Annotated in this window: 47 protein-coding genes (2 of these 47 running past the window's edge); 19 read left to right on the top strand and 28 right to left on the bottom strand. The window is 51.3% G+C overall.

What is annotated here, in order from left to right; all coding sequences use genetic code 11:
* The 3 genes from JJD41_RS22110 to JJD41_RS22100 form a co-directional block, all read right to left on the bottom strand.
* Positions 1-517, bottom strand: partial view of an alternate F1F0 ATPase, F1 subunit alpha gene (locus JJD41_RS22110; RefSeq protein ID WP_200669656.1) — the 5' portion only. The gene continues 1,013 nt to the left of window position 1, outside the view; only the first 517 of its 1,530 coding nucleotides appear in the window; the start codon lies at positions 515-517; its stop codon lies off the left edge, out of view.
* 259 nt (positions 518-776) lie between these two features.
* On the bottom strand, positions 777-1,853 hold the full coding sequence (locus tag JJD41_RS22105) for a hypothetical protein (RefSeq protein WP_200669654.1): 1,077 nt from the start codon (positions 1,851-1,853) through the stop codon (positions 777-779).
* A 133-nt stretch (positions 1,854-1,986) separates the two neighbouring features.
* The gene (locus JJD41_RS22100) at positions 1,987-2,244 is read right to left on the bottom strand and encodes a hypothetical protein (RefSeq protein ID WP_200669652.1); all 258 of its coding nucleotides are present in this window, start codon (positions 2,242-2,244) and stop codon (positions 1,987-1,989) included.
* A gap of 458 nt (positions 2,245-2,702) precedes the next feature.
* On the opposite strand from JJD41_RS22100, the gene JJD41_RS22095 reads away from it, so the two are divergent.
* Positions 2,703-4,172, top strand: coding sequence for a sodium-dependent transporter (locus tag JJD41_RS22095; RefSeq protein WP_200669650.1), 1,470 nt, complete (start codon positions 2,703-2,705; stop codon positions 4,170-4,172).
* Positions 4,173-4,357: 185 nt separating this feature from the next.
* Here the strand turns inward: JJD41_RS22095 and JJD41_RS22090 are convergent, their stop codons facing one another.
* The 4 genes from JJD41_RS22090 to JJD41_RS22075 form a co-directional block, all read right to left on the bottom strand.
* On the bottom strand, positions 4,358-5,017 hold the full coding sequence (locus JJD41_RS22090; RefSeq protein ID WP_200669648.1) for a V4R domain-containing protein: 660 nt from the start codon (positions 5,015-5,017) through the stop codon (positions 4,358-4,360).
* Positions 5,018-5,102: 85 nt separating this feature from the next.
* Entirely contained in the window at positions 5,103-5,579 is a 477-nt protein-coding gene (locus JJD41_RS22085; RefSeq protein WP_200669646.1) for a globin family protein, read from the bottom strand.
* Between the two features lie 81 nt (positions 5,580-5,660).
* Positions 5,661-5,933, bottom strand: a complete 273-nt coding sequence (locus JJD41_RS22080; protein ID WP_200669645.1) for a hypothetical protein — start codon at positions 5,931-5,933, stop codon at positions 5,661-5,663.
* Entirely contained in the window at positions 5,930-6,595 is a 666-nt protein-coding gene (locus tag JJD41_RS22075; RefSeq protein WP_200670254.1) for a V4R domain-containing protein, read from the bottom strand. The genes JJD41_RS22080 and JJD41_RS22075 overlap by 4 nt, the downstream gene beginning before the upstream one ends.
* 94 nt (positions 6,596-6,689) lie before the next feature.
* Here JJD41_RS22075 and JJD41_RS22070 point away from each other — a divergent pair, with 94 nt between their 5' ends.
* Positions 6,690-6,893, top strand: coding sequence for a hypothetical protein (locus JJD41_RS22070; RefSeq protein WP_200669644.1), 204 nt, complete (start codon positions 6,690-6,692; stop codon positions 6,891-6,893).
* A gap of 367 nt (positions 6,894-7,260) precedes the next feature.
* Here JJD41_RS22070 and clpP read toward each other — a convergent pair whose 3' ends face one another.
* Entirely contained in the window at positions 7,261-7,866 is a 606-nt protein-coding gene (gene clpP / locus JJD41_RS22065; protein ID WP_200669643.1) for an ATP-dependent Clp endopeptidase proteolytic subunit ClpP, read from the bottom strand.
* A gap of 235 nt (positions 7,867-8,101) precedes the next feature.
* Between clpP and JJD41_RS22060 the strand changes: the two genes are divergently transcribed.
* The 3 genes from JJD41_RS22060 (at position 8,102) to JJD41_RS22050 (ending at position 11,461) form a co-directional block, all read left to right on the top strand.
* Positions 8,102-9,379, top strand: a complete 1,278-nt coding sequence (locus tag JJD41_RS22060) for a M16 family metallopeptidase (protein ID WP_200669642.1) — start codon at positions 8,102-8,104, stop codon at positions 9,377-9,379.
* Between the two features lie 177 nt (positions 9,380-9,556).
* Positions 9,557-10,807: a M16 family metallopeptidase gene (locus tag JJD41_RS22055; protein WP_200670252.1), complete on the top strand. Its 1,251-nt coding sequence runs from the start codon at positions 9,557-9,559 to the stop codon at positions 10,805-10,807.
* An 81-nt stretch (positions 10,808-10,888) separates the two neighbouring features.
* Positions 10,889-11,461, top strand: coding sequence for a peptidoglycan-binding domain-containing protein (locus JJD41_RS22050; RefSeq protein ID WP_370583925.1), 573 nt, complete (start codon positions 10,889-10,891; stop codon positions 11,459-11,461).
* 628 nt (positions 11,462-12,089) lie between these two features.
* Here the strand turns inward: JJD41_RS22050 and JJD41_RS22045 are convergent.
* The 12 genes from JJD41_RS22045 to JJD41_RS21990 all read right to left on the bottom strand — a co-directional run bounded on the left by JJD41_RS22045 (position 12,090) and on the right by JJD41_RS21990 (position 29,154).
* Positions 12,090-13,298 carry an aspartate aminotransferase gene (locus JJD41_RS22045; RefSeq protein WP_200669640.1) on the bottom strand — a complete coding sequence of 403 codons (1,209 nt, stop codon included), beginning with the start codon at positions 13,296-13,298 and terminating at the stop codon, positions 12,090-12,092.
* 129 nt (positions 13,299-13,427) lie between these two features.
* The gene (locus tag JJD41_RS22040; protein WP_200669639.1) at positions 13,428-14,675 is read right to left on the bottom strand and encodes an iron-containing alcohol dehydrogenase family protein; all 1,248 of its coding nucleotides are present in this window, start codon (positions 14,673-14,675) and stop codon (positions 13,428-13,430) included.
* Between the two features lie 263 nt (positions 14,676-14,938).
* Complete coding sequence (locus tag JJD41_RS22035) at positions 14,939-15,460, bottom strand: Ycf51 family protein (RefSeq protein WP_168569845.1); 522 nt, start codon at positions 15,458-15,460, stop codon at positions 14,939-14,941.
* Between the two features lie 45 nt (positions 15,461-15,505).
* Positions 15,506-15,982, bottom strand: coding sequence for a Fe-S cluster assembly sulfur transfer protein SufU (gene sufU / locus JJD41_RS22030; RefSeq protein ID WP_200669637.1), 477 nt, complete (start codon positions 15,980-15,982; stop codon positions 15,506-15,508).
* Positions 15,983-16,121: 139 nt separating this feature from the next.
* Positions 16,122-16,673: a hypothetical protein gene (locus tag JJD41_RS22025; RefSeq protein WP_200669635.1), complete on the bottom strand. Its 552-nt coding sequence runs from the start codon at positions 16,671-16,673 to the stop codon at positions 16,122-16,124.
* Positions 16,674-16,689: 16 nt separating this feature from the next.
* On the bottom strand, positions 16,690-17,373 hold the full coding sequence (locus JJD41_RS22020; RefSeq protein ID WP_200669633.1) for a PD-(D/E)XK nuclease family protein: 684 nt from the start codon (positions 17,371-17,373) through the stop codon (positions 16,690-16,692).
* Positions 17,374-17,457: 84 nt separating this feature from the next.
* Positions 17,458-19,140, bottom strand: coding sequence for a sensor histidine kinase (locus JJD41_RS22015; protein WP_234489118.1), 1,683 nt, complete (start codon positions 19,138-19,140; stop codon positions 17,458-17,460).
* A 342-nt stretch (positions 19,141-19,482) separates the two neighbouring features.
* Complete coding sequence (locus JJD41_RS22010; protein WP_200669629.1) at positions 19,483-21,399, bottom strand: sensor histidine kinase; 1,917 nt, start codon at positions 21,397-21,399, stop codon at positions 19,483-19,485.
* 486 nt (positions 21,400-21,885) lie between these two features.
* Complete coding sequence (gene phnD / locus JJD41_RS22005; RefSeq protein ID WP_200669628.1) at positions 21,886-22,779, bottom strand: phosphate/phosphite/phosphonate ABC transporter substrate-binding protein; 894 nt, start codon at positions 22,777-22,779, stop codon at positions 21,886-21,888.
* Between the two features lie 173 nt (positions 22,780-22,952).
* On the bottom strand, positions 22,953-23,861 hold the full coding sequence (locus JJD41_RS22000) for a PhnD/SsuA/transferrin family substrate-binding protein (RefSeq protein ID WP_234489058.1): 909 nt from the start codon (positions 23,859-23,861) through the stop codon (positions 22,953-22,955).
* Positions 23,862-24,672: 811 nt separating this feature from the next.
* A complete protein-coding gene (locus JJD41_RS21995; protein ID WP_200669622.1) occupies positions 24,673-25,908 on the bottom strand; it encodes a DUF4912 domain-containing protein in 1,236 nt (411 codons plus the stop codon).
* Between the two features lie 930 nt (positions 25,909-26,838).
* Positions 26,839-29,154, bottom strand: a complete 2,316-nt coding sequence (locus JJD41_RS21990) for an IMS domain-containing protein (RefSeq protein ID WP_200669621.1) — start codon at positions 29,152-29,154, stop codon at positions 26,839-26,841.
* A gap of 399 nt (positions 29,155-29,553) precedes the next feature.
* Here JJD41_RS21990 and pdhA point away from each other — a divergent pair, with 399 nt between their 5' ends.
* Both pdhA and JJD41_RS21980 read left to right on the top strand, forming a co-directional pair.
* A complete protein-coding gene (gene pdhA / locus JJD41_RS21985) occupies positions 29,554-30,585 on the top strand; it encodes a pyruvate dehydrogenase (acetyl-transferring) E1 component subunit alpha (protein WP_200669620.1) in 1,032 nt (343 codons plus the stop codon).
* Between the two features lie 116 nt (positions 30,586-30,701).
* Complete coding sequence (locus JJD41_RS21980) at positions 30,702-30,944, top strand: hypothetical protein (RefSeq protein ID WP_200669619.1); 243 nt, start codon at positions 30,702-30,704, stop codon at positions 30,942-30,944.
* A 444-nt stretch (positions 30,945-31,388) separates the two neighbouring features.
* On the opposite strand, the gene JJD41_RS21975 is transcribed toward JJD41_RS21980, so the two are convergent.
* Positions 31,389-32,540 carry an FAD-dependent oxidoreductase gene (locus tag JJD41_RS21975; RefSeq protein ID WP_200669618.1) on the bottom strand — a complete coding sequence of 384 codons (1,152 nt, stop codon included), beginning with the start codon at positions 32,538-32,540 and terminating at the stop codon, positions 31,389-31,391.
* 309 nt (positions 32,541-32,849) lie between these two features.
* Here JJD41_RS21975 and JJD41_RS21970 point away from each other — a divergent pair, with 309 nt between their 5' ends.
* The 4 genes from JJD41_RS21970 (at position 32,850) to JJD41_RS21955 (ending at position 38,196) form a co-directional block, all read left to right on the top strand.
* The gene (locus JJD41_RS21970) at positions 32,850-33,980 is read left to right on the top strand and encodes an ABC transporter ATP-binding protein (protein ID WP_200669617.1); all 1,131 of its coding nucleotides are present in this window, start codon (positions 32,850-32,852) and stop codon (positions 33,978-33,980) included.
* Positions 33,981-34,093: 113 nt separating this feature from the next.
* A complete protein-coding gene (locus JJD41_RS21965) occupies positions 34,094-34,906 on the top strand; it encodes an ABC transporter permease (protein WP_200669616.1) in 813 nt (270 codons plus the stop codon).
* A gap of 57 nt (positions 34,907-34,963) precedes the next feature.
* The gene (locus JJD41_RS21960; RefSeq protein ID WP_200669615.1) at positions 34,964-36,844 is read left to right on the top strand and encodes a Gldg family protein; all 1,881 of its coding nucleotides are present in this window, start codon (positions 34,964-34,966) and stop codon (positions 36,842-36,844) included.
* Positions 36,845-37,038: 194 nt separating this feature from the next.
* Positions 37,039-38,196 carry a DUF4340 domain-containing protein gene (locus JJD41_RS21955; RefSeq protein WP_200669614.1) on the top strand — a complete coding sequence of 386 codons (1,158 nt, stop codon included), beginning with the start codon at positions 37,039-37,041 and terminating at the stop codon, positions 38,194-38,196.
* A gap of 198 nt (positions 38,197-38,394) precedes the next feature.
* Here JJD41_RS21955 and JJD41_RS21950 read toward each other — a convergent pair whose 3' ends face one another.
* Positions 38,395-38,592, bottom strand: coding sequence for a hypothetical protein (locus JJD41_RS21950; RefSeq protein WP_200669613.1), 198 nt, complete (start codon positions 38,590-38,592; stop codon positions 38,395-38,397).
* Between the two features lie 280 nt (positions 38,593-38,872).
* Complete coding sequence (locus JJD41_RS21945; RefSeq protein WP_234489057.1) at positions 38,873-39,088, bottom strand: hypothetical protein; 216 nt, start codon at positions 39,086-39,088, stop codon at positions 38,873-38,875.
* A gap of 416 nt (positions 39,089-39,504) precedes the next feature.
* Here JJD41_RS21945 and JJD41_RS21940 point away from each other — a divergent pair, with 416 nt between their 5' ends.
* The 3 genes from JJD41_RS21940 to JJD41_RS21930 all read left to right on the top strand — a co-directional run bounded on the left by JJD41_RS21940 (position 39,505) and on the right by JJD41_RS21930 (position 43,951).
* Positions 39,505-41,982, top strand: a complete 2,478-nt coding sequence (locus JJD41_RS21940; protein WP_200669611.1) for an ATP-dependent Clp protease ATP-binding subunit — start codon at positions 39,505-39,507, stop codon at positions 41,980-41,982.
* Between the two features lie 115 nt (positions 41,983-42,097).
* Entirely contained in the window at positions 42,098-43,276 is a 1,179-nt protein-coding gene (locus JJD41_RS21935) for a DNA cytosine methyltransferase (RefSeq protein ID WP_200669610.1), read from the top strand.
* Between the two features lie 18 nt (positions 43,277-43,294).
* Complete coding sequence (locus JJD41_RS21930; RefSeq protein ID WP_200669609.1) at positions 43,295-43,951, top strand: type II restriction-modification system restriction endonuclease; 657 nt, start codon at positions 43,295-43,297, stop codon at positions 43,949-43,951.
* Positions 43,952-44,015: 64 nt separating this feature from the next.
* Here the strand turns inward: JJD41_RS21930 and JJD41_RS21925 are convergent, their stop codons facing one another.
* From JJD41_RS21925 to JJD41_RS21910, 4 genes are all read right to left on the bottom strand, one after another.
* Positions 44,016-44,915 carry a WD40 repeat domain-containing protein gene (locus JJD41_RS21925; RefSeq protein WP_200669608.1) on the bottom strand — a complete coding sequence of 300 codons (900 nt, stop codon included), beginning with the start codon at positions 44,913-44,915 and terminating at the stop codon, positions 44,016-44,018.
* Between the two features lie 138 nt (positions 44,916-45,053).
* Positions 45,054-46,136 (bottom strand): photosystem II q(b) protein, encoded by a 1,083-nt coding sequence (gene psbA, locus JJD41_RS21920; protein ID WP_168568072.1) that lies wholly within the window; start codon positions 46,134-46,136, stop codon positions 45,054-45,056.
* A gap of 134 nt (positions 46,137-46,270) precedes the next feature.
* Positions 46,271-47,020, bottom strand: coding sequence for a protein-L-isoaspartate(D-aspartate) O-methyltransferase (locus tag JJD41_RS21915; RefSeq protein WP_200669607.1), 750 nt, complete (start codon positions 47,018-47,020; stop codon positions 46,271-46,273).
* 63 nt (positions 47,021-47,083) lie between these two features.
* Positions 47,084-48,280: an RNA-guided endonuclease InsQ/TnpB family protein gene (locus JJD41_RS21910; protein ID WP_200669606.1), complete on the bottom strand. Its 1,197-nt coding sequence runs from the start codon at positions 48,278-48,280 to the stop codon at positions 47,084-47,086.
* A gap of 261 nt (positions 48,281-48,541) precedes the next feature.
* Here JJD41_RS21910 and JJD41_RS21905 point away from each other — a divergent pair, with 261 nt between their 5' ends.
* From JJD41_RS21905 to JJD41_RS21890, 4 genes are all read left to right on the top strand, one after another.
* Positions 48,542-48,742, top strand: coding sequence for a hypothetical protein (locus JJD41_RS21905; protein ID WP_200669605.1), 201 nt, complete (start codon positions 48,542-48,544; stop codon positions 48,740-48,742).
* Between the two features lie 252 nt (positions 48,743-48,994).
* The gene (locus JJD41_RS21900) at positions 48,995-50,260 is read left to right on the top strand and encodes an RNA-guided endonuclease InsQ/TnpB family protein (protein ID WP_200669604.1); all 1,266 of its coding nucleotides are present in this window, start codon (positions 48,995-48,997) and stop codon (positions 50,258-50,260) included.
* Positions 50,261-50,696: 436 nt separating this feature from the next.
* Positions 50,697-52,133, top strand: coding sequence for an SLBB domain-containing protein (locus JJD41_RS21895; RefSeq protein ID WP_200669603.1), 1,437 nt, complete (start codon positions 50,697-50,699; stop codon positions 52,131-52,133).
* A gap of 106 nt (positions 52,134-52,239) precedes the next feature.
* Entirely contained in the window at positions 52,240-54,345 is a 2,106-nt protein-coding gene (locus tag JJD41_RS21890; RefSeq protein WP_200669602.1) for a GumC family protein, read from the top strand.
* A 53-nt stretch (positions 54,346-54,398) separates the two neighbouring features.
* On the opposite strand, the gene JJD41_RS21885 is transcribed toward JJD41_RS21890, so the two are convergent.
* The gene (locus JJD41_RS21885) at positions 54,399-55,745 is read right to left on the bottom strand and encodes an AAA-like domain-containing protein (RefSeq protein ID WP_200669601.1); all 1,347 of its coding nucleotides are present in this window, start codon (positions 55,743-55,745) and stop codon (positions 54,399-54,401) included.
* A gap of 1,014 nt (positions 55,746-56,759) precedes the next feature.
* On the opposite strand from JJD41_RS21885, the gene JJD41_RS21880 reads away from it, so the two are divergent.
* A protein-coding gene (locus tag JJD41_RS21880) for a PAS domain-containing protein (RefSeq protein WP_200669600.1) crosses the window boundary here: on the top strand, positions 56,760-57,671 show its beginning. 4,269 nt of this gene lie beyond the right edge of the window; only the first 912 of its 5,181 coding nucleotides appear in the window; it begins with the start codon at positions 56,760-56,762; its stop codon lies beyond the right edge, outside the window.

Here is a 57,671-nt window from a genome sequence, read left to right as displayed (position 1 = left end):
GCTGACCGCGACCGATCGGAATCAGGGCATCGATCGCTTTCAAGCCCGTTTGCAAAGGAACCGTAACCGGGGCGCGGTCCATAATCGGGCGGGCTTCCCGTTCCACGGGAGAACGACGGGCAAACTGGATCGGCCCGCGATTGTCCAGGGGTTCCCCGGTCGGCGTCATCACCCGACCGATTAAGCCGTCACCCACGGGAACGTCTAACACTCGCCGGGTTCGGCGCACGCGATCGCCCGCTTTGAGCGATTCCCCCGCACCGAGCAGGATCGCCCCGACTTGGCGGCGATCGAGATCGAAGGCCATCCCTAAAAGGTTATCGGGAAATCGGATTAATTCGTCGGATTTGACCGTCGGTAAGCCGTCGATCCGCGCGATTCCGTGACCGACCGACCGCACGATCCCGACTTCTTGTAAAGCTAAATCGGTGTCGGCGTCGGCGAGGGCGCGCTCGATCGGTTGGAACGTGCGATCGAGTAAGGATTGGAGCGGGGGAGGGTCGGCGTCTTCACTCATGAGAACCTCACCGGAGAACGAAAATCGCCATTGTCGCTATTGTGGGGGCGGGTTATCTTGGCTCACTCCCCCGAGATGCAGCATCTGCGGCGATCGCTCTGTTTAAAAACTACGTTGACTCCAGTCTAACTGAGGAGGGGAGATTTTAGAGAGTTGAGAGTTGAAAGTTGAGAGTTTAGTTCGATCTACGGTCGGTGAGCTGTCAAAATTGAGTCGCTAGAAAAGACTTGTATTCTACTGTTTGGCTCTTGGCTACTCCCTAAAGTGGAATTGCCATAAAGCTTTGCAACAAATATTGAAGCAGCAGTAACAATCCGGCTACATTGAAGGAGATCGCCACGACTAAGGCAAAGATCCCGTAGAGGGAATAAGCTAATTCGTAAATATCCCCGCCAATCCAAGGTTTGCGATCGACGGCGACCCATTTGGAAAGGCGATCGCCGAGAAATTCATGGCCGAGTTTCGGGTGAGTAAAATAGACTTTGGCCGAGGATCGTTTTTGATGAACCACCAGTCCTCGTTTACTGGCGACAATTTTAGCGATCTTATCCAATCGGATGATAAACCCCGGTTCGACATAACTGGAAAAATCGGGACACCAGTAACAGGCTAAATATTTTGGGGTCAGTAATAAGTATGCCAATTCGCCGTGATAGCGAACGGCCACCCCGTCGGAGACTTCCCCGTAGGAGGGGACGAACTCGACGAGCAGATCGGCTAATTTAGGCAGGGCGTAATAGTAGGCGATGCTCCACTTGCCTTTCGTCGGGAGGCGCAGGCGATCGCGCAGCCAATCTTCCCAATCTTCGGCGCTCATTTCCTCGAAGTCGATCGCCGCCGGGGTCGGGACTGGCGTCACGGGGGGAGGGGGAGTCGGTGGCGTCGGTGGCGCTGGGGGAGTGACCGGACGTGGGGGAGTGGCCCGTGCAGGTGGAGCGGAACGCACGGGGGTGACAGGTGGCGGTGCAGGGGCGGGTGCTGGTGGTTGTGGGGGTTGTTGCACCGTGGTCGGAAAAGAAAGGGGGCGATCTCCCGGATTTGCCCCATTCAGTTGCACTTTTTCAACCCAAGCGGCGGACTTTCTGCCCGTTTGGACTCCGTAAATTTTGACGACCTGAATCGAGGGCGGATCCAAGTTTTGGAGACCTTGACTGACAAAAGGAGCGAGGATCTGTTGGTTGGGAACGCGATCGGCTTCTAAGATCACTTGCAGACATGCACCTTTGAGAAAGATTTTGGCGGTGATGCCTTTGGGTTGCAACGACTTGTTGATTAAAGCCGCGATCGCTTTCGGCTGACCTTGTTTGGCCAGTTGTAGGAGGGTCGTTTGGGTCATTGCTCGCGCTCGATGCTGGTCAAGGACGGCGAAGAATACTTTCAGGATACCCTTGAAGCTCGTCCACTCGGGCGATCGCCTTAGAACAAATCGGAGAACAGATCGGCGGCGATCGGCCAGTGTGAGTTAAATTTTAGTTTAAAGCCTGCCAAATGCCCCGTTCGTTGATTGTGAGGTCGGGCGATCGATCCACCACACTCCCCGGAGTCCAGCAAAGTCCCGAATAGGCAACCTCTTCACCCGCTTGGTTCGCCACCTTCCACTCCCGACCTACCAACGGCTCAATTTCTCCCCGAGCTGATACATTTTCTACGTTCGTATGCGCGAGAAGTGTATTATTTTCTTGAATTGAGATAACAATTATAGCATTTTCCTCTGCTATGCAAGACATTTAGATCCCCCTAAATCCCCCTCGCCCGGTAGGGGTTTGGTAACCAAAACCCTACTTTGCTGACAAAGCCTTGCGATCCATTATTGACCCAATCCGTCGATATAAGCATCCTTGTAAAGATAACTTGGTCAAGACAACTTAACGGCGATGGCGATCTTGAGTTCTCTCGAATCGGGATTCGTTTTAATCCAGTCATCTACTTGTCGAATCTGCTGCTCAATTTCTAATGACATAAATCTCGGACGGACTCAATACTCACTGATGTTAGCAAAATACCTGACCGATTATTTTAAATCTCAAATCAAAAGGCTGTAGAAGCATTTCAAACAAAGAAACAGCTTAAAAAGATCGATCGAAAAAACAGAAAACCTTCACAAAAAATTTAGAATTATAGTCGAAAAAAATCGTTCATACTCATGATATAATACGAAATTTTTCATTATTCTGGAGTAAATCCAATGACTCGTCAACGCTGGACGAACCGCACGACCTTTTTATTAGCCGCTTTAGGTTCGGCGGTTGGGTTAGGTAATTTGTGGCGTTTTCCTTATTTAGCTGGGAAATATGGTGGGGGAGCCTTTCTCGTTCCTTATCTCATCGCCTTAGTCTTGGTCGGGATTCCGTTATTAATTGTTGAATTTGCGATCGGTCAAAAAATGCAGCAGGGGGCGATCGGTACTTATACTCGTTTACATCCTCGCTTTAGCGGTTTGGGAATCTTAGCCCTGATTTCTGCATTCATCATTACCTCTTACTATGCCGTAGTGATGGCTTGGTCTTTGCTTTACTTGTTCGCTTCAGTGCGCGTCGAATGGTCTGCCAATTCGCAAGACTACTTTTTCAATCGCATCCTCGAACTGAGTGCGAGTGTCAACGACTTAGGAGGGATCGACGGGTCGATTTTCGGGGCTTTGCTGGTCATTTGGATAGCCATTTACTTTTCCGTTTGGAAAGGGACGAAAAGTGTGGGTAAAGTTGTCCGGTATAGCGTGCCGCTTCCGGTCATTTTACTGCTGCTGTTGTTCTTGCGCGCGATTACTTTACCCGGCTTTCTCGCTGGCTGGGAAATGTATCTCAAACCCAATTGGACGGCGTTATTAAATCCGGAAGTTTGGACGGCTGCTTTTTCACAAATTTTCTACAGTTTGTCCCTTGCATTTGGGGTCATGATTGCTTACGCGAGTTACAAAAATGATTCCGATGATATTGTGAAAGATGCTTGGACGACTGCTTTATTAAATAGTGCCACGAGTTTATTTGCGGGTTTGGTCGTTTTTGGGGTGTTGGGTTATATGGCGTTGCAAACCGATACGCCTTTAGTGGAGTTGGCGGCGTCCGGTCCGGGTTTGGCGTTTGTGGTGTTTCCGAAAGCGTTAAGTTTAATTCCTTTTCCTCACTTGTTTAGTCTTCTGTTTTTTCTGATGTTTCTTTCGTTGGGAATTGACAGTGCTTTTTCCCTGGTTGAAGCGTTAAATGCCGCAGTTCTCGATCGCCACCCCCATTTTTCCGTGGCTAAAGTAGCGTTAATTGTCTGTTTGGCGGGCGCGATCGCCGGAATCATTTACACGACGCGAGCGGGACTGTATTTTTTAGATATCGTGGATCATTTCCTGACTAGCTATAACCTGCTGTTTGTAGGGATCGGTCAATCGATTCTCGTGGGGTGGATTTATGGAGCGGAAAAACTGAGACGATATATCAATGAAGTGAGCGAATGGAAGATTGGGAAATGGTGGAATTTTGCGGTAAAATACGCGATTCCGACGATCTTAGCGATGTTATTGGCTACCCAGTTTTCTAAAGACCTGGCCGTTCCTTACGAAGGTTATCCCGCCTGGTCTTTGGGGATTGGTTGGGGCATTGTTATCGTTCCTGTCTTGTTGTTTTTTGTCTTCTTGGGACGCGATCGCGCGCCGATTCATTCCTAATTAGTAGAAAAGGCTGACTTTTGGAGATTGGGGGACGATCTCGATTGAAAACTTGCTGAAAAATTGCGGGTGAGGCGGGCAATAAACCCGCCCGATCGCCCCCGTCGCGATCGAGAACTCGACCCGAACGACGAGGCAGAAAAGCACGAAAAAAGCATGAAAAAAGCACGAGAAAAGCACGATCGCTATTCGCAAAGTTTCGCCATAATTTCTTCGTGACTTAATTCTTGAGCGACTAACGCTTCCGCAGGTTTGACGCGATCGCCCAACCCGATCGCAAAACGATTACAATCGGCTCCGAGGGATTCGCAAGTTGTCTGTACGCAGAACAATTCGCGACCCGTAAGCTGACTAAAAAAGCTGGCTAAAATCCCCGCTTCTAAAAAACAAACCGGGCGTTTCCAGTTTTCCGGTGCTTTGCTTGCAAACGGGGAATTGGTGATTTTAACCACCAAAAAACCGCGATCGTAATAAGTAGTTTCTAAGTCGAACAATCCCCACCCAGATGTTTTCCACAGTTCGCGAAAACATTGGAGAAATTCGACCATTTCCATGTGGGCGATCGCCTTATCGTAATAGTCTTGAATTTCTTCGCAAAAGCGAACGTAAAAGTTTTTTCCCCACCATTTGCCGCAATTAAATAAAACGAGGCGGGCTGCGGAACCCGTTTCTTGTTCCAATCCGGCATAAATGGCCTCAATTAAAGTATCGGGAATGGCCAAAAGGCGATCGCCCCGGCGATTTTCCAATAATCCCAATTCTAGATCGCCGCGCACGTAGGTATCGGCGGCAAAATAATGACCGCCGATTTTCTCATTTTCGAGTAAGTTCGCTATAGAAATCATCACGTTTATCGTCCGTTAAATCCCTCGATTAGATGGCCGTTTGCCCGGGAAGGTTATCGATCGCGATCGCCCCGGTCGAAAACGGTTAGGCGCGATCGTCGGCGCCGACCTTCGACAATTGCTGACAGGCTTTTTTTAAATAAGGCTCGAACACCGCCAATTGTTTTTGGGACAGGGTGGCGGCGACGCGATCGCGCAGTAAAGCCTCGATCTTGCTGTCGATCTCGTGGGTGTCGCGGGCGCCCATCAATCCAGTAAGCCACTGCAGCCGAGTGTTTAAATAATTGCTATCGGAAGCGAGCATTGCCGCCGCACAATGTCGCATGGCAGACAGCCAGTATTTTAAAGACCGTTCTAAGGTTTCCTGAGACTCGTTGGGGAAGGCTTCGACCAGGGTATCGGCGATCGGTTGAAAAATCTCTTCTTCGCGATCGCGTAGCACTTTGTAAGCTTGCAGGCGCTGGGCGAGAGAGGCGACATGACGGCGAAACCCGAGCAGATCGTCGGATTTTAAGTATTGTTCTTGTGCCTTTTCAATTAAGGCTTTCATCTCTGGGTGCATAGTCTGGCAAAACTGAGTAAAGATGGGGAGCGATCGCCTGTAGGGGCGCTTCGCGAAGTAGGGGCGCTTCGCGAAACGCCCCTAAAACAAATCCGAGAGTTCGTCGATGGTCACTTTATTTTCCGACGACCCCCCGGTAATGACCTCCATCACCGGAGGTTTGGGCAGCGAACCGACTTCCGGGGTTCCTTCCCACGGTAGGGCACGGAAAAAGTCGCCGACGGTTATCTCTAAGTTATGGGAAGGGGCAGCCCGATGCCCGTTGGGTCGCACTTCAACCGCTTGACCTTGCCAATTGCACGCGGTGAAAAACGCCTCGACACTCAAGTGCTGCCAAGAATTGACGGCGTTCAATGGACTCGTTCTCCCATTTCCAAGCGTTTTTGAATGTCGCGGGCGGTGGCGCCTTCATTTTGCCAGAAGGCGGCGGCGTCGATGCGGTCCTGACTGCCGAGCAGGAATTTACAGTAGGTTTCGCCCATCGAATAGCATTGCAATTCGATGCAACTGAGCTGTTTGTTGACCAAATTGGAGAAGAATCCGGCAAATAATCCCGCGTAGATGTAGCAAACCGGTTTGCCGACATCGCCGAGAGTCCGCGCTACCGCAGAATCGAACAAGTTGATGAACATGAAGCCGTGCTTGCGATCGCTCAAATCGACTTCCCAGCGTCCCCAACCTTGGGCGGTAAAGGGCCACCACCAACTTTCGAGCAGAAACATCAAGTTAGTCTGGCGGATGTCGCGATCGTATTCTTTTTCAAACCACTGCTGAAAAAATTTGGCGTCTTTGGTTCCCCAGTCGCAACCGATGGTGTACATGATCACCGAGGACGCATTGCCGACTTCTTCTTCCAACCCTTCGATCAGACCGATGATAAAGTCTTCACTGGTCAGGATATTGCGCGCTTCGTTCCAGTCAACGACGCTCCCAGTTTCGGGTTGAAATTCAAAAAAATCTTGAAAGCCGTAGTGATTGTGTTTTTTGGGATGTTTTTGCTTGCCCGAATGGGCGATCGAACCGTTGGCGTGGGCTTTAGTTTTTGCGGTTTTACTCGTTTTGGCGCTAGAAACGACCACGATCTCAATACCTCCTGATTGGGGTTTGGGCTTGCTGCGAGTGCAAAGCGATTCGGTTTCGGTCTGCGGTCCGTGGGGACAGTGGCGGCATCTGTTGGAGTCCGCTTCGAGAGCTATTCCGGTGGAACGGGGCGATCGCCCCACAGCTTGCCAACAGCTCGCCACCAGCGATCGCCTCAATGCGAACGTTTTCGCAGTGAATATTTATATTGTAGAGAAGAGAACGAACACCTAAAACGATCGATCGCCCCCTCTTTGATTGCAACACTCGGTTAACTTCGATCGCGGGCGACCCGAGGCTCAATTCTCCGAGAAAAAAATATAAGTGGTAGTTCACCATGCTCCCCGAAACTATCCCGGGGGTTTGACTGTAGATTTAACCGTTAATGGCGACCCTGCAGGTCCACTGAATTTCGATTTATCTCTTTGATATTTATTTCTTTGGTAGTCAACGATATTGTTACATATAGTGAGGCCGTACCGAGGATGATGCTCGAGACTGTATAAATCCCTTGGACGGATAAATGAGATCGCCGCAAGGCGGATAAAATGCCCGCTTTGCGGCGATCTCATTTATCCGCGCTCAAAAGCGACGGGAAGTTTTACTGATTCGCGATCGGATTTTGCGCCGACGGTCTGCGATCGATCACGCGATCGATCAAGCCGTATTCGACGGATTCTTGAGCGGACATAAAGAAATCCCGTTCGGTATCTTGTTCGATCTTGTCTAACGGTTGCCCGGTGCGATCGGCCAAAATACTATTCAAGCGTTTCTTATGATAGAGAATCTCTTTGGCTTGGATTTCAATATCGGCAGCTTGACCTTGAGCGCCACCGAGGGGCTGGTGAATCATGATCCGGGAGTGAGGTAAGCTCATGCGCTTGCCTTTGGCGCCCGCCGTCAACAAGAAGGCACCCATACTGGCAGCCAGTCCCAAGCAAATTGTACAAACGTCGGGGCCGATGTGGTTCATGGTATCGTAAATGCCCATCCCCGCCGTGACGGAACCTCCTGGGGAATTAATGTAGAGGTAGATATCTTTCTCGGCATCGTCAGATTCGAGAAAGAGCATTTGCGCGACGATCAGGTTGGCGAGATCGGCGTCAACTTGTTGTCCGAGGAAGATGATCCGATCGCGCAGCAGGCGCGAGTAGATGTCGAAGGCGCGTTCGCCACGACCCGATTGTTCGATGACGGTAGGAATCATGCGGTCTGTCTATATCCGTTACTTTTTTCAATTGTACTGAACCGTCGTCTTCGGCGATGCCTTTGATGTGGGGACAGTTCGGTCAAACAAAAGGGAGCGAAGCGCGATCGCGCCGCGTGAATTCCCCCAAATTGCGACTCGACCGTGAATTGCGATCGTTTCCCGGTTTCTAAGACGACCGGGAAACGTTAGGATAGTTAAATTGCTACAGACTTAGTGTTTGAAATAGAGGGGTTTGTCATCACTGCTGGCTCAATCAGACTTTCCAGGAAAAGTGGTCAAGCTCGACAACGGGCTGACCGTCGTTCACCAACAAATTGACGCCACTCCGGTGGTGGTCGTTGACGTGTGGGTGCAAGCGGGAGCCGTTCGCGAACCCGATACGTGGTCCGGAATGGCACATTTCCTCGAACACATGATTTTCAAAGGAACCGATCGCTTGCCTCCGGGAGCCTTCGATCGCGAAATCGAGAATCGCGGTGGCATGACCAATGCGGCGACTTCCCACGACTACGCCCATTTTTTCATCACCACTGCCGATCGCTACATCGAGGATTCCCTACCGTTACTGGCGGATTTACTGCTGCACGCCGGAATTCCCCACGACGAGTTCGACCGAGAACGGGAAGTGGTCTTAGAAGAAATCCGTCAATCTTGGGACGATCCGGATTTTCTCGCCTTTCAAGCCCTCATGGAAACCCTCTACGTCAAACATCCTTACGGGCGTTCGGTCCTGGGAGGGATCGAGAATTTAATGGAACGATCGCCCGAACAGATGCGCCGTTTCCATCGCTGTTACTACCAACCGGAAAACATGGTAGTGGCGATCGTCGGGAACATCGAACGGCAACGGGCGATCGAATTAGTCAGCCAGTCTTTTAGCGACTTTCCCGCCGCCGAACCCTGTTGGGCCGTCGAAGTCGAAGCCGAACCGCCGTTAACCGAAGTACGGCGTCGGGAACTCTACCTCCCCCGTTTGGAAACCGGGCGTCTGGTGATGGCGTGGAGCGGGCCGGGGGTCGAACAACTGCACGATGCTTACGGCTTGGATTTACTCTCGGTGTTGCTCGCCCAAGGACGCACCTCGCGCTTAGTGCGCGAACTGCGCGAAGAACGGGAACTCGTCCACGCCATCAGTAGCGATTTTTCGTTGCAACGCGATTCGAGTTTATTTACGATTGGGGCATGGCTCGAACCGCAACAGATGGATCGGGTGGAAGCGGCGATCGGCGATCGCCTCTGCCAAATCCAACAACAACCCGTCAGCGAAATCGAACTCAATCGGGCGAAGCGCTTGTTGTGTAACGATTATGCCTTTTCTACGGAAACCCCCAACCAACTGGCGGGGTTGTACGGCTATTACGAAACGATCGCCCGCGCCCAATGGGCCGTGCGCTATCCCGAACAAATTCAGTCGTTCGATCCGTATAATTTGCAACGGGTCGCCAGTCAGTATTTATCGCCTAAATATTATGCGGTAACGACGGTTAAGCCATTCGAATCCACCGTCTAGGGGAAAAATCGCGGTTCGAGGTCGCCAACTTGCCCGGAGTCTTGCGGGGGAGTTGACGTCAACCGATGCTAACGACCACAGTCCACAACCAAGGAAGCCAAGGAAATAGCAGTGAATGAGAGCGTGAAACAGTCGCCAGAGAACGAACGGGTTTGTCGTGCGGTTCTCAGTAATGGCATGGTGGCGATCGCAACGGAGAATCCCGCCGCCGACATTATCGCAGGTCGCATCTTTATCAAAGCAGGGAGTCGCTGCGAACGTCAGGAGCAAGCCGGACTTTCTCACTTACTCTCCGCCGTGTTGACCAAAGGCACCGAACGGCTGTCCTCCCTCGATATTGCCGAACAAGTCGAATCCGTCGGCGCTAGCCTGAGTACCGATACCACCCCGGATTACTTTTTAGTCAGTCTCAAAGCGGTCTCCGCAGATTTTCCCGACCTGTTACACCTGGCGGCAGAATTATTGCGATCGCCGTCGTTCCCGGAAGCGGAAGTCGAACTCGAACGCCGCCTCACCTTGCAGGGGATTCGCTCTCAAAAAGAACAGCCCTTTACCGTCGCCTTCGATCGCCTGCGCCAGGCGATGTATCCCGACCATCCCTATGCCTTCTCCAGTCTGGGAACCGAACAAACCGTTACCAACTTACAACGGCAAGACCTGCAACAGTACCATCAAACCTACTTTCGCCCCGATCGCACGGTGATTAGTTTGGCCGGACGGATCGACCCGGAAGCGGCGATCGCCCTCGTCGAGGCCGTTTTCGGCGACTGGCAGCCCTCCGGCGAGGCGATCGCCCCACACCCCTTGACCTCGGTGCGCCCTCGTTCGCGCTATCTGAGTATGCCCCAAGACACCCAGCAATCGATCGTCATGGTCGGCTACCTCGGGGCCGCCGTGCGCCCGCCGGACGGTTCCGATCTCAACCTCGAAGATTACGCCGCCCTCAAACTGCTCAATACTTACCTCGGTAACGGGCTGTCGAGTCGTCTGTTCGTGGAATTGCGCGAAAAACGCGGTTTAGCTTACGACGTGTCCGCGTTTTACCCCACCCGCCTCGATCGCGCCCCCTTCGTTACCTATATGGGAACGGCTCCGGAAAATACCGCGATCGCCCTCAAAGGCTTGCAAACCGAAGTCGAACGCCTCTGCAGCACCGAATTAACCGCCGAAGAGCTGCAAGCCTCTAAAAACAAACTCCTGGGACAGTACGCCCTCGGCAAACAAACCAACGCCCAAATCGCCCAAGTCTTCGGTTGGTACGAAACTCTCGGTCTCGGGATCGATTTCGACCGCCAGTTTACCGAAGCGATTGCCGGGATCGGCGCCGCGATCGCCCGCGACGTGGCCCGCCGCTATTTTCAAGAAACCTATATTTCCCTCCTCGGTCCGGCCCAAGCCTTAGCCGAAGTGCAAATTCCCGCCGCTTGAGGGAAGCTACTGCGTTCCCCTTCCCCTCGTGCCGCTAAAATCAAAAAGTCAACGTCGAGCAATCGGGGATTTTAGACAGCCGTGGTGCGAATCTTCAACCTTCAGGGGGCGATCGTGGCGATCGCCATTTTAGCTCCGACGGTCTACCCCCTACCGTCCCCCCTCCTGGCCCAATCGAACGGAACCGTCCGCCGTCCGACCTTGCAAATCGGTTCCGAAGGCGAAACCGTCAAGGAATTGCAAGGGGTCTTGAAGTTGATGGGCTACTACACCGGACAAGTCGATGGGATTTATCGCGAAGCCACCGCCAACGCCCTCGCCCGCTTCCAGGAAGATGCTGGAATCCGCAGCGACGGCGTCGCCGGGGACGACACCTGGAATCGTCTGTTTCCCGGCTTTGGGACGCCTCCTAGGGGCGCGATCGCGCCCGCAGACCCGAGCCCTTCCGGCTATCCCCTCTTACGCAAAGGCATGGACGGACCGCTCGTGACTCAATTACAAGGGCGCTTGCGAGAACTCGGTTTTTTTGAAGGGACGGCGACTGGATATTTCGGCGATCGCACCGAAGCCGCCGTCAAAGCCGCCCAACGACGGTTTAACTTATCCCCGGATGGGATCGTCGGCGAGGCCACTTGGAACGCCCTCGATTTCTAACCCTTCGATCCCTTATTTTCGAGCGCCATTGTAAACAAATTTGTCGGCTTTAATTACACGATGTAACAACGAGTAAAGTTTATTAAATAGGACTTGTTATTTCTGGAGAACGTGGTAACTTGAGAATTAAGGACACGAGGCAAGAACTTCAAGCCCTCCAAAGAGTTGGATTAGGGTTTGTGTCCTTCCCACTCTAATCCCCCGTTCGGCAGAGAGTCCGAAGATAGCATCCGAGACAAGTAATGTGGCGGTTCGTTCCACGGAAGGCGGAAACCACAATTGGTCAAGTTAATAAGGAGTTGACTCGAACAATTGCCGGAAGAGAGCGGAAAGCCAAAACTGTGAGTCTGGTTAGACTAAGAGGGATGCGCCCAGTGTTGTAGTTTTAGTAGAACCGAGCGGGTCGCGTGTAAATCTCAGTCCGTCCATTGTCCAAATACAACTGAATCTCAAATCGATATCCATCAATCCAAAACCGAAAGGGTCTAGTCGCCTCCGACTGGACCCCATCTTATTGGGAAAAAAACTATTGGCCTAAATGCGATCGGGAGGGGCGATGGGCGATTTTGCCCCTCCGAGGGGTTGCACCCGATCGCCAACGACGCGATCGAGTGCAACCCATGAAGCCTTATTTACCCGAGAGCAGGGGGGTTGAAGTATCGAACAGATTGCTTTGGGCGAACCGTTCGAGGACTTGAGCGAGGCGATCGCACTCGGCAATCAAGCTGATGCGGACGTAGCCCTCGCCCCCGCTACCAAACCCATTCCCCGGCGTCACCACCACCCCGGCGCGATCGAGCAACAAGAGGGCGAATTCCGTCGAACTGATGCCCGGAGGACATTCGGCCCACAGGTAGAACGTCGCTTGAGGGTTTTTGACCTTCCATCCCAAGTCCGTCAGACCCTTCACTAAAAAGTCGCGACGCTTGCGATAGCGCTCTTGGACCTCGTGGATGTAGACATCGGGCAATTGCAACGCCGTCGCCGCCGCCGTCTGCACCACCGAGAACATGCCGTAATCGAGATTAGTTTTTAACGTGCGTAAATTGTTGACCACGCGATCGTTGCCGACGGCAAAGCCAACCCGCCACCCGGCCATATTGTAAGTTTTGGAGAGGGTGTGAAACTCGACGCCGATTTCCTTAGCGCCGGGAATTTCGAGCAAACTCGTCGGTTGGTAGCCGTCGAACGCCAGTTCCGCGTAGCACAAATCGTGAACGAGTAAAATTTCCCAACGGCGTGCGAAAGCGACGATTTCCTCGAAAAACTCGCGCGGGGCCGTCGCCGTCGTCGGGTTGTTGGGATAGTTGAAATAGAGGATTTTGGCGCGTTCCGCCACGCGATCGGGGATCGCGGCGAGATCGATGAGCCAGTCGTTGTGCGCCGAGAGCATTAACTCGTGAATTTGACCGCCAGCGATGAGCGGTCCTCGGAAATGAGCGGGATAGCCGGGAGAGGGGACGAGAATGAGATCTCCCGGGTCGATATAGGCTAAAGCGAGGTGGGTCAGACCTTCTTTAGAACCGAGAACCGGAAGGATTTCCGCTTCGGGATCGAGGACGACTTGATAGCGGCGGTGGTACCATTCGGCGATCGCCCGTCGGAAATAGATATTTCCTTTAAAATCGGGATAGCGATGGTTGTCCGGATCGTGCAGCGCCGCGATCGCCGCCTCTACAACGGCTTGAGGCGTCGGTCCGTCGGGATTTCCCATCCCCAAATCGATCAAATCCACCCCGCGATCGCGGGCTTCGGTTTTCAGTTGGTCGAGACGAGCAAAGACGTAAAGGGGGAGTTCCTGCAAACGACGGGCAGGATTAATCCAATCTAGACTCATGGGCTTTCTAGGCGGAGAACCCGCAAAATCTGAATAAAGAAGAATGAGAACAAATCGAGCGCGAGCGGCACAAAATCGTGGCCAACCGTTGATAGACGTTTATTCGGAGATGTTAAGTTCCCATCCGGTTCATCTCAAGTCCGAACGGGCTTGGGAATCCGAAGAGCAAACATCTCCAGAATCGTCGCCAGCAGCATCGCCAAGGTCTCTCGACATCGAGTCGATTCCCCCCCGGCGATTTTCTGCCGGGGCATTGGTTGACACCATTGCTGCCATGAGCTGTTCCGGAACCACCGCAAACGGTAGGCGGTGAATGTCCGATTTTGGATCGCAAGCGACCTGGGCCGCATGGTGCAACTCCCCGAGGGTAATATTTTCCAACCCTAAATCAGCTAACGTAGACGGCAGTCCGATCTCGGCATAAAACTCGATCAACTGTTGGCGGGCTGCACTGGCGAGTTGATGGCCACAGATCGTCTCTTCCAAACGCAGTTGCACTAAAATGCCGTAAGCCACCTTTTCCCCGTGCAACGTGCCGTGCGCCGCACTTAAGTGGGTCAAGCCGTTGTGGACCGCATGAGCGGCCACCGTGCGACACTGCGCTCCCCCCAGTCCGCCGATCGCCCCCGCCAGCAACACCGTTGCATCGACGACTTCCCGCCATACCGCCTCCCCGGGCCGTTCCAGGGCTGCCACTGACTTTTGCAAGAGTAAATCCCGCAAGACCCGGGCTTGTTGAACCGCCGCGACGATTAAGGTTTGCTCGCTGCGACCGCTACTGACCGAAGCTTCGTACCACTTGGCCAGGGCGTCGCCGATCCCCGCCACTAAGGTGCGTTGGGGCGCCGTCGCGATCAGGCTGTAGTCGAGAACGAGCAAGTCCGGGCATTTTGCCAGACCGACATCGTACAAAAAGGCGCCGTCGTCGGAGTAGATGTTAGACAGGGCCGTCCACGCCGCACAGGTCGCCGCCGAACTCGGGATCGTCACGACGGGTAAACCGCAGCTATAGGCGAGCAGTTTGGCCGCATCGAGGGATTTACCGCCTCCGGTGGCGACGATCGCATCGGCCTGATGGTCGGCGACCGCTTGCTTGAGACGGGCGAGGGTGGCTTCGCTACAGTCCGGGTTGTAAGTCGCTTGCGCCCAGGTTAACGGCTGCTGCTGCCAAATCGGCGCGAGGCGATCGACGACTAAGGAGAGGCTGCGATCGCCGCCGACGAGCAGGGGGCGCCGTCCCAAGCGGGCAATCTCGTCCCCGGCTTGCTCGATCGCGCGCACTCCTCGGATGACTCTAGCAGGGGCAATACTCAACGGGGGCAGTCCGGAAGCCGTTTCGTTCGGCGCGGAACACGGGGTAGAGTTGTGATGGGACATACGGCAAGAATCTCTGCTGGGCTGCAATAGGTCAATGCAGTAACGATAACTTTACTGTATTGGGGGGATCGGTGTTAATCCACAAGATTTCGGATAATTTTTCAGTTTCGGTCTGGAGTGGGTCAGGGGATCTTGATGGATTGCAGTTGGGACTCGGAAGTGGGGAAGTTTTTCCCCGAAATCTAAAATCTAAAATCTAAAATCTAAAATCTAAAACCTAAAATTAAAGCCCCCTGCGGAGGCTTTAAGACGTCGGGAGGCGTTCACGAAGCAGGGGATTTAGGCAGTTCGGCCAGTTTTCGATCGTCGATCTCGACCGTCATGTTCTCGTCGTCGCGGACGAACAACGATCGCCGCACTTCGCCGATATATAAAGGTTTCGAGACGCCTTCTCGGGGATGAACGATCGCCCGGGCCCGGATCCGCAGATCGTCGGTTCCCTGACTCATCCGACCGGGAGAAAACAGATCGCTGGCGGCTTGTTGCAAAGTCGCTTCGAGTTCGGAGCGCGAAATCGTCGGCGGGACGGCGATCGTAGCCTGTTCGGCGCCGTTATCGTAAACGACGGTAAAGCGAACGGCGCCGGGAATCTCGACCCGAGAGATCGGCACCAGACCGAGGGCAAATAAGCCCGCCGTCAGCACGATCGTAAATCCGGTGGCGCCGACGAGGCGAAAGCGGATTCCCCATTTGAACAGAAAAGCCGCGATCGCTAACAGGGCCAAAACTCCGGCCAAGGCGGCAGACCAAGCGGAAGCGGTTAAAAATTCTTCGGTAGTTGGCATGATGGCAAATCTGGAGGTGGGAGTCGTTTGAGGGGATATTCTGGCTCAGGATTCGGCTTCGTTGCTGACAAAACTGTTAGCGTCGGTTCCGGTCGCTTCGAGAGCGGCTTTGAGCGTGTGCCAGCAAAGGTTAGCACATTTGATGCGCACCGGGAATTGAGCGACCCCTTGCATGACGTTGAGTTTGCGCTGTTCTTTCGGAAATTCGGCTTCCCCTTTCATCATGTTTTGGAAACGCTGCACCATTTCCAACGCTTCGTCAATCGCTTTACCGCGCAAGGCATCGGCCATTAAATCGACCGAAGCCATTGAAATCGCACAGCCTTCCCCTTCAAACTTGACATCGGCAATGCGATCGCCCGTCTCGTCGAGCTCCACGGTCAGTTCGATCGTATCGCCGCAGGAAGGGTTGTGACCGCGCTGCTGGCGGTGAATCGGGTTGGTTTGGCCGCGATTGCGTGGATTTTTATAGCGATCGAGGATAACTTGTTGGTATAAATCGCGCAGGTTGCCCAGAGTCATAGTCCGTCGTTGAAAGGTTTGAAGTTTTGTTTACTTTCATCCTATCAGGGGGCGTCGGGGGTCGGAATCGGCATTCGGGGTTAAAAACAGGTTTAGGTTCGCGAAAGGAGGACGAGCGATCGCCTCCAGTTCCCCCTTCTCACCCGATCGCCTCCTCAATAATCGGATTGAATTCCCATAGCAATTGGGCGTAAAAACTCAAAAATTCCACAATTTGCGGTTTGACGACCTCGCCGAACTGTTCGACTTCTTCCGGTAGCACTTTCGGTAACGGTTTGGTCAGCAGATAACGACTGGAACTGTAATCCATTTCGACAAATTCCAAGCTTTCGCGATCGGCCAATTTATCCGTCAACAATTTGCAAAGATTGTAATCGGATGATTTCACGTAAAATTGAGGTGGATTTTCTCGTCCGAAAAGGCGATTGGGGGTGACCCCTTCCAGACCGATCGATAAAACAAATTCCTCGTATGGAGAAACCCAATTTTGATTGGCAATATAAATTTCTGACTGCTCGTAAGCCACAAAACTCCACTCATTTTTCCACCATGCCTGTTTGACTAACTCGGACTCGATCGCCGCGAGAAATTCCCCGATTTCCCGTTCCAATTGAGGCTCGATTTCTAGCAATTCTCGATAACTTTCCCAATGGCGAGCGAGCAGAAGGCTCTCTGGCGAAAAAATGTCCATAAACGATCCTAAACGTCTAAAACTGAGAAACGATTTCGATCCAGTCTATCAAAAGCAGTTTGACTTTTACCCGGTCGATCTCGGATAAAATTTCCGAAAAAGCGCGGGCGAGGTCGCCGTAGGAAAGGAAATGCCAATTGTGGGGATCGCTCGGGCGATCGCCTCGGGTTTGAGGGGTTAAAAACAAGGCAAATTGTCGGGAATTGGGAATCTTTTGTGCGAAGCCAAAGCGACGCATTTCTAAAAACTGGCGTTCGAGTTGGCGCGCGTCTTCCCGACCGAAGAGATTGGCTTCGATAACGATTAAAAATTGACCGCTTCGATACAGAGTCATCCCCGGAGTAAACTCGTAGGGACTGCCTTCTTTAACGACGCGATATCCTCGCTCGATCGCCGTCGGCGGCAACTCTACATCGCAACAAGAAATCAAAGTTTTGGCAAATAGGGAGCCTTGGGCGTGACTGCCACTCGGGTCTAACAACCACGCTAAAAACTGGCGGTGACTGGCTTCACTTTTTGCCAGATTAAAAAGAGAAAACAAGTTCAATTCGCCCCGACGATGGCGACGATCGCCCTCGGGAAGGGCTTCAAATTCAGTGAAGAGGGCGTCGAGGCGATCGCGCCGTTGTTGACCCGATCGATCGCGCAGTTGAGAAAACGCCCTTAACAAGGCGCCAGTCGCTTCGAGAGATTCGCTCATGATTGGAGGGTACGGCAGGGGCGATCGCGCTCATCGTCTCCAAAGGAGAATCGCGCGCAAGTCTGTCCGCCAGACTTGCAACCATTACCCCCGCTCCGGAAGCGGTAAGGAGAGGCAAAACTTGCTTCCCCGACCGAGTTGGGAACTGAACTCCAGGGTTCCACCATGTTGCTGGGCAATTTGGTAGCAAATCGCCAGTCCCAAACCCGTTCCTTTCCCGGGGGCTTTGGTTGTAAAAAACGGATCGAAAATTTTGGCTTGAATTTCGGGGTCGATTCCCGGTCCGTTGTCGGTAATTTTAACTTGAATGCGGTTATCCTCGACCAATCGCGTTTGAATCGCGATCGTCGGCATTTTGCGGCTACTCTCGTCAGTGCCGATCCCTTCTAAAGCGTCGATCGCGTTATCGAGTAGGTGCATGAACACCTGATTGACCTGGGCCGGAGCGCATTCGATCGCGGGTAAATCGCCATATTTTTTGACGATCTTAATCTTGTCTTTCAAGCGGCGATCGAGCAGAAATAAGGTGCTGTCGATCCCCTCGTGGAGGTTGACTCGTTTGACTTCGGCTTCGTCGAGGCGGCAGAAGTTTCGCAGGGCCATCACCAGTTGGCGGATGCGTTCGGAACCGCTTCTCATCGAACAAAGCAGACCCGGGAGGTCGGTCATTAAAAAATCGAGGTCGATTTCTTCAATCCGGCGGGCGATCGTCGGGTTGGGTTCGGGATACTCTTGTTGGTAAAGCAACACCAAGCCGAGCAAATCTTGGATATAGTGGCTGCTGTGTTCGATATTGCCACTGATAAAACTCACCGGATTGTTGATTTCGTGGGCGAGTCCGGCGACCATCTGCCCCAAACTCGACATTTTCTCGCTTTGGATTAACTGAGCTTGGGTGGTTTGGATCGCTTGAATTTGCTGTTGAACCGTAGAAATCAGTTGGTTGAGGGAGGTGGCGAGTAAGCCGATTTCGTCTTCGCCGATTTCGGGGGCGCGCAGTTTGTAGTTGGCTTGTTGGGAGGCGCGACGGGCGACGTGGACGATCCACTCGATCGGATGGGCGATCGCCCGACTGGTGTACACCGCCAAGGCGACGGCGATCGCGGCGGAAACCAGCATACTCCATCCGGTAATTTGCTGGCGCAAACTTTCCGCTTTCTCAAAAGTCTCGTTGGCGAGCCGTTCTTGGGTTTTGGCGGCTTCGATCCGTCGGTCGATCGCCTGGTAGAGTTGCTCGATGGGAGCGATACGGGTTGCGCGATCGCCGTTCTCTCCATCGGAGACGGCGCCCGGCTTGGGGTCGTAAGCAGCCTTCAATTGTGCGATTTGGGCCGGGGTCACCGCGCCGGAGATCGGCGAGGGGGCGGTGGCGAGGTCGTGCAGTTGGGCGAGCAGATCTTCGACCCGTTCGAGGTCATCGCCGTCCGACGGACTCAAGCCCTCTTGCCGCGCACGCACGGCGAGGACCGTATGTTGCAAGTCTAACAGCAGTCGTTGTTCTTCGTGAGAACGGATCGATTGTTCTCGGGCCTGGCGGGTGTAGCGATCGCCGATCTCCAATCCGACCCCCGTTCCTACCATCGCAATCGCGATCGTCACCGCGTATCCGTAACAGATTTTTTGTTTGATACTCAAACGCCGGACTTTTCGGGTCCACGTCCCGATCGCCCGCAAGACAGAACCGCTCAGAATCGAGGCCGAGAACCGATTTGCCAGGGTGGGCCGCTTGGCAGTTTCGAGAGATTGGTAGGAATGTTCGAGCTGCATAGACACGAAAGAGTGCTGGGGTTGGATGGAGGACGAGGGAAAAAGGCTAACAATAAGTACCTGTAAAGGCGCCGAACTAGCGAGCCGATCGGGTGAGCTGGGAGCGACCCAACGAGATCGCCATCGAAACCAGAAACCCCCCATCGGACATTGTTAATTTTTTATAAAAAAAACTGGTTGAAACCAGTTTACATGATACCCAAACCCCATCGAGAGATCGCTATCAATTTTCAGTAAATTTTCGGATAAATCTTCACTTTAGGGAGAAAAATACGAAGGGGGCGCTCCCCTTGTTAGACCCCGGGCGATCGCCCCCCTTCCCTCGCCATTTTAAACCCTATTTTAAGCCGCCGTTTCCAGAGAAACGGTCTTTTGACTTTTAATCGGAATGACAATCGCAAACTCGGTTCCTTCCCCCGGTTCCGAAAACAGTTCGATGCGCCCTTGATGTTTGTCGATAATTTGATAAGAAATCGCCAACCCCAAACCCGTCCCTTTCCCTACAGGTTTAGTGGTAAAAAATGGATCGAACAGTTGATTTTGTAAGCTTTTCGGGATTCCCGGTCCGTTATCTATAATGCGGATGCAAACCTCTTTGCGATCGAGCATTTCCGTTCGCAGGGTAATCGTCGGCGACTCAATCCCCGGCCCGCTTTCTTGAAGGGCATCGATCGCATTCGCCAACACATTCATAAACACTTGATTCAGTTGAGCCGGATAACATTCGATCGGGGGAAGATCGCCGTAACGTTTGACAATCTCGATGCCTTTACGGATGCGATTATTCAAAATTAATAACGTACTCTCCAATCCTTCGTGAATATCCACGGGTTTGAAATAACTTTCATCCAACCGCGAGAAGTTCCTCAGAGAAACAACAATTTCCCGAATTCGTTCCGTCCCCATTTTCATCGAAGTTAAAATTTTCGGCAGATCTTCGGTTAAAAAATCTAGATCGATCGCCTCGACTTCGGCGGCGATCGCTGCCGTCGGTTCGGGATATTCTTGTTGATAAATTCCCAATAATTCTAACAAATCTTGGGTGTAAGATTTGGCATGTTCGAGATTACCATAAATAAAATTCACCGGATTGTTAATTTCGTGCGCCAGTCCCGCCACCATTTGTCCGAGACTGGACATTTTTTCACTTTGAATCAGTTGCGCTTGAGTGTGTTTGAGTTCGTGCAGCGCCTCGGAAAGTTCTCGCGTCCGTTCTTCCACACGCTGTTCTAAAGTCGCGCGCGCCCCGTTGAGTTCCCGGGTATAATCCCCCATCCAACGCACCATCTGATTCAGGGAACGCGCCAATAACCCCACTTCATCGTCAGTTAAAACTGGGGCGACTAACTTAAAATTTGCCCTTTCGGTGACCTGTTGCGCCACTTCACTGACCCAGCGAATCGGACGGGCGATCGCCCGGCTCGTCTGCCACGCTAAAATAATGGCGATCGCCGCCGATAATAACATACTACTGACAATTAATTGCAGGCGTAATGTTTCGGCTGCATTCAGTTTTTGCGTCGCCTGCATTTCTTGAGTCTTCGCCCGGGCGATCGAACGGGTCAGAGTTTCCGCCAATCTTTCAAATTCAACCGTTAACTGAATCGCTTCCGGTTGACTCGTCGCATCGAGCAGTTGTTGTTGAGCTTTGGGAATATCTTCTTCTTGTAAAGCAGGCGGATCGATTTGTCGCCAAATCTCTCGAATTTGTCGCGAGTACGCCTGGGTTTTCTGCTCGTAAGCGGCTAATAACGCCTTAAATTCCCGACTGTCAACATCGAGAATTTTACTGTTCGTTCCTTGAACTTGTTTAAGATCTTTTATAACTTCTTCGATCCGATGGACGTCGGCAAAAAATTTAGAGCTTTCGTACTCAAACCAAATCGAATTGCCAAAAACTGTAACTAATCTTTGGGGATGCGATCGCATTCTCAAGACCGCATTATCTAATTCGCTCAATAAATATTGTTGTCGGTAGGCGATTTTGAGCTGTTGCGATGCGTCTCTTTGTTGGTAATCGCCCAAACTCAAGCCAACCGTCGTCCCTACAACTCCAATCCCGATCGCTAAAGCATATCCGTAACGGATTTTTTGCGAAATTTTTAACCGATCTAAAAAACCGCGAAAACCGCCGCCCGTTCTCTTCGCGAAACAAGGGACACATTCGCTATTTTGCGGCGCGATCGCTTCGGGTTGGGGCGATCGGTGGCGATCGGGTTGCCGAGGCTCTGAAAGTTTGCTAGATTTCTGGGAAAGCATAATCCGAAAGATCCTACCTTGCTTCGTTCATCACTTGTCATCCTTTAAATAAATTTGTTATCAATCTTGATTATAAACTCGATCCGATCTTTTCTCTCTCTCGATCGCCTTATCTTTAAAGTTAATTTGCTTTAGTAGTTCTATTTTTAATCTTCCTCGATCGCCAGGTTAAACAGAGATTAACTCGTTATTAAAATTGATTTAATTTCCTTCAGCCGCTTCTCTAAACTACGATAGAAGGCAAGACTCATTTCTGGGAATAGCCCTCAGAGACCGCTTTCTAATCTCGATCTTCAGGGATTGGGCGTTGAAAAGATATCCGCCATTATACGGAAATTTGGGTTTTGTATTAGGATAGGACGATCGCGAGGATCGAAAAATCTGACAATCATCCCAAAAATCGCCCTATTTTGCTGCGAAAGAGCGATTTATAGAGAGAAGCGATCGCTCGAAATGGAGGCGATCTCCTTGACCAAATTGACTCAATTATTGAAGAAAATCACCTTGTCCGATCGCCCGATAAACTTCGCGGATCGGGTCGTAATCGGCATCATTGGCTGATACTAATTGGGAATTTTTATATTTAGCATTCGCTTCCGGTGTGGAGAGTGCTTCAATAAGTTGTTCTTGCGACTCAAGTAGTCGCGATCGGATATAGTCGATCGTCGCTGGGGGCGTATAACTATTGACCATAAAAACATCACTCGGTAAGAGATCTCCCCGTTTCAGGAGGGGAAAATCAGCCTCGGTAAGATTGGCGCTTTTTAAAAACTGTTCGTAATCCACAATCGGTCCACCCCACGCATCGACAGTTCCCTGTTTGAGTGCGTCTAGAGACCCTTCTCGTCCTAACATCACGACTTCATAATCGGTTTTGGGATCTAATCCAGCATCGATTAAAAACTTGGTCGGTCCGAGGTGTCCGCTTGTAGAACCGAGTTTGAGCATGGCAATTTTTTTACCTTTCAAATCCGCAAGAGATTTAATCTGAGAAGTCCCTGAAATGGCGATCGCGGATCGGTAATTCGGACGGGTGATGGCAATAACGGGAATCGCATTCGTCCGAGTGTGAGTCAGAACGTATTCCGCAGGTCCAGTTAAGACTAAATCGACTTTATTGTTTTGAAGGGCGATCGCCGAAGCGGTATAACTGTCAACGGGGAAAAACTCAATCGGGATGTTTAAGGCAATTTCTAATTCCTGACGAAATACTTCGTAATCCCGTTGGAGATTGTCAATTCCTTGAACATCAGTAACGGCAAATCTAAGTTTTTCAGGTAATTTTAACGAGCTAGTGTTTGCTTCGGGCGATCGGCTATTAACTGCACTACAGCCTGCTAGAAACAAGAGAAAATATCCAATAAAAGAGCGTCTTTTCATCAAATTAAATTCTCCTTAAATATTAGATAAGTATGAGAGAGTTGTGGCGATCGCCCCAAAAACGGAAATCTATCTAGTTAGAATCGATTTCATCTCGCGAAAAAATACAATTTTCAAACAATTTTCAAAGTTTAAATTATCGATCGCTTAACGACGATCGCCCAATGATAAAATTACGGGAGGCTATCCGTATAACCAAAATTATGGTATAAGTGAACGATCGCCTCGTATTGAGAAGCATCGAACTCAACAAAACGAGAATTCCGGTATTTCTGATTGCCTTCCGTAGCAGCGATCGCCGTCAATAACTTGTCTTGTGCATCAAACATTCGAGTTTTAATTTCTCGTGCAAATTCTTCTCCCAATTGTTGGTTGACTAAAAAAATGTCGTCGGGAAGGAGTTCCCCGCGTGCGATAATCGGAAAGTCGGTTTCGGAAAATTCCTCGGAATTAAAAAAGGTTTGGTAGTCGGTTAACGATCCGCCCCAGGCATCGACTTCGCCGTTTTTTAGGGCTTCTAAACTACCTTCTCGTCCTAGCATAACGATTTTACAATCCGATTTAGGATTTAACCCGGCATCGAGTAATAATTTAGTTGTTCCTAAATGTCCGCTTGTCGATCCAACTTTGACCATAGCGATCGTTTTTCCTTTTAAATCGGATAGGGATTTAATTCCACTGACCGCCGCTACGGCGATCGCCGAATAATAGTTCGGTCGGGTAATCGAAAGAATCGGCAATTCTCGCGATCTCGTGGAAATCAGAAAATATTCCGATGGTCCGGCGAGGACGAGATCGACTTTATTTAATTGAAGGGCGATCGCCGCATCGGTATAATGTTGGACGGGAACGAAATCGATTTTCTTTTCTAAAACTTCCTCCAAAAGTTGCCGAAATTGTTCGTAATCCCTTTTTAACTGTTCTTCTCCTTGAACGTCGGTGACGGCAAATCTCAATCGATTGAGTTCGTGCAAAGTTGCCGGGTTCGATTGGGGAGGGGAACGACGTTTGAATAACGTACAGCCCGTTAGCCAGAGGAAAAACAGGCCGATATACGCGATCGCATGACGTCGTTTCATCATTGGAAATTCAAAAAGAAAATCTATTTTAAGTCTGACAGATCGGCAAAGAAAGACGCGATAACAAGCGATTAAAATTTTATTATTATTCGGTTAAACTTCTGGGTTCTCCAAAGTTAAATGAATTAATAAAAAACAATTGTTAATTTATTTTCTGATTTATTGTATTTTTTTGAGTTTTCTTATCGATCGAATCAATAGTCCGGACAGTTTTTGGGTGCTGTCGAATCGACTCGGCCAGACAAACACGTAAACAGTCCCGGAGATTGGTAGCCCCGTCTCTTTAGAGCACGGCCCAAAAGCGACTCGTGCGACTTTAGCCGCAGTATAGTATCATCGAGCCATCTTCTCTAAGACCCGAATGAAAGGGGCTTAACATCCCGCGAGGGCCTTTTATCTTATCAAAAAAACTGGGTTTTAAACCCCGTCCTTTTGAAGTGAAAAGTGAAAAGTGAAAAGTGAAAAGTTACTATTCACTTTTCACTTTTCCTTCGCCGACGGTGAGAACGATGAGGAAACCGGTTGAACGTCCTACTGGGCGATCTCAAGAGCCTAACAGTCAATGGGGTAAAAGTCAGTCCAAACTGTAAGGACGCCAAGCCATGAAATAGGGTAGGGCATCCCCAAATTTACGCTGGTGGGAGTGACTCGTTAAGAGGCTTGCTTGAGAGAGTGTAGTCTCCGTCGCTTTAGGGCGGAGAAGGTCTGATAAAATCTAAAATCCCAACCCAAAACCCCAATCTCAAATCTCAAATCTCAAATCCAAAACCCCCCACCAACGCATCGGTAGGGGGTTTTTTCAGTTCGACCTAACTTAGGCGAGCCATTCTTGAACGGCTTCTTCTTTGGTGTTGGTATGGCGGGACGGAGTTTCGCGATTGAACTTCATGTGGATCGATCGCATTTGCTCGCCGTCGGCGGCGACCGCCATAATCGGATAGTCGATTAACCCGTCTTGGAACGACATCTGGAAGCGGAAAGTGCCGTCGGGATTGAGCTTGATCGGACGTCCGCCAATGGTGACCGTGGCATCGGGTTCGGTGGCGCCGTAAACGATCAACTCGGCATCGGCGACCAGCCAGAACTGACGGGGACGAATCGGCGGGGCGGAGGCGGAGAAACCGACGCCGGACATACCGACTCCGGACATATTCATGCCGACGCCGGACATGCTCGGAACGGCCCACATGCCGACACCGGACGGGAACACGTAGGAGCTGATCGATTCGGACGGCGCCATCGAACCGGGGACGTGCTGCATGGAACCGAACAGGGATCCGGCGACGCGCTGGGCTTCGGCGCCTTGGGCCATGCCGAAGATTTTGTCGTAGATCGGGCTTTCGCCAGCCGCCACTTTTTTGCTGGGGGGAACGAGTTCGACGAAGGTTTTACCGCGCAAGTCTTCTTCCCAATCGACAGTGATAAATTGGTCTTCGATCCAGTCGGAGGGATAGACGGGCGGCACGTGAACGGGGGCGGAACGGGCCAACACGAGCCAGCGACCGTCCGCGCAACGGTAACCGATATCTACCACGTAGTCGCGATCGCTCACCGGAATCGGCAAGTACCATTCGCGAGCTAATTCGTCGCAGGGATACTCTTGGATGCTGTGGGGGCTTTGAAATTCGAGATTGATGTCGGTGACGTCGTACAAGCGCAAGGCCAATTGCTGACCGCCTTGCTTGCGCATTTCTTCTTTATGCTCGTTGGAGACGTCCCAGTAGGCGTAAGACCATTGGGGGTCACGGGGCATCAGTACGATACGGCTGGTTCCGTAGCCGTCGGGTAAGTCGTTCAACCCTTCATCGACGGAGGCGAGAGTCCCTCCGGTGCGATCTTCTTGACCGAGTTCAAATTTTGCAGCTTCCACTTCTTCCTGCGCCTCCAGAGTAGTAGTTTGACCTTGAGCTTTGGTACGTTGCTTATCTTCGATCGCCGCGAGTAGTTGCGCTTTTCTCATGCGACTGTAGCGGGAGATGGCATATTCGCTGGCCACTTTACGGAGTTGCCGCAATGTCATCTCTTGTAAAGGGGGACGTTCTTTTGCCATGAGTTTGGCCTCCTGTTGGTTAGACGGCAGGTAAAGCAATTTAGAGCTGACATGAGCTCGATCGCCTTGATTTCTCAACCTGCTTGGGTAATGACACTTCTTTTGGCCTGGGTGCGCCGGATCGATCGCGATCCGAGAGCTGACGATCCGATTGGGTTTGGAGAAAGGGCGGCCAAATGCTCGATCGGGGTGAGGCGGGTGCATCTCCCCCGCAGGCTCGATGACATCAGTTGGTTTGTTATTTCGAGGGGAGGGCAACGTCGGGTTCTAATCCGTGGCGCCCTCCTAGTAACCTCGTCGATTTTGCAGTTTCCTCGCTTGATTTAGGCGGAGTTTTATCGTCGATTTACAAAAAAGGTACGGTCTGGTTCGGTCGATCCATCGGATGCACTTTCGAGTGTCCTCGCGCGCTTTGGCGTCCGATTCCAGATGACGGTCTGGGGATCGCCGGGATCGCTTTGTTAAGTCTATGTTGCAGAAAACTCTCGCTGGGGTCAAGGGGTCTAAAGGTCGATTCTGTCGGCGATCTACGAATTTATAGGCAACGTGGGGATCGTAATGTCATCAAATTTTGATATTTTGCGCCCCGATGCTCCCGATCGTCTGCCCAATTTGTCATGGTCTTATAACAAAACTTGAAAACCCTTGAAAAATAAGGCATTTGAGCGACTGATACCGGAAGGGCGATCGGGAGGCTCTCCGGTTGAGATCCCCACGAGCTGCCGAGTCCCGGGGATGCGATCGGCGACGGGAGAGGCGGGAGTTCCCGGATTTTAAATCATGCAAGCTTATGAAAAATATAACTTTCCTTAATCTTCGAGCGGCGATCGCCCGTCCGCCATAACAAAGGGGTCAGGCGTGGTGACCTGACCCCTCGATCTCGAACCATTGAGACGAATAATAATCGGAAGCAGCTTCCCTAAAAACGGCCTAACCTTCGCTGAGAATCGCCCAATCGCGAACCTTCCAGCGATCGCCATCGCGCATCAACTGGTAGCGAATCCGCAAATTATCCTCGCGGGTGCGACTCGGCTGACCGTTCTCGAACAACTGCCCCGATTCGACCACTTGCGCCTCGACCGTCGCCTGATTCGGATCGGTTTCGCTGACCTTCAACTGGCTGACCTCTTCGAGTTGGTGTTGATATTCCCAATGCCAATTATCCCGGCGAGCATCTTGGGCTCGTCGCTGCCATAACGACAACGCCGGATCCACGAGAACATCGGAGAGCCGATCCACCTGGTGATCTTTGCCCAAGGCTTGGGCTTTCACCGAGAACCACTGGCGGATCGTCTGAGCCGCTTTGTCTTCCGTCAGTGGACCTCCGAGAGCGAGTTCCTCCGGTTTGGGTCGATCCGGGAGCATCACCGGGCGATCCAAACGAATATTCAACTGTTCGCCTTCAAGGGATGGACCGCGAGCGAACAAAGCGCGCACGCCGCCGAAGATCAGACCGAGTAAAAACCAGAGGAAGAGCAGGGCAAAAATGCCCGCCGCACCGAGCAGTAAGAGGCGACTAACTTTGAGCGATCGCCCCCGTCCGGCGCCGCGACGAGTACGACGGGAATGACTGCCATCGGAACCGTCGCCACTGCGAACCCGCGTTGCCACGGGTAAACGCGATCGCTCCTCCCCACTTCTCAGGGGTAATTGGGGTTCCCAACCCGGGGGACGGCTGGCGCCACTGCCGGGAGAGCTGCGGCGGGGGGAATCGCCGACTCGTTCCGGATTGTAATCCCGTCGGGCGTGGGGAAGGGACGCCAACGAAGTGCCTCGGTTCCCCTCCGCCAGTCGCGCAGACGGTTCCCCAGACGAAGACAAAGCCACTGGAGAATAAGCATTTCCCGGGGGGCGATCGCTCAACCGAAACGAAGCGCGCACCGCCGAATCCGGTCTGGGCTTGGGTTCCGGCAGACCCACCGTAAGCGGGGGATTCGACTGAGCCAGAGGCACCCACTCGTCCACCTCCTGGCTAGAAGTTTCCGGCAAGCCTTCCAAATAGCCCTGAACTTGTTCGTCGGCAAAATAATCCTTCAACGAGGCGCGATCGCTCGCCAAATCGCGAAAATGGGGAAACACCTCCCCTTGCAACCACCGTTCCGCATACAGGCACAATCCCGGCAGCAAATCCGGCGCATCTTGAGACTGTTCCCGGATAAACGCCAGGGGTTCGCGTTCCTGAGTTAACTCCAAAACCTGGGACGCTTCCTCAGTTTGACCGAGCAGCAAAGCGCAGACTGCCTGCTCCAAATGCACGTCCTGACGCCGCCCCAAATGAGCCAGCATCAACTTCGCCCGCCGAATTAACGACGGTTGGCGCGTGGCAAACCCCCCCGCCACTAAAGCGTAGACCGCTAAATAAGTCGCCACCGCCGACGGACGCCGCGCTTCCGCTTCAAATAATTCTTGCTGTTCCGCCGCCGTCAAATGGCCGCGCAATTGTTGGATAAACCGCAAAAAGTCATCTACATTCAAGCCGGATTGGTCGTTCCCGGTTCCGTCGATACCGCCGCGTTCTTCGAGCATTTCTTGCAGCAGCCGTAACCCGCGTTGCCGTTCCTTAACCTTCGTTTCCGGCAGGGCGAGTAACTCCAAAATCCGGTAGGGACGAAGTTTGTAGAGATCCGAACCCATTTCTCCGCGCAGGTTGGCAAACAGCCCTTCGCTCAGTAACAGATCTTGACCCGTTTCTAAAGATTTAGCCGCACTTTCGTACTGGCTTTGCTGCCACTGTTCCCGTCCGAGTTCCAAACAGGCTAAAGCCACGGTCAAGACGATATCGGGAACCACGAGGTTCGGATCCCCGAAGCGCCCGTTTTTGAGACTGATATTGTTAGCACTCAGAATCGGCAGGCCCAACTTCAAGACCAGTTCGTATTCGCCCAGTTCCTGGAGGATCGACAAAGCGCCGACAAATTGTTCCGGTTCGATTTCGATACTCGGCGTACTGCTCGATTCCGATCGCGCCCCCTTGGCCCACAGATCTCGCCCGGAAGGATCCCCGACCTCTCGTTCCGCATCGTAGGATTTGGCGAGAAAATTGGCATCGTAGATTTGGCGTTCTTCCGGATCGGACAACACGGCGTAAGCTTCGTCAATCAGCCGCTTGCGCTCCACGGTGGCCACCTCGGAATATTCCCGACGGGGGAGTTGTTGCACGCGATCGCGATGAGCTTGCTGTAATTGTTCGGCAGTAGCCTGTATGGGCAAACCGAGAATCCTGTAATAATCGAGTGGAACTAGCACTGTCTACTTCCCCACCAGTGAGCGACCAGACGGACTGACAAGAGGATCTCCAAAACTCTACAATGGTGCGATAATTATAGCCTCTAGATTCTAGTGTAAAAGTTTGAAACTTTATTGGTAAGTAGCAAAAGCGAGTCGATCGCGAATGGGCGTTCAGTCGCAGAGGCAACGGTAACGCGCTTTACCCGCCTCCCGAGTCGGGGAGATGGAGCGAATGGGTTGGTTGCGATCGTACCTCCAGGTAACAAGTTCTCGTTTAGCCTGTCAACTGGGGCGATCCGTCAGAGGCGTCGCTAAGCGCAAGGCGCACGCTGCGCGAACGCGATCGCGGTGGTTCGGAGCAATGATATGTTGAAGAATGACAATTCTGGGTATTGTTGCGAGGGAACGAGTTAATCGATGATGCAAGAACGGACTTTACCGAAATTTGAGGCCACGGCAGCAACGATCTCGAAAGAGGACGGATTGATGCTGTACGAAGATATGGTCTTGGGCCGCTTTTTTGAAGATAAGTGCGCCGAAATGTACTATCGCGGCAAAATGTTTGGCTTCGTCCACCTCTACAATGGCCAGGAAGCGGTTTCGACGGGGGTCATTCGGGCCATGCGTCGCGACGAAGATTTTGTCGCCAGTACCTACCGCGATCACGTTCACGCCCTCAGTGCGGGGGTTCCCGCTCGCGAAGTGATGGCGGAACTGTTCGGGAAGGCGACGGGATGCTCGAAAGGTCGCGGCGGTTCGATGCACTTATTTTCTGCAGAACATAACTTGCTCGGCGGTTATGCGTTCGTGGCGGAAGGGATTCCGGTGGCGACGGGGGCGGCGTTCCAAAGTCGTTACCGCCGCGATGCCCTCGGCGATCCCAAAGCGGACCAGGTGACGGCGTGTTTCTTCGGCGATGGCGCTTGCAATAACGGTCAGTTTTACGAATGTTTGAATATGGCGGCGCTGTGGAAGCTGCCGATTCTTTACGTGGTCGAGAATAATAAGTGGGCGATCGGAATGGCCCACGAACGGGCGACCTCGGAACCGGAAATTTATAAAAAGGCCAGTGTTTTCGGTCTCAAGGGCGTTGAAGTGGATGGAATGGACGTGCTGGCGGTGCGTGCGGCAGCCCTAGAGGCGGTGGAACGCGCCCGTGCGGGGGAAGGCCCGACGTTGATCGAGGCGTTGACCTATCGTTTCCGGGGTCACTCCCTGGCGGATCCCGACGAGCTGCGATCGAAGGAAGAGAAGGATTTTTGGCACGCTCGCGATCCGATCGCCCGTTTGGGAGCGCATTTGTTAGAACACAATTTAGTTCGACAAGAGGAACTCGACGAGATCGAGAAGCGAATTCGCCAGGAAATCGAGGAAGCGGTGGAGTTTGCCGAAAGCAGTCCGGAACCGGATCCGAGCGAACTGCGCCGCTATATTTTTGCGGAAGATTAAACGGCGCCAGGTCACGAAATTGCCTTTGAACTTTCGTGTTTTGGGAATGTCACCGGACATTCCTATTTTTTTTCGATCGCCATAATTTTTACTCGATTTGTTTGCGCTTGATGGCGATGGTTTGCGTATGCTTTACCGAATTTTACGTATTGATTACGTATTTATACGGTTTGGTTAATCGCAGTCAACGCGGATCGGGCGATCGCCGCCCCCTGGAGGTGAGCGATCGCTGCTCCCTGCCCCCGTCGGCGACTTTTCGAGAGGGCGATCGTCGAAAACAAGCTAAATTAAGGGTCTTACCCCTTTATCCCTTCACCACTCATGCCCCTTTTGGCCTCTCGGAACGGCATAATTCTTAAAAAAAAATTAATAAACTTGACTTTTACTTGAAAATAGATTATCCAGGAAGAATGCATCCGTGAATTTACGGATGCGGTCACTCTCCTGAAGGGAAATTGCCCGCAGTTTAGGGCGTCTGTAGGGCCCTTCACGTGCCAGCCTCCTACGTTAACCTCCGTGCGATCGCGCAGGCGTCGAAACGGAGTCTAATTTGGGGATTGCATCTTGATTGAGTTTCACACTTCAATAACTTGAGGACTGGGATGATGATCGAACTCCTGTTTTATTCTTTGGTGGTTTCTTACGTGGCGATGTTAACAAAAGCCTCGTTAGTGGAAAAGTAAATCTCGGTGAAGGGTTCCCTCTTTTTTGCGACAGGATTCGAGAGAATTCAAGAGAGTACGAAATTTTGAGAAATGGACGGTGCAACGGCGCCGAACTCAGTCGAGGATCGCCCGCCCAATTTAGCGAAAAGTCTGCATAAATTTGCGATCGATGCGATCCTTCCACTGCCACAGCAGGCGGTTGGGACCGCAGCCGAAAGCGCCACGAGAGGCGATCGCCCGTCCCGTTCCCGTGCCGATCAGGGTGAGGAACTGGGTTTGCGGTCGGAAAGGTTGCGGGAGTCGATTCTGCAAAAATAGGCGTAAATTGCGATCGAGGGGCGGACCCTGGCGCACGGCGAACACCCCTGCTTTCGGACGGGGATGGTTCTGCATCGTGGCGATATCTCCCGTAGCGAAAACTTCGGGATGAGAGAGCGATTGCAAGGTATCGCCGACGAGGATAAACCCGGCTGCATCAGTGGCCAAACCCGATCGCGCGATCCAGTCCGGCGCCGAGGCTTGGGTGACCCAGAAGACGCGATCGCACGCCACACAGAAGCCAGAAGCGCACTGAAGAGCGATCGCCCCCCCTTCGCGAGTTAAGCCAGACACAGTTTCGCCCAAATGGAGGTGAATCCCGCGATCGCCTAACAAGCGGGTCAGCGTGGTGCGGACGTAGGGATTGTGACTGGGGAGAAGCTCGCGACCGCGCTGGAATAAGTGAAATTCGAGAGAAGAGCGATCGCCGGGAGGGAGTTGGCACCACAAGCGCGCTTGCATCGATAAGATTAACTCGACCCCTCCGGCGCCGCCGCCGACCACCGCCAAACGCCAACGTCGGTTGGGTTCGGCTTGGACGCGATCGAGCAGTTCGGACCAATGCTGGAGTAACTGGGGTACGGGTTTGGCGGGGATGGCGTAGTCGGCGGCGCCGGGAGTGGCGATCGTGGCGGGAGTGCTACCGATATCGATGGAGAGAACGTCGAAGGGAATCGGGGGGCGATCGCCACAAATCACCCGACGATTTTCTAAATCCAAGCCGACGGCGCGATCGAGGACGAAGCGCGATCGCGCGAACTTCGCCAACGGTTCGAGGTCGATATGGACTTCCTCAAAGCAGTAAAATCCGGCGATATAGCCCGGTAGCATCCCGGAATAGGGGGTATGGCGGACATTACTGATTAAGGTAACGTTGACGTCGGCTAAAGGCTGCTTTCCCCATAAGTTCAAGGCGATCGCGTGACTGTGACCGCCACCGATGAAGACCAGATTTTGAGAAAGTTCTGGCATATGCTTTGCGGGTATTTGTTGCTCGAAGATCTTGGAACTAGATCCAACCTGACGACCGCCCCCCAATCTAGGGTAAAACCGATCGCCTCCCGATGGCGGCTGAGCGACCCGAAATCGGCAATCCTCTCGGGATCTAGCGGCTAAAACCGAAAAGCTCAAGATTTCTTGTTATTCTGATATTCGTCTGCGCGCTTTGCGCTTGGCGTCTCCCCAGGAGAATCGCACGGAAGGGATGGACGGAAGGATGGAAACCCCAGAAATCAACAGGGTCAATAAGAACGGAAAACCCAATAATTGAGTTGAGACAACATGATCGAGGTAGAGCAGTTAAGTAAGATTTACGGTTCGACCAAGGCGATCGAAGACCTCTCGTTTCAGGTGGAACCGGGAGAGATCCTCGGCTTTTTAGGGCCGAATGGGGCCGGAAAAACGACCACCATGCGAATTTTGGCCGGATATTTGCCTGCGACGAAAGGAACGGCCAAAATTGCCGGGTATGAAGTCCACGAAAACTCGATGGCGGTGCGCCAGCGCATCGGATATTTGCCCGAATCGCCGCCGTTGTACCTCGATATGACCGTCGAGGGTTTTTTGCATTTTGTCGCGCGGATCAAACAAGTAGCGGGGGGCGATCGCCGCGATCGCGTCAACACGGCGATCGCCCGTTGTAACTTGGAAGAAAAACGCAACATCGCGATCGGCAAACTCTCGAAAGGCTTTCGCCAGCGTGTCGGAATTGCTCAGGCGATCGTTCACGACCCCCCGGTGATTATCCTCGACGAACCGACCGTGGGATTAGACCCGCGCCAAATTATTGAAGTCCGCAATCTGATTAAAAGTCTGGCGGGAGAACATACCATCATTCTTTCGACCCATATTTTGCCCGAAGTCAGCATGACCTGCAGCCGGGTAGCGATTATCAATCGCGGCAAAATGGTGGCTACGGGCGGGATTGAGGAGTTGATGAGTCAGTTGACCGGGGGAACCTCTTACGATTTAGAAGTGGAAATTCCGCCGGAGAAAGATTGGGGAAACTTGTTCGAGTCGTTGCAAAACTTGCCCGGAGTCAGCGAGATTCAAGCCCTCGATCCGCAAGGGGGCGAACCTCACCAGCCATTGCGCGTCATCGCCGAATCGGGAGAAGAACCCGGACCCGATGTAGTCGGGGTTTTGTATGCGGCGGGCTGTCGCTTGCACGAAATGCGCCGTCACCGGGCCAGTTTGGAAGAGGTGTTCTTGCAGTTGACCACCGAGGAAGATCGGACCGTGGCGGCGTCGGAAGCGGCGGGGGAAACCGACAGCGAAACCCTGACCCGAGAATCGGCGGAAACAGAGGAGTCTTCCCCAGCAGCAGAAAGCGAGTCCGACGGGGCGCAGGTGGAGGCGGAAGCGCCAGAAACGGCTGAAATGACGGAAAATGAGGAAGTTCGGGAGGGGTGAGCAGGCGATCGCCCCAAGGGTAGAAGTCCCTAGGGGTCGATCTCTGCTACGCTACTGGCGCGATCGCCCCTTCGCGATCGCCTCACTCGTCCGGGTTTAGGAGAATAAGAGTTATGGGAACGATCGTCGGTAATATTATTGCGATTTACCGCAAAGAGTTACAAAGTTATTTTCAGTCGCCCCTCGCCTACGCGATCGCCGGGATTTTTTGGTTGCTCTCCGGCTTTTTCTTCGTCGCCATCCTCCTCGGTCCCGAGGGGATCGTCCAACAAGTCGCGATGATGGAAGCGCAAGCGCAACAAATGGGATTTAGAGTTCCCCCGGTGGATGTCGCCTATGAATTTTTACAAATGTTTTTGCAGGTGATGGGGTCGGTTTCTTTATTTATTTTGCCGATCTTGTCCATGGGACTCTACGCGGAAGAACGCAAACGCGGAACACTCGAACTGCTGGCGACTTCACCGATTACGAACTGGTCCGTAGCGACGGGCAAACTGTTAGGCGTGGTCACCTTTTTTGCGACGACGATCGCCCCTTTGCTCGGGTTGGAGGCGATCGCCCTGAGTGCTGCCAATCCGCCGATGCCCCTCGCCGTGCCGCTTTTAGGTCACCTCGGCTTAATTTTACTCGCCGCCAGCGTCTTGTCCTTGGGAATGTTTATCTCGTCGCTGACCGACAGCACGATTTTATCGGCGATTCTCACCTTTGCTTTAGTCTTATTTTTGTGGGTCATCGACCTCCTGGCGAACAGTGTCGGCGGTCCGGTCGGCGACGCTTTAACCCATTTGTCCCTGTTAAAGCATTACGAAAATTTGATTAAAGGAGTTGTCGATCTCAGTAGCTTAATTTTGTTTGCCAGTTATATCGTTTTAGGCGTCTTTCTCAGCGCCCAATCGATCGACGCCCTCCGCTTTCAACAAAGCTAACGCCCACTACTCGCGCCCACACGAAATCCTCTCCACACCGCCTTTATTTCTCCGACCATGCAACAGAATAACAAGTCATCTGGGTTGACAAAACTCATTCCTTATGCGTTTCCGATCGGGCCGTTATTGGCGATCGCGGGACTTTCAGCCGGATTGGTCTCGGGAAATTGGGGGCCGATTCCCACGGGATTGGTCGTCGGTGGGATTGCCGTCTTTATCGTCTGGTTGCTGCTGGCGCTGATGTTTGCTGAGGGGTTTTGGAACAAGCGATCCACCGAAGTCGGCACCAATGCGGCGATCGCCACCCTATCGATCCTAGTCGTTTTAGGATTGCTCAACAGCATCGCCTTGCGAAATCCCGTCAGATTGGACCTCACCGAAAGCCAGCGTTTTACTCTGTCTCCCCAATCGCAGCAAATCGTCAAGAATTTACCCCAACCCGTCACCGTCACCATTTTCGATCGCGCCCCCAATCCCAGCGATCTCGAACTCCTGCAAAACTATCAGCAACAAGCCCCTCAACAATTTGATTTTCGCTATATCGATCCGGAACAACAAATCTCTTTAGCCCAACAGTTTGAAGTCAAAAGCTTTGGGGAAGTTTATCTCAATTCCCGCAATGGCGAAAAACGTCAATTCGTACAACAAATTAATCCCCAATCCAGACTGACTGAAGATCGACTGACCAGCAATTTAGAGCAGTTCATCAGCGATCGTACCTACACCGTTTACTTCCTTCAAGGTCACGGCGAACGCCCCCTCGAAGCCGGAACCCCCGGATCGATGTCCGAAGCCGTCAAAGCCTTAGAAGAAAGCAATTTCGTCACCGAACCCCTTAACCTCGCCGAACGCACCGAAATTCCCGAAAATGCCTCCGCTATTATCGCCGCCGGTCCCAAACAACCCCTATTTGAAGGCGAAATAGAGGCATTAAAAGCCTATCTGAATCGTGGCGGCAGTCTGTTACTGCTGATCGATCCCGAAACGAACCCCCAACTCGGTAGCCTTCTAGAAGAATGGGGCGTCCAACTCGAAGATGCCTTAGTCATCGATGCGTCCGGTAGCGGGCGTTTAGTCGGTCTCGGTCCGGCGATTCCGCTTATTTCCAACTACGGCAATCATCCCATTGTTAGAGATTTCAGTAATGGCTATTCTTTTTATCCCTTAGCCCGTCCTTTACAACTCGAAGAAGTCGAAGGCGTCGAACAAACTCCCTTATTAATTAGCGCCCAAGAAAGTTGGGCCGAAACCAATCCCGAACAACAACAACTACAATTCGACCCGGAACGCGATCGAAGAGGACCGTTAACTTTGGGAGTCGCCCTCACTCGTACCGTAGACGAAGCCACCGATTCTCAATTACCTGCACCTCCAGAAGCGACGGAATCTCCAGAAGCAACTGAATCTCCAGAAGCGACCGAATCTCCAGAAGCGACGGAGTCTCCAGAAGCAACTGAATCCCCAGAAGCGACCGAATCCCCAGAAGCGACCGAATCTCCAGAAGTGACCGAATCCCCAGAAGTGACCGAATCCCCAGAAGCGACCGAATCTCCGGAAGCGACCGAATCTCCAGAAGCGACGGAGTCTCCAGAAGCGACGGAGTCTCCAGAAGCAACCGAATCCCCGGAAGCTGAAGAAGAAACTGCGGAACAAACACCAGATTTGGATAAACAGGCGCGAATGGTCGTGATTGGGAATTCCGAATTTGCAGCAGACGGACGCTTTGAACTGCAACTCAACGGCGATGTTTTTCTCAACTCCGTGAATTGGTTGAGCAAACAAAATGAAGAAACCCTTTCCATCCGACCGAAAGAAGCAACGCGGCGCCGGATTGAAATGCAACCCGCACAAGCACGATTGTTAGCATGGATGGCGATCGCGATTCTACCGCTTATCGGCTTTATCAGTGCCGCACTTTTATGGTGGAAACAGCGATAATTGGATTTTAGATTTTAGATTTTAGATTGAGAGATGAGAAAGCTTTGACTGAATTCTGATTTCTAAAATCTTCTCGGAAGTGGGTAAGATGCGAGGAACATGCGGGTCTGATGCCCGCAGTAAAGGCTTTATAGCTTTTTGATTTTTGCTCTTACCTGTTTCCTTCTAACTTTTGATTTTTAAACTTCTTTCCTATGAAACTCAAACGTTCTACTCTGATTTTAGTTTTTATGGCACTCGGTCTAATTGGGGGATTTCTGTATTACGAAAAAGAAATTGTCCCCATTCGAGAAGCAAAAGCCGAAAAACAAAAGCAACTTTTTAGTTTCAATGAAGAGCTAATCGAGTCTTTTACCATAACTACCGATCGCGCGATCCTGCGTTTTGAACGGGGAACGAACAGTGAGGAAGAGCAAATGCTCGATCGCACGCCCTGGTTGATGACGGTGGTGGAAAATAAAACAGAAACAGCCACACAAACGCCAAAAGCGGAGGTCAGTTCGTCATCGGAAAAAGCGACGGAGACGGAAGAAACTACAGAACCTGCCATTTCTGAAAACAATCCATCTCCCGAGAGTGAATCGATGGAAACAGCGTCAGAAAGCAATTCTGAAACCCTTACTGAAACGACGGCTGACACTGCACCGACGGCGACGGAAAGTTGCGAACCGACGGACAGTAATGTGGACTTAGGTATTTGTGAAGTTCCCGAATCGGAGGAAGCAGACACTAAAACCGAAGAAAACGGTCAAGAAACTAAAGCATCCGAGAAAGCATCCGAGGCGATTGTAGCGAATGATGCTTATATTTCTTTCTTTTTCGATAACGTGATTAAAGGTCAGCAAGAACGGGCGATCGCCGCTACCGCACAACTCTTAAAAGATTACGGTTTAGACAACCCGCAAGCGACGGTCGAGATCGTTCTCAAAAACGGTCAAACTCACAAACTTCTATTAGGCGATCGCGATTTTACGGGAGGTTTTATTTACGCTCAACTCGACCCGGAAACAACGGTCAGCGCCGAACAGCAAGTGTTTCTCGTTTCGACCAACTTTGAAAATGCGATCGATCGCCCCGTCGAAGAATGGAAACAGCCCCCGGAAAGCGAACTCGAAACGACGGAAACTCCCGCCCCTGAATCGACAGAAACGCAGAACGAAGCTGAAGCGGAAACAGAGAATAATCCTCAAAACAATATTCAAGATAACCCTGAAGGCGAAACGCCAGCAGACTCGATACAACCCGAAGCGAACCCGGGTAAAAATCCGCCAGAAACAACAGAACAAACCTCTCCAACTCAAAATGAAGGGACAGAATCGGAAGGTTCAGAAACAGAAAATCAACCGAATTAAAAACCAAGTTCTTCCGAACAGGGGAAAGTCAAAATTTGCCGAAACTTTAGCCCAGGTCATGCTGTTGGTATGAATCGATAAGAATTCAGTAACAATGGCGTATTTGATGACCGAGAAGGAGCGATCGCATTTGAGGGAGTACTGTTCGGAAGAACCCTATTTAACTGAGCTGAATTTAACTGAGCTAAATCGATCGCATCATCTAAAATGTTCGGGTTTGCAGATTAAACTCGATTCCCTTTTGACGTGACCGAACATGACCGCTTGTTGCAGGTCGATTAAAGCATCAAGTTCGTCAAGATCGCAACCTTCATTAAACCTTTGTCGAATTAAGGTTTCCGTCGTTTTTGAGAGAATTCCGGTGACAAAAACTTGCTGGACCAATTGACGAATCATGTAAATTATCGCTCCTGGAGAATTTTTAACGCGGGTCTGATTAAAGCTTCTCAGGTGTTGTCAGTTAGCGCCGTGACCGCGATAAATCTGTCCGGGTGATGTTTTGAGTCTAAATAAGCGATCTTTACCTCTTAAAAAAGGTGATGGAGATCACGATCGCGCTCTAGGATCGGCGAGGCGATCGCTGACGCCAGGAGAAGTCGCCCGAAGGGGACGAGGCGATCGCCCTCGATGTTGTCAATTGCTAACACGATTTCGAGCAAAGCAGATTACCCTAAAATCACTGAAATTCTAGGGGGAAGTTGCGGCTTTCTCGTCGGATTGAAGGTGGAGGAAGGCGAGGGACACCGATCGCCCTTCCCGGGAAAAAATCGGCGCGATTTCCGAACGGGCGATCGCCTCTACTTCCCTCGATGGGGTGTTTTCCGAGATTGTCGGCGATCGCGCGATCGCTCGCCTTCGGCGGCGACTCGATGCGTTCGCGCAATGGCACCACGGACAACGGTTTACAATAGATTACATACCAACAATTAGAAGCGATCTAAATATGCAAGTTAAATACTTCAACCTCTACAATGCGATCGCGCCCCGGACGGGCGATCGGCGCTCCGGGTGGGGAATTGCAGGTGCAAGCGCCTGGTTTTAAAATCTTGTCGTGGTCCAGTTCGCCCGCTTTGTCGATCTCTAAATCCGATTGGTAATGTTTGAGTCAACGGCTTCCCTCGTGCTTCCCATCGTTAAAAAATTGAGGGAGATCTCGCGATCGATTGGGTCTTGACAAGCGGCGATCGACCCGAGACTCCGACGGCTACTTCCCCATCGCATTACGGATCTCGTCACTGTATGCTCGGACGCATGGAGATACCTTAGAAGATAGGAACTACACAAAAATACACAAACTAAAATAGCCTCATGTTTGAATATTTCACCGAAAAAGCGATCAAAGCGATCATGTTGTCTCAGGAGGAAGCGCGCCGCCTGGGTCATAACTTCGTCGGTACCGAGCAAATTTTACTCGGTTTAATTGGCGAAGGCACGGGATTGGCGGCTCAAATCCTCAAATCAATGGGGGTCAAGCTCAAAGATGCGCGGGTTGAAGTCGAAAAAATCATCGGGAAAGGAAGCGGCTTCGTCCCGGCAGAAATCCCCCTAACCCCTAGGGCGAAGCGGGTTTTAGAGCAAGCGATGCAGGAATCGCGCCAACTCGGCCATAACTATATCGGAACCGAACACCTGCTGTTAGGACTGACTCATGAAAGCGAAGGGGTCGCGACCAAAGTTTTAGAAAACCTGGGTATCGATCCGAAAGTGCTGCGATCGCAAACCGTCGAACGCTTGGGGAACGAACCTGCAGCCCCGATCGCGGCGGGAGGGAGGAGTCGCGGCGGACGGCAAAAAAATCCCCAACTCGACGAATTCGGGATTAATTTAACGGAAAAGGCGATCGACGGCGAGCTCGATCCGGTGGTCGGACGGAAAAAAGAGATCGAACGAGTCATCCAAATTCTCGGACGGCGGACGAAAAACAACCCGGTGTTGATCGGCGAACCGGGGGTCGGGAAAACGGCGATCGCCGAAGGGTTGGCCCACCGCATCGCCACCAATAACGTTCCCGAACTGCTCGAAGACAAACAAGTTTACACCCTCGATATGGGGTTGGTGGTCGCCGGAACGCGCTTTCGCGGCGAATTTGAGGAACGTCTCAAGGCGATCGTCCAAGAAGTTCGCGAAGACGGCAACATCATTTTAGTGATCGACGAACTTCACACCCTCGTCGGCGCCGGGTCCCTCGAAGGCGGAATGGACGCCGCCAACCTGCTCAAACCTGCCTTAGCTAGGGGCGAACTCCAGTGTATCGGCGCGACCACCTTGGACGAATACCGCAAGCATATCGAACGCGATGCAGCCCTCGAACGGCGTTTTCAACCCGTGATGGTCGGCGAACCCAGCGTCGAAGAAACGATCGAGATTCTCTACGGGTTGCGATCGCGCTACGAAGAACACCACAAACTCAAAATTGCGGACGAATCGTTAGAAGCGGCGGCGAAACTGTCGGAACGCTACATCAGCGATCGCTTCTTACCGGATAAGGCGATCGACCTGATCGACGAAGCCGGATCTCGCGTCCGCCTGCGGAACTCGAAATTACCCCCCGCCGCCAAAGAACTCAAACAAGAACTTTCCCAGGTGGTGAAGGATAAAGATACGGCAGTCCGCGATCAAGATTTCGAGAAAGCGGGTCAGTTGCGCGATCGCGAGTTGGAGATTCAAAAAGAAATCGAGGCGATCGCCGAAAACCACAAACGGGAAAACGCGAACGGGGATCCGGCGATCGTCACCGAAGAAGACATCGCCCAAATCGTCGCCTTCTGGACTGGCGTCCCCGTCAGCAAACTCACCGAATCGGAATCGGAAAAACTGCTGCAAATGGAGGACACCCTCCACCAACGCCTGATCGGACAAGACGAAGCCGTCAAAGCAGTCTCTCGCGCCATTCGTCGCGCCCGAGTCGGTCTGAAAAACCCCAACCGTCCGATCGCCAGCTTCATCTTTTCCGGTCCGACCGGAGTCGGGAAAACCGAACTGACCAAAGCCCTCGCCTCCTACTTCTTCGGTTCCGAGGACGCCATGATTCGTCTCGACATGTCCGAATATATGGAACGCCACACGGTATCCAAACTGATCGGTTCACCTCCCGGATTTGTCGGTTACGACGAAGGCGGTCAACTCACCGAAGCGGTTCGCCGTCGTCCCTACAGCGTCCTCCTGTTCGACGAAATCGAAAAAGCTCACCCCGACGTCTTCAACAGTCTGCTGCAAATCCTCGAAGACGGACGCCTCACCGACGCCAAAGGTCGCACGGTAGACTTCAAGAACACCTTAATTATCATGACCAGTAATATTGGGTCGAAGGTGATCGAAAAAGGTGGCGGCGGACTCGGGTTCGAGTTCTCGGAAAACAGCGAAGATGCTCAATATCACCGCATCCGCAATCTGGTTAACGAAGAACTCAAGCAATATTTCCGCCCCGAGTTCCTCAATCGGATCGACGAGATTATCGTCTTCCGTCAGTTGACCAAGGAAGAGGTCAAAGATATCGCCGAGATTATGTTGCGCGAGGTCTTCTCCCGCTTGGGTGAAAAAGGGATCGAACTCGAAGTCAGCGATCGGTTTAAAGACCTGTTAGTTGAAGAAGGCTACAATCCCAGTTACGGCGCCCGACCGTTGCGCCGCGCGATTATGCGCCTGTTAGAAGATACTTTGGCGGAAGCGATGTTAGCGGGGAATTTGTACGACGGGTCTAAAGCGATCGTCGATGTCAACGACGAGGGTAGCGTCCACGTCGAAGCGGTGGAAGTGCGCGATCGCGTTCCACAACCTGTGGGTTAATTCCGCGTATTGTTCGCCGTATAAATTGGCGCGTCAATGACGAAAAAGAAGCTGGAGATTGCGGTCTCCGGCTTCTTTTTCTGTAGATTGAGGAAGAGAAAGAAAACTGCCAACCATGACCGATTCACATCAACCTGTTCGGGCGATCGAATTATTTGCAGGAATTGGCGGTTTCCGCCTCGGAATGCAAGCGGCTGGTATTGAAACCATTTGGGCGAATGATATTAACGAACTCGCTTGTCAAGTCTATCGCAGTAATTTTGGCGAGGATGCGATTGTTTGTGCAGATATTACCCAAATTTCATTATCGGAAATTCCCAACCACGACCTGTTAACGGCGGGATTTCCGTGCCAACCTTTCAGTCCTGCAGGTAAAAAATTGGGCGTGCGCGATCGTACCCGAGGCACTTTATTTGAAAGAATTGTAGAGATCTTAGCCGAAAAACAACCTCAATATTTTTTATTGGAAAACGTCAAACGCATGTTGACGATGGAAAATGGCTATCATTTTAGAACAATTTTAGCCGCCTTATCCGAACTGGATTATTTAATCGAATGGCGAATTATTAATCCTTTGAGTTTTGGTATTCCACAAAACCGCGATCGTCTCTTTATTTTTGGAGCAAAAATAAAGCAATCGTTAACCTTTTCTGAAGTTTTAGAACATTTTAGTGTCTTTTTAACCTTACCCGATATCGAAGCGATACAGCCGAATTCGATTCCTTTAGATCGCCTTCTTTCTCCCATCCAAGATAAAACCAGAAAAAATCATCCTTGGGGCATAGCTTACCGACAAAAAATGTACGATTTCCCCGTTAAGCCAATTGCTAATATCAACCCCTCTAAAACTTTAAAAAATATTCTTCAAGATCCTTTAGAAGTTAACCCTCAATTTGATTTTACGGAAGATACCCTTAAACGAATTTCCCAAAGTAAAGTAGTCAATCGATATTGCAATGGAGTAGAAATTCTTTATAACCAAGAAGGAGGTTCTAGATTGGGTTACACGATTTTTGGAATTAATGGAATTGCTTCAACGCTGACAGCATCTACCTCCAGACATTACGAACGATATAAAGTCGGCGATCGATTTCGACGTTTAACAGATGTAGAATACGCGCGCTTAATGGGGTTTCCCGACGATTGGTGTAGAATTGCCCGTATTTACGATCGATACAGCTTATTTGGTAATTCCATTGTTCCGGCTTGTGTTGAATGGGTCGTTCGTAGAATTGGTCAAAAAAATGTAGACTTAACTCAGGTTGAATGGCAACAATTGAGCTTATTTAGTTAACAGGAGGGATTGGCGATCGTGGAAAATTTAACGTTGCCTTTATTCAAAGAAGCTGTGAAAGATTTTGTGATTGAATTAAACAAAACTCCTATTGCTCAGCTTTACGGAATCACTGACGGTAAAGCGGTGGGAACTTATGTCGAACAATCTTTCCATCAATATCTATCAATACGATATGCTTATCAACCTGGGAGTTCCGCTAGTGGAATTGATTTTCCCGAACTAGAAGTAGATTTAAAAGTCACTTCAAACAAACAACCTCAATCTTCTTGCCCTTTTCGAGATGCCAGTCAAAAAGTCTATGGCTTGGGCTATCACTTATTAGTTTTAGTTTATGAAAAAACGGACGATCGCGATCTCAAAAGCGCTCATTTAAGTATTATTTCTGTCGTTTTTGTCGATCGCCAAGCTACCGGAGATTATCAAACCTCCTATGGATTGCGAGAAATTATCCGCCGTCATGGCAATCGAGATGATATCATTGCGTTTCTTGAAGAAAGAAACTTACCTTTAGATGAAATTGGACGCGAACTTTTATCGGAACGAATTTTAAATAATCCACCTCAACAAGGGTTTATAACCATATCAAATGCCTTGCAATGGAGACTGCAATATAGAAGAATTATAGAATTGGCAGATCGAGGAAATACACCGCGAATAGAAAACCTTATGTGAATTTTGACAAAAATCAAAGGGTTAGTAAACTTAAAAACATATTCAAATTTATATCAAAAACGGTTCACGGACTAAAACAAGCGGTGTAAATTGGGCTTTTGGAATGACCCACAATTTCGCTTTCTTGTTTCTCCAAAGACCACAGCCGTACCGTATTATCTTCACTCGCGGAAACTAACCAGCGACTGTCCGGACTAAAATTAACACTATAAACTAAATCTTTATGTCCTTTGAGTGTCGTCAACAATCTCCCCTCTAAATCCCAAATTTTAATGGTTTTATCCGCACTCGCCGACGCAATTAACCGTCCGTTGCGACTAAAACAAACCTGAATCACTGCATTTTGATGACTTTTGAGGGTTCTGACACTGCCATTACGACCCCAGGCTCGATCTTTCGTCCATAGTTTGACCGTCGTATCTCGACTTCCCGAAACAATTCTTTTCCCATCGGGACTAAAATCGACACTATAAACGATATCTTCGTGACCTTCTAAGGTTCGCAAACATAGCCCGTCAAACTGCCATAATTTCACCGTCGCATCGGCACAAGCGGAGGCAATTAATTTACCGTCGGGCATAAAACTCATGCCGTAAAATCCCATTGTGTGGCGGCGAATGGACGTGATTAAGCGACCGTCACGCTGCCAAATTTTGATCGTTCGATCGCTGCTTCCCGTCGCAATTTTACGCCCGTCTGCACTAAAACTAACCCCAAATACTTCGCCGTGATGGCCTTTCACGGTTTTAATAAATTGACCGTCACGCCGCCATAATTTCATGGTGCGATCGCCGCTCACCGACGCAATTAAGCGACCGTCCGGACTGAACTTTACCCCTAAAACATTAGCTTTATGACCCTTTAACGTGGCTTCTAAATGGCCGTCCAAACTCCACAACTTCACTGTACCGTCAGCTCCAGCAGAGGCGATCGCCGGAGGCAATTTTTTAAACGGAAAAAACATTCCACCCTTAACCCCTTACTAACTCATCTTATCCCATCTAACTCCCACCTCACATTCCTCATGAAAAAAATCCCCAATAAAAAAGCGCCCCCTTTCGAGGACGCTTTTTATTGAGCTATTCAGCTTAGCTAAAAAGAATTAGCCGTTGATTTGAGGAGCCGTCAAAGCAACCGGAGTAGCATCGGTACTCGCCAAATCTAAGGGGAAGTTGTGAGCGTTGCGCTCGTGCATGACTTCCATACCCAAGTTGGCACGGTTGATGACATCAGCCCAGGTACCAATCGCGCGACCTTGAGAGTCAACAATCGACTGGTTGAAGTTGAAGCCATTGAGGTTGAACGCCATCGTGGAAATACCCAAAGCGGTAAACCAGATGCCGACCACGGGCCAAGCCGCTAAGAAGAAGTGCAGAGAGCGGCTGTTGTTGAACGAGGCATATTGGAAGATCAAACGACCGAAGTAGCCGTGAGCCGCAACGATGTTGTAGGTTTCTTCCTCTTGACCGAATTTGTAACCGTAGTTTTGAGACTCGGTTTCGGTGGTTTCACGAACCAAGGAGCTGGTCACCAAGGAACCGTGCATGGCACTGAACAGCGCACCGCCGAAGACCCCGGCAACACCGAGTTGGTGGAAGGGGTGCATCAAAATGTTGTGTTCGGCTTGGAACACCAACATGAAGTTGAAGGTGCCACTGATGCCCAAGGGCATTCCGTCGGAGAAGCTGCCTTGACCCAAAGGATAGATCAAGAACACGGCGGTAGCGGCGGCGACGGGAGCGCTGTAAGCGACGCAGATCCAAGGACGCATCCCCAGACGGTAGCTCAGTTCCCATTCGCGACCCATGTAGCAGAACACGCCGATCAGGAAGTGGAAGATCACTAACTGATAGGGGCCGCCGTTGTAGAGCCATTCATCCAAGCTCGCCGCTTCCCAAATCGGGTAGAAGTGCAACCCGATCGCGTTGGAAGAAGGAACCACAGCACCGGAGATGATGTTGTTCCCGTAGAGCAAGGACCCGGCAACGGGTTCGCGGATGCCGTCGATGTCAACGGGAGGAGCCGCGATGAAGGCGATGATGAAGCAGGTCGTGGCGGTCAAGAGGGTGGGGATCATCAACACGCCGAACCAGCCGATGTAAAGGCGGTTTTCGGTGCTGGCAACCCACTCGCAGAACCGATCCCACAGGGAGGCGCTTTCGCGCTGCTGTAAGGTAGTCGTCATGTGTTTATGAGTGCTATTTGGTTTTCAAGGTGGTTTGTATGATGGTTCCCATCTTAACGACTTTGTTAAGCTTTGTAAAGGGTTTTAAGCAAAAGTTTTCCTGATAACTTTGATAAGTTTAACTTATATTTTGTTTAGGAGCCGCCCGTCATGGGAACGAAGCGCACCGGGAGGGTTTGTTCTTCGACGATACCTTCCTCGGTTTTGGTGATAATCGTCATTTGTTGAACGGAGGTGCCGACGGGAATCACCAATTTGCCCCCGATCGCCAATTGTTCGATTAAAGCTTGCGGGACGCGATCGGGGGCGGCGGTCACGACGATCGCCTCGAACGGCGCGGCTTCGGGCCAACCGCGATAACCGTCCCCGGCTTTGACCTCGATATTTTGATATCCCAATTCCTGCAAGGTCGCGCTGGCGCTGGCGGCGAGTTCGGGGATAATTTCGATCGTGTACACTTGCCGGGCCAGTTGTGCCAAGATCGCGGCTTGATACCCGGAACCCGTACCGATTTCGAGGACGCGATCGCCCGGAGCAATTTGGGCGACCTCGCTCATGTAAGCCACAATATAGGGTTGGGAAATCGTTTGGTCGTAGCCAATCGGCAAGGGTGAATCCTGATAGGCGAGTTCGACGAGATCGGACGGGACGAAGCGATGGCGCGGTACCCGTTGCATGGCGGCGAGAACTGCAGGATCTTCGATACCGCGATCGCGCAGTTGTCGTTCCACCATTTGCGATCGCCCGCGATCGAAATTGAGTGTATCTTGAGCCTTCGTCACTGAAGTTGGGATCGAAGGCTTACTGTCCTCTCCCACCACCTGACAACTGGCTACGACGGTGAAGGACAAGCAAATCCATAAGAGGATAACCCACCTGTTCATTTGTCCCTCTCTCCCTCAAATATTGAGGATGCAATTATTTCAAGGTGAACTACCGCTATTGAATCAAAGATTACAATAGCGGCTTCCCTCTTCACTGGGGACTGCGCTAGATAGAACTGAAGTTCTACCACCTCGTCTTATATCCCCTCCAAGGGCAGTAGAGCGAGTTCCTAACTCTAATATCCGTAAGCCTTCATTTTTGAGATTGATGGCGGCATTGATATCCCTGTCATGATGGGTTTGGCAATGTTCGCAAGTCCAGCTTCTCGCATCAAGAGACAAGCTTTTGATTTGATTGAGACATACATGGCAGGTTTTAGAAGAAGGAAAAAATCGCTCGACTTCTAGATAAACTTTTCCTTCTGATTCAGCCTTGTACTTTAACATCGTACAAAACATTCCCCAACCGACATCACTAATTGCTTTGGCGAGTTTGTGATGGCGAACCATGCCTTTAACATTGAGATTCTCGACCACAATCACTTGGTTTTCGTTCACTATCTTACGGGATAGCTTGTGGAGAAAATCTTCACGACAGCGACTTATTTTGGCGTGAATCTTGGCAACTTTTACCCGCGATTTATTGCAGTTGTTGCTGCCTTTCCTTTTTCGAGCGTGTTTTTGCTGTTTTCTTTTGAGGTTTCGCGCGTGTTTATTAAAATGCTTGGGATTATTATATTTCGACCCCTCACTGGTAATCGCAAAATCGGTCAACCCTAAATCAATGCCAATGGCTTTTCCTTCAGTTGAGAGAAGGGGAGGTTCTTTTTTACCCTCTACCAAAACTGAAGCATAATATTTACCATCTGGATTTTTGGAGAGGGTTACAGTTTTGATTTTTCCCTCAAAACTTCGATGCTGACGACAACGCACTAACCCAACTTTAGGCAGTTTGATGTAATTTCCCTCAAACTTAACATTTTGAGGGTAACTGATAGATTGCCTTCCCTGCTTGGATTTGAATCGGGGTAATTTTGCCCGGTTCTCAAAGAAGTTTCGATAAGCGGTTGATAAGTTCAACGCCACGACTTGCAAACATTGGGAATAGACATCTTCTTTAAGCCAAGGGTATTCCTTTTTGAGGGCAGGTAATAATCCCTGAAGATAACCCCTCGATCGACCTTTTCCGGTCGATCGATAAGTCTCTTGGCACAAATTTAACGCATAGTTCCAATACCAACGACAGCAACCAAAGCTCTTGGCTAAAGTCGCTTGTTGCTCGTGGGTTGGATAGATGCGGTATTTGTACGCCTTGAACATTATCGCCGATATAGCCAGACGATCGGATTATCACTGATTTGCCGAAGAGTCGCTTTCATCCCACGATTCACCTTCGGTAGAATCGGGGAATTCCCGCTCCCATTGTTAAACTTATCTCTAAAATCCTTTAAATTTTACAGTTTCTTCTTTCTTTATTGTACGCCTTTTCAAGATCGGCTGAGGGAACGAAACCCGGGGGGCGATCGCGCGAAGTAGCGAAGGAATTGGATAGAATTGAAACATTGAATGGGGAAAAGAATAATGGGAAAAAAAGCGCGAATTAAAAAACAGCGACACTTACAACAGGGCGAGCCTTCAGAGGTTCGAGCGCCAACCTCGATCGCCGCCGACCCGACCGAATTCGTGCGGGAACTGGGCCGCCAAGGGTACGAGATCGAGCGGGGTCTCGAAGCGCCGAGTGTCCCCAAGCGCGACGACACCAAAGACCAGCCCCAAGTGTAATCCAACCCTTAACGTTCCATCGGCGATCCGTGCGATCGCCGTCGCGATCCTAGCCATTGAAGGGGAGCGAGGAAATTAACTTTTGAGGGGTTCGGGGAGCTATAAGTCCCGCGCTGTATGCTTCGCATCAGCGTCGCGATACATGGACTCCCCTTGAAAAGTCTCATCCCCACCCTACGGGAAGGGCCAAGCCCTACGATGGGGATGAGACCAGCATTTATCAGCAGCTATAGCCTGTAGTAAACTCCGGCCATGCTGACCATGAACTACACCTACCGAATCTATCCAGACGCCACCGGGCAGACTGAACTGCGGTCGTGGCTTGAGACGTGCAGAGGCGTATATAATTACGCTTTGCGCGAACTCAAAGACTGGATTGCTTCGCGTAAGTGTTCGGTAGACCGATGCTCGCTGGAAAAGGAATACATCATTCCCGCCGATGAGCCATTCCCGTCTTACCATCGTCAGCAGAACAACCTGCCCAAAGCGAAGAAGCAATTCCCGCATCTGGGTAAGGTGCATTCTCAGGTGTTGCAGACCACAATTCGCAGACTGCACGATACCTGGGAAGCCTTTCAGAAACGGGGACATGGATTCCCGCGTTTCAAAAAATTCGGTCAATTCAAATCCTTTGTGTTTCCCCAGTTCAAGAACAATCCCATCAATGGCTTCACAATCAAGTTGCCAAAGATTGGGGAAGTACCCATCGACCTGCATCGTCCCATCCCTGACAGGTTCAAGGTGAAACAGGTAAGGGTACTGTCCAGGGTACGGGGGACGCAATGGTATGTTGTCGTCACGATTGAGTCGAGCGTATCAGTTCCCGATGTTCCGGTTCATGGTCGGGCAATTGGGATTGACCTGGGATTGGAGCGATTCTTGACCGCTTCCGATGGCTCCTTCCAAAAACGACCCCAGTTTTTCAAGTCGATGCAACGCAAGCTGAAATTGCTGCAACGCAGAGCCGCACGAAAACAAAAGGGTTCTCAAAACTGGGAGAAGGCGCAAATCGAAGTGGCTAGAATGCACCATCGCATTGCGAACCGTCGTAAAGACTTCCATCTGAAGACGGCTCATCAGCTTTGCGATCGGGCGCCAACCATCTTTGCAGAAGACCTCAACGTCAAAGGCTTGACGAGAGGAATGCTGCGAAAAGATTGTGTTGATGCCGCCTTCCGACAATTTCTGTCTCTGACGGAATGGGTGTGCTGGAAACGGGGGGTCTACTTTGCTAAAGTCAACCCCAACGGTACCAGTCAAACCTGTCCATCCTGCTTTGCTACAGTGAGCAAAGGGTTGGAAGTCAGAGAGCATCATTGTCCTGAGTGTGGGTATCGAACGCATCGTGACCGTGCCGCAGCAGAGATGGTTTTGGATCGTGGACTAGAGAATGTAGTATCCCAGGGACTCTGGGGAACGGAAACCGCCTGTCAAGTCGGTCTGTCGGGGGTCGATGACCTAGATAAGTGGCATGGGGCAGGAATACCCAATCGTGAGGTTGGGAAGCCCGCGCTGTAATCTTTGATTCAGCGTCGGGAGGATGTCACGATTGATTGCAATACTTCCTTACAGTTTGGAGGAATCTCGAATAAAGTTATAGGTGTTCTGTATTTAGTCGAAGATCGCGCCGATTTGTCGGTCGCGCTTAGCACGAACACGAGCGATCGCGCCTGTAATTCGCCCAATTAAAAAATGAGATCGAACGCTAAAAACTCACTTTTTAAACGTTAAAAATCTCTCCAAAATTGCTAAGATTCGGGAGAAGTGGCATCCAAAAAAACGATACTTATACAAAGTGAACCCCATGCGTTCCGCCTGCAGTCGATTCCCGAGGGAGAGGGAAGCGATCGCCAACCCTCTGGGATCCTCGATCGAGAGATGGGATGGAGAGCCAAAAAAAGTACCCCAGTAGAATAATTTCGATAAAACCTTTTATAAATCTCGGTTTAGTCCTATGCACCATCGCCATTTTGCCTTATCTACGGCGATCGCCACGACCGTTGTGGGATTGAGCTGTAGCGCCGCGATCGTGGCGGGGCGATCGCAACCCAGCCTCGCCCAAACACCAGCCCTTCCCGCCGATCCCGTGATTCGGGTTACCCCTAACTCCCCCCAACTCGAACAAGCCTATACCTTGGGAGGAGGCGATCGGATTCGCATCGAAATCCTGCGCGTTCCCCAGTACAGTGGAGAACAAGAAGTCCTCATCGATGGGTCTCTCAACCTGCCCCTCGTCGGTAAAATCCCCGTAGAGGGGTTGACCTTAGAACGGGCCAGTCAAGTTCTCGTTGAAGCCTATTCCGCCTATCTCAGACAACCGATCGTCACCGTCTCCCTCGTCGAACCGCGCCCCTTAAAAATCGGGATTGCCGGAGAAGTCCAACGACCCGGCGCCTATACCCTGACCCGAGAAGGGGCTCAATTTCCGACCTTGACCCGGGCGATCGAAATTGCCGGAGGAATCACCCAATCCGCCGACTTGAGAAACGCGCGCATCCGGCGTCGCCAACATTCCGGACCGGATTTAGAGATCGAGGTAGACCTGTGGAGTCTGCTGAAAACGGGGGATCTCAGCGCCGATCTGACCCTACGCGACGGCGACACGATCGCCATTCCCACCCTCACCGAAATCGACCTGCAAGAAGCCTCGGAACTCGCCGCCGCCAGCTTCGCCGCCAAAGAAGTGCCGCCGTTAAACATTGCCGTCATTGGCGAAGTCTACCGACCGGGAACACACACCCTCAACAGTAGCGGTGGCGCCGAAGGCTTGCCGACCGTCACCCAAGCCCTCCAAGCCGCCGGAGGAATCAAACCCCTCGCCAATATCCGGCGCTTGCAAATACGGCGACCCACCCGCAACGGTTCCCAACAAATCATCGAAGTAGACTTGTGGCAACTGTTACAAGTTGGGGATCTCAGCCAAGACTTGCGCCTGCAAAATGGAGATACGATCGTCGTTCCGATCGCCCGGGAAATCGACCCGTCCGAAAGCACGCAACTTGCAACGGCGAGCTTTTCGGCGGAAAACATCCGAGTCAACATCGTCGGCGAAGTCAAACAACCCGGAGGGATCCAAATCCCCCCCAATACACCGCTCAATCAAGCCTTATTGGCGGCGGGAGGCTTTACCAATCGAGCGGATACCGATTCGGTCGAGTTAATTCGGCTCAATCCCGACGGGACGATTTCTCAACGAACCATCGACCTCGATTTCAGCCAAGGACTCAACGAGCTCAACAACCCGGCCCTACGCAACGCCGACGCGATCGTCGTCAGTCGCTCCACCTTAGCAAGTATCTCCGATACGATGGATACTGCGATCAATCCTTTAGGTAAATTGTTAACCATTCTCAATTTTCCCTTTCGCTTCTTCGGATTGTTCGGTCAGTAAGCCCCCACTCGGGAGGGCGATCGGCTAGAATTGCTGGCACCCGTTGAGAGTTGTCAAGGGCGATCTTTCGAGACTCTCAAAGAAAGTCCCGTCGAGACAGGCAAACATGGATGATGGACAGTACGCTCAACCCCTAAGTTTGGCGAAATCAGCTCCGTCGAACGATGACGATGAAGGCGGTTTAGATCTCACTCAGATCGTCGGCGCCGTCCGTCGTCGGCTGTGGGTGATTGCTGGCTTGACGGTGTTAGTCGCTACGGGAGCGACCCTCAACGCACTGAACTATACTCCCGTTTATCAGGCACAATTTGAAATTCTCACCGAACCCGTAACCGTTGAAACTCAGGTAATTTCTTCCCTCCCGCAAACGTTAAGCGGTCGCGAGGAATCGCTTTCGACCCTCGACGAGACCAAAATTAAGGTATTGCTCAGTCCGGGGGTGCTCTCTCCGCTTGTCGAGCAATTGCAACGGAACTATCCGCAATTGAGCTACCACGCCTTAGTGAAAAATTTAAGCATTAAAGTTACGGGAGCAAATATTTTACAAGTCGGTTATACGAATCCGGATCCGGAGTTAGTCGCCGATGTTTTAGAATTAGTCGCTCAAGCATTTCTCAGCTACAGTTTGGAGGAACGCCAAACCGATATCCGCCAGGGAATTGAGTTCGTCGAAGAACAAATTCCCCAACTCGATGCTCGCGTGGATAATTTGCAGCAGCAACTGCAAAATATGCGACAAAGGGATAATTTAATCGATCCGGCGAATAAGGCCCAACAACTGACCAGTCAAATAGGAGGGGTCGAACAGCAACTGCTCAATAATGAATTGGAATTGGCGAAAGTGCGATCGCTCTACCAAGATTTAGAACGAGAACTCTCGGAAAATACCCCTGAATTAGCAACGGCGGTGGCGTTGAAAGATAACGCGCGCTATCAGGGATTGTTAACTCAGTTACAAGACATTGACACGCAGATTGCGAAAGATTCGGTGTTGTTTCTCGATACCAGTCCCGACATTCGCATTTTGCGGGAACAACGGGAGAATTTATTAAGTTTATTGGCTCAAGAAGGGGAGCGCGTTCGTGCAGAATTGGCCAGTCAGTTGCGCGAACTCGAAGCACTCGATCGCGCCTTGCGCCAGACGATCGAACGGCTCAATGGAGAGGTGAAACGGCTGTCGGTAATTACCCGGGAGTACAGCGATATTCAACGGGAGTTACAAATTGCGACGGAGAACCTCAATCAGTTTTTGGCGAAACGAGAAGCGTTGCGAATTGATGCAGCCCAACGGGAAATTCCTTGGCGGTTGCTCGCACCGATTGGCGAACCTCAACCCTCGAAAAATGATGTTAAGAAAACCGCAGCGTTGGGGATTATTTTAGGGTTAATGCTCGGGTTTGGGGCGGCGTTAGGCATCGATAAATTAAGCAACCGCATTTACAGTCTTCGCGATCTCAAATATTTGACGAAACGTCCGATTCTCGGTGCAATTCCTTTAAATCGACAGCTTAAAAAGGTATCGGCAGTTGTCAGTTTATCGGCATTGGTGGAACAGGTCACGGCAAAATATACGTTGAGTTCGGCGTCGGGTCGTCCGTATCAAATCGAGCCTTTTTTTGAAGCGTTTTGTTCTTTATATGCTAATATCCGCCTGTTGAATTGCGATCGCGCCATCCATTCGCTGACGATCGCCGCTTCCGGAGACGACGAGGGAACGTCTACGGTAGCGATTCATTTGGCGCAGGCGGCGGCGGCGATGGGACAACGGGTTTTAATTGTGGATACCGATTTGCGTTCTCCGGAGTTACACGAACGCGCCGGATTGTTGAACAAACACGGATTGACAGATTTAATTACCGGACAGTTTGAATTGGAAGAAGCGATCGAGCGATCGCCTCTTGAAAATAACTTATTTGTTTTAACGGCGGGGTCGATTCCTCCGGATCCAATTCGGTTACTGGCATCGCAAAAAATGGTCGATTTAATGCACAAAATGCAATCGACGTTTGATTTAGTGATTTACGATACGACTAAAATTGTCGGTTTGGCGGACGTGAGTTTGATTACGGCGAATACGGACGGTTTGCTGCTGGTAGCGGCGATCGGTAAGATTAAAAGTGGGGTACTCGAACGCGCGTTAGACGATCTGCGACTGGCGGGGATTCCCTTATTGGGAACGGTCGCCAATCGGGTTAAGACGAGGAAGTTTTAAGGACGGATAAGCAACAAGCTCGAATTCGGACGAGAACGGCGATCGCTTAGATCTTACAAAGCAGGAGATCCATGACTGTCTGGGAATAATTCTCTCTCGAAATAATGCCGATACAATTCACAACTGACGCGGACTTCTTCGCCATCGAGTTTGACTAATCCCATGCTTTCCAATTCATAGGCGAGGATGGGCTGTAAGATAATACCGCTTCCCGATCGCACGACGTCTCGAAAGGCTTGGGTTAATTCGGCATTTTTTCCGAGGGTGAGCCAATGACGGCGCAGGTGGTCGCGGTAAATTCCTGCTTCAGTGTGGGCGTCTTGTAATAACTGTTTGAGTGAGGTTTCTTCGCGGGCTAAATGGTACAAGGCGATCCGAACTAAAGCGGGATGTCCGCCGACGAGATCCATGAGTTGTTTGACGGAGCGATCGCGCATCCAATTCAAGCCGTGGCGTGCGGCTAAATCCATCACTTGTTCTGGCGTAAAATCGGGTAATTTTAACGGCAGACCGACGTTAAAAGGGGATTGATGAATCTGAAGGGGGACGTAAACTTCAGTCGAATAAACGATCGCCAATCGCAATTTTTGCCAAGCGAGGGTATGTTGAGCTTCTTCGTGCCACGATCGCAATAACGGCAAGAAATCCCGAGCGAGTTCGGGATATTCAAAAACGCGATTGACTTCATTTAAGGCTAAAAACAGGGGTCGTTCGATCGCTTCGAGAATATACCATTTAAAATATAGGGTCGCGCTAATTTTAGAACCGATTTCTTCATCCCAATATTCATCTAAATTCGGACGTAAATTAAGCCGTTGGGCGACGAGGCTACAAAACCAGCGCAAGAACTTATTGGAATGGTTCAAGATGGCGACATCGGCTTGATTGATATCAATAGGAGCGACATGATAGCCCAAGCTGGATGCTTCTTGTAAAATCCGCAACATTAACGAACTTTTCCCCATTTCTTTGGGGGCTTTGATGCGAATTATACTGGCGGGTTTGGTAATTTCTGCATAAGCGTATTGTTCGATGGGGGGACGTTCGATGTAAAATCGGGAGACGAGGGGAACCGGACCGCTCGGATATTCTAATTCCAGGTGACTTGGGCTTTCCTGGAGGTTAGCGTCAACTAAATATTGCTGTGGGAGAGTAAGAGGTTTGGATTCGACGATCGCCCGGAAATTACTTTTGGAAATCGGGCGATCGAGAAGTTTAGAAAGGGTCTGCCACAAGCGAGCGGCAGTGGTTCGCAAATAATCGACTTCGTAAACGGAATTTCGCGCCATCTCGTTATATGTTTGTCCTTCCCAAGCTTGGCGCAGGACGAGTTCTTGAGCGGGATTGAGAGCTTTATTCTGACTCGCGCATAGTAAATTTACTAACTCGTCGATTGTCATAAGAAAGCGTTGGCAAACTGAGATTTTAACATGAGCGATCGCATCAAACTCCATCGAGGCGCTAGGCTATTATCTAGCGATCTTGCTTTCACGTGCAAACGATCGCCCGAGGGATGAAGCGATCGGACGGGGATTACAGTCCCTCAAATCTGGAGCGTCGAGGGTAGAGATCGAATCTTAGAGGATTTACTTCAAGTTTCAATTTTCTATACGGCTGAGATTCAAAACGCCTAATCCGTTCGTCTCGATGAATGTCAATACGGTATCCTTTTCGATTCCTAGGTTGGCGATCTTTTCACGATTATTGCATCAATGTATTTCCAGTTTAAAGCTTCAATTGAAAAAAAGGAATCGGCGATCGCATCGAACGGATACGGAAGTGGCCAGGCGAACGCCGTTGCCGATCGGTGAATGTACGCAGGCGCTCGGTTAACCGAGGTCACTGGGCGATCGATCCTTCATTTTTTGATAAAAAAAGTAATTGTTAGGATTGACAAAATCCCGATTTTAGCATCCAAATTGGCAAAAAGAGAAAGGTAACGAAGCGATCGCACGATCGCGGATCCGCGAGGGAATCGGGGAAAAAAGAGGCAATCCCAGATCGAGCGGCCACAAGCGACCCCGTTAAGCGGAACTGAGGGCGATCGCACCCGCCATCGACCGGAGCAGATCGGCGCTTCCAGGGATGGGCGATCGGCGAATCCCGGTGGGTCGATCCCCTTGCCAAATCTTATATACTTTGAAATGAACGGCTATGTCTTATCAATTCAGGGTATGGCATCTTTTCGATTGCGATACTCGCCAGAAAGATCGCTAAAGGGAAAGGCACTCAAAACGAGAGTGCGATCGCATTAGAGCCGTCTTCTGCGGAGCTGCAAAACAATTCGGTTTTCGCTAAACCCCTCCGAACTTTGATAAAAGTCAGCTTCGATCGGGGATGGAATCCATTTTTAAAATTCAGCGAGAGAGCCTTCAAAATAACTAGGGCTGATTTTGCTTAAAAAGAGAAAAATAATGTCTGTTTACCGAAAAAAAACTGTTATCGATCGCCGGAAAATTTCATCGGAAACTTGCCCGGAAAATTGTGCGGATCTTTGCGATTTCCTGTTAGGGACAGCCGACCGGGCGTCCGAGGGGTGGTGGTCGGTCAAAGCGAGCAGCCGAGAACTGTTCTATCTCAACGAAGCCGCGCGCCAACTCTACGATCGCCCGAGCGAAGCCTTTGAAACCGCTCCCCACCTGTGGCTAGAGGCGATCGCCGCTCGCGATCGCGCCCGAGTGGAAACGGCGATCGCGGATCTGCTCGATCGACCGCCAACCGACCCCACCCCCCGACGCCTCAGCCTCGAATACGCCATTCAACGACCGAACGGATCCGAATGTCCGGTCCGTCACGAACTGTGGGCGACCCCAAACACCGGGGAAGCGCCCCAACGGCTCGACGGCGTCCTGTACGCGATCTCCCGACCCCAGAGCGCACCGACCCCCTCACCATTACCCCTCGATCTGGGGCGCACTCTGAACCGGGCCCGGGACTTATACTTCGTCGCCGACTCGCGGGGGGAATTGCAGTGGGTCAATCGCGCCTGGGAACGGCTATTCGAGGGCGATCGCGCCCCAGCGAGCCGGAGCAGTTGGCTCGATCGGATCCATCCCGACGATCGCGCCTTGGCTGCAGCCGAACTCGAACGCTTGCACCGGGGAGAACCGCACAGCCAATTTGAAACCCGGATCGACACCGGGGATGACCGGGAACGGTGGGTGGAATGGAGCGTCACGGCGGACGGCGGCGGCGCCCTGTTCGGCGTCGGACAGTCGGTGGACGAGCGCAAACAAAAAGAACGACGACAGCGCGATCGCCAAATCCAACTGTTAAAACAACAAATGGCTCTGGTCGAACTGGCAAAACACCGGAGCTTGTACGGC

Origin of the sequence: Oxynema mangrovii CENA135, from assembly GCF_016632315.1 — a bacterium.
GTDB lineage: Bacteria > Cyanobacteriota > Cyanobacteriia > Cyanobacteriales > Laspinemataceae > Oxynema > Oxynema aestuarii.
The sequence above is the reverse complement of the archived record's forward strand: the minus strand, read 5'-3'. Positions and strand labels throughout refer to the sequence as shown.

Excerpts from the sequence above, each read along its gene's own strand:
- JJD41_RS22105 (WP_200669654.1), bottom strand. The coding sequence starts at position 1,853 with ATGACCCAAACGACCCTCCTACAACTGGCCAAACAAGGTCAGCCGAAA.
- JJD41_RS22100 (WP_200669652.1), bottom strand. The coding sequence starts at position 2,244 with ATGTCTTGCATAGCAGAGGAAAATGCTATAATTGTTATCTCAATTCAA.
- JJD41_RS22095 (WP_200669650.1), top strand. The coding sequence starts at position 2,703 with ATGACTCGTCAACGCTGGACGAACCGCACGACCTTTTTATTAGCCGCT.
- JJD41_RS22090 (WP_200669648.1), bottom strand. The coding sequence starts at position 5,017 with ATGATTTCTATAGCGAACTTACTCGAAAATGAGAAAATCGGCGGTCAT.
- JJD41_RS22085 (WP_200669646.1), bottom strand. The coding sequence starts at position 5,579 with ATGCACCCAGAGATGAAAGCCTTAATTGAAAAGGCACAAGAACAATAC.
- clpP (WP_200669643.1), bottom strand. The coding sequence starts at position 7,866 with ATGATTCCTACCGTCATCGAACAATCGGGTCGTGGCGAACGCGCCTTC.
- JJD41_RS22055 (WP_200670252.1), top strand. The coding sequence starts at position 9,557 with ATGGTGGCGATCGCAACGGAGAATCCCGCCGCCGACATTATCGCAGGT.
- JJD41_RS22045 (WP_200669640.1), bottom strand. The coding sequence starts at position 13,298 with ATGAGTCTAGATTGGATTAATCCTGCCCGTCGTTTGCAGGAACTCCCC.
- JJD41_RS22040 (WP_200669639.1), bottom strand. The coding sequence starts at position 14,675 with ATGTCCCATCACAACTCTACCCCGTGTTCCGCGCCGAACGAAACGGCT.
- JJD41_RS22035 (WP_168569845.1), bottom strand. The coding sequence starts at position 15,460 with ATGCCAACTACCGAAGAATTTTTAACCGCTTCCGCTTGGTCTGCCGCC.
- sufU (WP_200669637.1), bottom strand. The coding sequence starts at position 15,982 with ATGACTCTGGGCAACCTGCGCGATTTATACCAACAAGTTATCCTCGAT.
- JJD41_RS22025 (WP_200669635.1), bottom strand. The coding sequence starts at position 16,673 with ATGGACATTTTTTCGCCAGAGAGCCTTCTGCTCGCTCGCCATTGGGAA.
- JJD41_RS22020 (WP_200669633.1), bottom strand. The coding sequence starts at position 17,373 with ATGAGCGAATCTCTCGAAGCGACTGGCGCCTTGTTAAGGGCGTTTTCT.
- JJD41_RS22015 (WP_234489118.1), bottom strand. The coding sequence starts at position 19,140 with ATGCAGCTCGAACATTCCTACCAATCTCTCGAAACTGCCAAGCGGCCC.
- JJD41_RS22010 (WP_200669629.1), bottom strand. The coding sequence starts at position 21,399 with ATGCTTTCCCAGAAATCTAGCAAACTTTCAGAGCCTCGGCAACCCGAT.
- phnD (WP_200669628.1), bottom strand. The coding sequence starts at position 22,779 with ATGAAAAGACGCTCTTTTATTGGATATTTTCTCTTGTTTCTAGCAGGC.
- JJD41_RS22000 (WP_234489058.1), bottom strand. The coding sequence starts at position 23,861 with ATGATGAAACGACGTCATGCGATCGCGTATATCGGCCTGTTTTTCCTC.
- JJD41_RS21995 (WP_200669622.1), bottom strand. The coding sequence starts at position 25,908 with ATGGCAAAAGAACGTCCCCCTTTACAAGAGATGACATTGCGGCAACTC.
- pdhA (WP_200669620.1), top strand. The coding sequence starts at position 29,554 with ATGATGCAAGAACGGACTTTACCGAAATTTGAGGCCACGGCAGCAACG.
- JJD41_RS21980 (WP_200669619.1), top strand. The coding sequence starts at position 30,702 with ATGGTTTGCGTATGCTTTACCGAATTTTACGTATTGATTACGTATTTA.
- JJD41_RS21975 (WP_200669618.1), bottom strand. The coding sequence starts at position 32,540 with ATGCCAGAACTTTCTCAAAATCTGGTCTTCATCGGTGGCGGTCACAGT.
- JJD41_RS21970 (WP_200669617.1), top strand. The coding sequence starts at position 32,850 with ATGATCGAGGTAGAGCAGTTAAGTAAGATTTACGGTTCGACCAAGGCG.
- JJD41_RS21965 (WP_200669616.1), top strand. The coding sequence starts at position 34,094 with ATGGGAACGATCGTCGGTAATATTATTGCGATTTACCGCAAAGAGTTA.
- JJD41_RS21960 (WP_200669615.1), top strand. The coding sequence starts at position 34,964 with ATGCAACAGAATAACAAGTCATCTGGGTTGACAAAACTCATTCCTTAT.
- JJD41_RS21955 (WP_200669614.1), top strand. The coding sequence starts at position 37,039 with ATGAAACTCAAACGTTCTACTCTGATTTTAGTTTTTATGGCACTCGGT.
- JJD41_RS21950 (WP_200669613.1), bottom strand. The coding sequence starts at position 38,592 with ATGATTCGTCAATTGGTCCAGCAAGTTTTTGTCACCGGAATTCTCTCA.
- JJD41_RS21940 (WP_200669611.1), top strand. The coding sequence starts at position 39,505 with ATGTTTGAATATTTCACCGAAAAAGCGATCAAAGCGATCATGTTGTCT.
- JJD41_RS21935 (WP_200669610.1), top strand. The coding sequence starts at position 42,098 with ATGACCGATTCACATCAACCTGTTCGGGCGATCGAATTATTTGCAGGA.
- JJD41_RS21925 (WP_200669608.1), bottom strand. The coding sequence starts at position 44,915 with ATGTTTTTTCCGTTTAAAAAATTGCCTCCGGCGATCGCCTCTGCTGGA.
- psbA (WP_168568072.1), bottom strand. The coding sequence starts at position 46,136 with ATGACGACTACCTTACAGCAGCGCGAAAGCGCCTCCCTGTGGGATCGG.
- JJD41_RS21915 (WP_200669607.1), bottom strand. The coding sequence starts at position 47,020 with ATGAACAGGTGGGTTATCCTCTTATGGATTTGCTTGTCCTTCACCGTC.
- JJD41_RS21910 (WP_200669606.1), bottom strand. The coding sequence starts at position 48,280 with ATGTTCAAGGCGTACAAATACCGCATCTATCCAACCCACGAGCAACAA.
- JJD41_RS21905 (WP_200669605.1), top strand. The coding sequence starts at position 48,542 with ATGGGAAAAAAAGCGCGAATTAAAAAACAGCGACACTTACAACAGGGC.
- JJD41_RS21900 (WP_200669604.1), top strand. The coding sequence starts at position 48,995 with ATGCTGACCATGAACTACACCTACCGAATCTATCCAGACGCCACCGGG.
- JJD41_RS21895 (WP_200669603.1), top strand. The coding sequence starts at position 50,697 with ATGCACCATCGCCATTTTGCCTTATCTACGGCGATCGCCACGACCGTT.
- JJD41_RS21890 (WP_200669602.1), top strand. The coding sequence starts at position 52,240 with ATGGATGATGGACAGTACGCTCAACCCCTAAGTTTGGCGAAATCAGCT.
- JJD41_RS21885 (WP_200669601.1), bottom strand. The coding sequence starts at position 55,745 with ATGACAATCGACGAGTTAGTAAATTTACTATGCGCGAGTCAGAATAAA.